Annotated in this window: 56 protein-coding genes; 24 read left to right on the plus strand and 32 right to left on the minus strand. The window is 75.2% G+C overall.

What is annotated here, in order from left to right; all coding sequences use genetic code 11:
* Positions 1-176: 176 nt before the first annotated feature.
* The 4 genes from E9549_RS11820 to E9549_RS11835 all read right to left on the minus strand — a co-directional run bounded on the left by E9549_RS11820 (position 177) and on the right by E9549_RS11835 (position 5,516).
* Complete coding sequence (locus E9549_RS11820; protein WP_236826737.1) at positions 177-1,199, minus strand: substrate-binding domain-containing protein; 1,023 nt, start codon at positions 1,197-1,199, stop codon at positions 177-179.
* A 95-nt stretch (positions 1,200-1,294) separates the two neighbouring features.
* Complete coding sequence (locus tag E9549_RS11825) at positions 1,295-2,488, minus strand: ABC transporter permease (protein WP_236826738.1); 1,194 nt, start codon at positions 2,486-2,488, stop codon at positions 1,295-1,297.
* Positions 2,485-4,083, minus strand: a complete 1,599-nt coding sequence (locus E9549_RS11830; protein ID WP_236826739.1) for a sugar ABC transporter ATP-binding protein — start codon at positions 4,081-4,083, stop codon at positions 2,485-2,487. Before E9549_RS11830 ends, E9549_RS11825 begins: the two co-directional genes overlap by 4 nt.
* Before the next feature lie 242 nt (positions 4,084-4,325).
* A complete protein-coding gene (locus E9549_RS11835) occupies positions 4,326-5,516 on the minus strand; it encodes an ROK family protein (RefSeq protein WP_236826740.1) in 1,191 nt (396 codons plus the stop codon).
* 148 nt (positions 5,517-5,664) lie between these two features.
* Between E9549_RS11835 and E9549_RS11840 the strand changes: the two genes are divergently transcribed.
* Positions 5,665-6,168, plus strand: coding sequence for a hypothetical protein (locus tag E9549_RS11840; protein WP_236826741.1), 504 nt, complete (start codon positions 5,665-5,667; stop codon positions 6,166-6,168).
* Positions 6,169-6,198: 30 nt separating this feature from the next.
* Here E9549_RS11840 and E9549_RS11845 read toward each other — a convergent pair whose 3' ends face one another.
* Positions 6,199-6,729, minus strand: a complete 531-nt coding sequence (locus E9549_RS11845) for a helix-turn-helix domain-containing protein (RefSeq protein ID WP_236826742.1) — start codon at positions 6,727-6,729, stop codon at positions 6,199-6,201.
* Between the two features lie 54 nt (positions 6,730-6,783).
* On the opposite strand from E9549_RS11845, the gene E9549_RS11850 reads away from it, so the two are divergent.
* The 4 genes from E9549_RS11850 (at position 6,784) to E9549_RS11865 (ending at position 9,068) form a co-directional block, all read left to right on the plus strand.
* Positions 6,784-7,131, plus strand: a complete 348-nt coding sequence (locus tag E9549_RS11850) for a hypothetical protein (protein ID WP_236826743.1) — start codon at positions 6,784-6,786, stop codon at positions 7,129-7,131.
* A 1-nt stretch (position 7,132) separates the two neighbouring features.
* Entirely contained in the window at positions 7,133-8,071 is a 939-nt protein-coding gene (locus tag E9549_RS11855; protein WP_236826744.1) for a S9 family peptidase, read from the plus strand.
* A 95-nt stretch (positions 8,072-8,166) separates the two neighbouring features.
* Complete coding sequence (locus E9549_RS11860) at positions 8,167-8,655, plus strand: cupredoxin domain-containing protein (RefSeq protein WP_236826745.1); 489 nt, start codon at positions 8,167-8,169, stop codon at positions 8,653-8,655.
* On the plus strand, positions 8,655-9,068 hold the full coding sequence (locus tag E9549_RS11865) for a hypothetical protein (protein ID WP_236826746.1): 414 nt from the start codon (positions 8,655-8,657) through the stop codon (positions 9,066-9,068). The genes E9549_RS11860 and E9549_RS11865 overlap by 1 nt, the downstream gene beginning before the upstream one ends.
* Positions 9,069-9,116: 48 nt before the next feature.
* Here the strand turns inward: E9549_RS11865 and xylA are convergent, their stop codons facing one another.
* From xylA to E9549_RS11880, 3 genes are read right to left on the minus strand one after another with little or no spacing between them, the layout of a single operon-like run.
* Positions 9,117-10,277 (minus strand): xylose isomerase, encoded by a 1,161-nt coding sequence (gene xylA / locus E9549_RS11870; RefSeq protein ID WP_236826747.1) that lies wholly within the window; start codon positions 10,275-10,277, stop codon positions 9,117-9,119.
* The gene (locus E9549_RS11875) at positions 10,274-10,462 is read right to left on the minus strand and encodes a hypothetical protein (protein WP_236826748.1); all 189 of its coding nucleotides are present in this window, start codon (positions 10,460-10,462) and stop codon (positions 10,274-10,276) included. Before E9549_RS11875 ends, xylA begins: the two co-directional genes overlap by 4 nt.
* Positions 10,459-11,742, minus strand: a complete 1,284-nt coding sequence (locus E9549_RS11880; RefSeq protein ID WP_236826749.1) for an ROK family transcriptional regulator — start codon at positions 11,740-11,742, stop codon at positions 10,459-10,461. The genes E9549_RS11875 and E9549_RS11880 overlap by 4 nt, the downstream gene beginning before the upstream one ends.
* Before the next feature lie 204 nt (positions 11,743-11,946).
* Here E9549_RS11880 and E9549_RS11885 point away from each other — a divergent pair, with 204 nt between their 5' ends.
* Positions 11,947-13,365 (plus strand): xylulokinase, encoded by a 1,419-nt coding sequence (locus tag E9549_RS11885; protein ID WP_236826750.1) that lies wholly within the window; start codon positions 11,947-11,949, stop codon positions 13,363-13,365.
* Between the two features lie 79 nt (positions 13,366-13,444).
* Here the strand turns inward: E9549_RS11885 and E9549_RS11890 are convergent, their stop codons facing one another.
* The gene (locus E9549_RS11890) at positions 13,445-14,065 is read right to left on the minus strand and encodes an alpha/beta fold hydrolase (RefSeq protein ID WP_236826751.1); all 621 of its coding nucleotides are present in this window, start codon (positions 14,063-14,065) and stop codon (positions 13,445-13,447) included.
* A gap of 133 nt (positions 14,066-14,198) precedes the next feature.
* Here E9549_RS11890 and E9549_RS11895 point away from each other — a divergent pair, with 133 nt between their 5' ends.
* Together E9549_RS11895 and E9549_RS11900 are read left to right on the plus strand one after the other, a co-directional pair.
* Entirely contained in the window at positions 14,199-15,626 is a 1,428-nt protein-coding gene (locus tag E9549_RS11895) for an NAD(P)/FAD-dependent oxidoreductase (RefSeq protein WP_236826752.1), read from the plus strand.
* 69 nt (positions 15,627-15,695) lie between these two features.
* A complete protein-coding gene (locus tag E9549_RS11900) occupies positions 15,696-17,015 on the plus strand; it encodes a DUF2254 domain-containing protein (protein ID WP_236826753.1) in 1,320 nt (439 codons plus the stop codon).
* Between the two features lie 3 nt (positions 17,016-17,018).
* Here the strand turns inward: E9549_RS11900 and E9549_RS11905 are convergent, their stop codons facing one another.
* From E9549_RS11905 to E9549_RS11915, 3 genes are read right to left on the minus strand one after another with little or no spacing between them, the layout of a single operon-like run.
* Positions 17,019-17,690: an alpha/beta hydrolase gene (locus tag E9549_RS11905; RefSeq protein WP_236826754.1), complete on the minus strand. Its 672-nt coding sequence runs from the start codon at positions 17,688-17,690 to the stop codon at positions 17,019-17,021.
* Positions 17,687-18,982 carry an erythromycin esterase family protein gene (locus tag E9549_RS11910; RefSeq protein WP_236826755.1) on the minus strand — a complete coding sequence of 432 codons (1,296 nt, stop codon included), beginning with the start codon at positions 18,980-18,982 and terminating at the stop codon, positions 17,687-17,689. Before E9549_RS11910 ends, E9549_RS11905 begins: the two co-directional genes overlap by 4 nt.
* Complete coding sequence (locus E9549_RS11915; RefSeq protein WP_236826756.1) at positions 18,975-20,102, minus strand: glutamate--cysteine ligase; 1,128 nt, start codon at positions 20,100-20,102, stop codon at positions 18,975-18,977. Before E9549_RS11915 ends, E9549_RS11910 begins: the two co-directional genes overlap by 8 nt.
* 189 nt (positions 20,103-20,291) lie before the next feature.
* Between E9549_RS11915 and E9549_RS11920 the strand changes: the two genes are divergently transcribed.
* Positions 20,292-21,218, plus strand: a complete 927-nt coding sequence (locus E9549_RS11920; protein WP_236826757.1) for a GGDEF domain-containing protein — start codon at positions 20,292-20,294, stop codon at positions 21,216-21,218.
* A gap of 13 nt (positions 21,219-21,231) precedes the next feature.
* On the opposite strand, the gene E9549_RS11925 is transcribed toward E9549_RS11920, so the two are convergent.
* Positions 21,232-22,038: an SDR family oxidoreductase gene (locus tag E9549_RS11925; RefSeq protein ID WP_236826758.1), complete on the minus strand. Its 807-nt coding sequence runs from the start codon at positions 22,036-22,038 to the stop codon at positions 21,232-21,234.
* A 75-nt stretch (positions 22,039-22,113) separates the two neighbouring features.
* On the opposite strand from E9549_RS11925, the gene E9549_RS11930 reads away from it, so the two are divergent.
* The 3 genes from E9549_RS11930 to E9549_RS11940 are packed head-to-tail and all read left to right on the plus strand — an operon-like array spanning position 22,114 to position 24,196.
* Entirely contained in the window at positions 22,114-22,749 is a 636-nt protein-coding gene (locus E9549_RS11930) for a CAP domain-containing protein (RefSeq protein WP_236826759.1), read from the plus strand.
* A 55-nt stretch (positions 22,750-22,804) separates the two neighbouring features.
* Positions 22,805-23,620, plus strand: coding sequence for a YhjD/YihY/BrkB family envelope integrity protein (locus E9549_RS11935; RefSeq protein WP_236826760.1), 816 nt, complete (start codon positions 22,805-22,807; stop codon positions 23,618-23,620).
* Positions 23,621-23,659: 39 nt separating this feature from the next.
* Positions 23,660-24,196, plus strand: a complete 537-nt coding sequence (locus E9549_RS11940; RefSeq protein WP_236826761.1) for a DinB family protein — start codon at positions 23,660-23,662, stop codon at positions 24,194-24,196.
* 5 nt (positions 24,197-24,201) lie between these two features.
* Here the strand turns inward: E9549_RS11940 and E9549_RS11945 are convergent, their stop codons facing one another.
* From E9549_RS11945 to E9549_RS11970, 7 genes are all read right to left on the minus strand, one after another.
* Complete coding sequence (locus E9549_RS11945) at positions 24,202-25,386, minus strand: VWA domain-containing protein (RefSeq protein ID WP_236826762.1); 1,185 nt, start codon at positions 25,384-25,386, stop codon at positions 24,202-24,204.
* On the minus strand, positions 25,379-26,293 hold the full coding sequence (locus tag E9549_RS11950) for a MoxR family ATPase (protein WP_236826763.1): 915 nt from the start codon (positions 26,291-26,293) through the stop codon (positions 25,379-25,381). Before E9549_RS11950 ends, E9549_RS11945 begins: the two co-directional genes overlap by 8 nt.
* 9 nt (positions 26,294-26,302) lie before the next feature.
* The gene (locus tag E9549_RS23380) at positions 26,303-26,428 is read right to left on the minus strand and encodes a hypothetical protein (protein ID WP_255723836.1); all 126 of its coding nucleotides are present in this window, start codon (positions 26,426-26,428) and stop codon (positions 26,303-26,305) included.
* The gene (locus tag E9549_RS11955; RefSeq protein WP_236826764.1) at positions 26,425-27,120 is read right to left on the minus strand and encodes an XdhC family protein; all 696 of its coding nucleotides are present in this window, start codon (positions 27,118-27,120) and stop codon (positions 26,425-26,427) included. The genes E9549_RS23380 and E9549_RS11955 overlap by 4 nt, the downstream gene beginning before the upstream one ends.
* Positions 27,121-27,182: 62 nt before the next feature.
* A complete protein-coding gene (locus E9549_RS11960; RefSeq protein WP_236826765.1) occupies positions 27,183-29,597 on the minus strand; it encodes an aerobic carbon-monoxide dehydrogenase large subunit in 2,415 nt (804 codons plus the stop codon).
* Positions 29,594-30,085: a (2Fe-2S)-binding protein gene (locus tag E9549_RS11965; RefSeq protein ID WP_236826766.1), complete on the minus strand. Its 492-nt coding sequence runs from the start codon at positions 30,083-30,085 to the stop codon at positions 29,594-29,596. Before E9549_RS11965 ends, E9549_RS11960 begins: the two co-directional genes overlap by 4 nt.
* A 3-nt stretch (positions 30,086-30,088) precedes the next feature.
* Positions 30,089-30,976, minus strand: a complete 888-nt coding sequence (locus E9549_RS11970) for a xanthine dehydrogenase family protein subunit M (RefSeq protein ID WP_236826767.1) — start codon at positions 30,974-30,976, stop codon at positions 30,089-30,091.
* 114 nt (positions 30,977-31,090) lie between these two features.
* Here E9549_RS11970 and E9549_RS11975 point away from each other — a divergent pair, with 114 nt between their 5' ends.
* Positions 31,091-32,044: a LysR family transcriptional regulator gene (locus E9549_RS11975; protein ID WP_236826768.1), complete on the plus strand. Its 954-nt coding sequence runs from the start codon at positions 31,091-31,093 to the stop codon at positions 32,042-32,044.
* On the opposite strand, the gene E9549_RS11980 is transcribed toward E9549_RS11975, so the two are convergent.
* From E9549_RS11980 to E9549_RS11990, 3 genes are all read right to left on the minus strand, one after another.
* Positions 32,041-32,295 carry a hypothetical protein gene (locus tag E9549_RS11980; protein WP_236826769.1) on the minus strand — a complete coding sequence of 85 codons (255 nt, stop codon included), beginning with the start codon at positions 32,293-32,295 and terminating at the stop codon, positions 32,041-32,043. The genes E9549_RS11975 and E9549_RS11980 overlap by 4 nt on opposite strands.
* Positions 32,296-32,365: 70 nt before the next feature.
* Positions 32,366-33,316 (minus strand): hypothetical protein, encoded by a 951-nt coding sequence (locus E9549_RS11985; RefSeq protein WP_236826770.1) that lies wholly within the window; start codon positions 33,314-33,316, stop codon positions 32,366-32,368.
* A gap of 76 nt (positions 33,317-33,392) precedes the next feature.
* Positions 33,393-33,860 carry an ArsI/CadI family heavy metal resistance metalloenzyme gene (locus tag E9549_RS11990; RefSeq protein ID WP_236826771.1) on the minus strand — a complete coding sequence of 156 codons (468 nt, stop codon included), beginning with the start codon at positions 33,858-33,860 and terminating at the stop codon, positions 33,393-33,395.
* 130 nt (positions 33,861-33,990) lie between these two features.
* On the opposite strand from E9549_RS11990, the gene E9549_RS11995 reads away from it, so the two are divergent.
* The 5 genes from E9549_RS11995 (at position 33,991) to E9549_RS12015 (ending at position 38,011) form a co-directional block, all read left to right on the plus strand.
* Positions 33,991-34,329 (plus strand): metalloregulator ArsR/SmtB family transcription factor, encoded by a 339-nt coding sequence (locus E9549_RS11995; RefSeq protein ID WP_236826772.1) that lies wholly within the window; start codon positions 33,991-33,993, stop codon positions 34,327-34,329.
* Positions 34,330-34,402: 73 nt separating this feature from the next.
* On the plus strand, positions 34,403-35,527 hold the full coding sequence (gene arsB, locus E9549_RS12000; protein WP_308113082.1) for an ACR3 family arsenite efflux transporter: 1,125 nt from the start codon (positions 34,403-34,405) through the stop codon (positions 35,525-35,527).
* Positions 35,524-36,174 carry a low molecular weight phosphatase family protein gene (locus tag E9549_RS12005; protein ID WP_236826773.1) on the plus strand — a complete coding sequence of 217 codons (651 nt, stop codon included), beginning with the start codon at positions 35,524-35,526 and terminating at the stop codon, positions 36,172-36,174. The genes arsB and E9549_RS12005 overlap by 4 nt, the downstream gene beginning before the upstream one ends.
* Positions 36,171-37,601 (plus strand): FAD-dependent oxidoreductase, encoded by a 1,431-nt coding sequence (locus E9549_RS12010; RefSeq protein ID WP_236826774.1) that lies wholly within the window; start codon positions 36,171-36,173, stop codon positions 37,599-37,601. The genes E9549_RS12005 and E9549_RS12010 overlap by 4 nt, the downstream gene beginning before the upstream one ends.
* Positions 37,598-38,011 carry an arsenate reductase ArsC gene (locus tag E9549_RS12015; protein WP_308113079.1) on the plus strand — a complete coding sequence of 138 codons (414 nt, stop codon included), beginning with the start codon at positions 37,598-37,600 and terminating at the stop codon, positions 38,009-38,011. The genes E9549_RS12010 and E9549_RS12015 overlap by 4 nt, the downstream gene beginning before the upstream one ends.
* Before the next feature lie 24 nt (positions 38,012-38,035).
* Here E9549_RS12015 and E9549_RS12020 read toward each other — a convergent pair whose 3' ends face one another.
* From E9549_RS12020 to E9549_RS12030, 3 genes are read right to left on the minus strand one after another with little or no spacing between them, the layout of a single operon-like run.
* Positions 38,036-39,169, minus strand: a complete 1,134-nt coding sequence (locus E9549_RS12020) for a Xaa-Pro peptidase family protein (RefSeq protein ID WP_236826775.1) — start codon at positions 39,167-39,169, stop codon at positions 38,036-38,038.
* Positions 39,166-40,263 carry a 3-hydroxyacyl-CoA dehydrogenase gene (locus tag E9549_RS12025; protein ID WP_236826776.1) on the minus strand — a complete coding sequence of 366 codons (1,098 nt, stop codon included), beginning with the start codon at positions 40,261-40,263 and terminating at the stop codon, positions 39,166-39,168. The genes E9549_RS12020 and E9549_RS12025 overlap by 4 nt, the downstream gene beginning before the upstream one ends.
* Positions 40,257-41,207, minus strand: coding sequence for a dihydrodipicolinate synthase family protein (locus E9549_RS12030; protein WP_236826777.1), 951 nt, complete (start codon positions 41,205-41,207; stop codon positions 40,257-40,259). Before E9549_RS12030 ends, E9549_RS12025 begins: the two co-directional genes overlap by 7 nt.
* Before the next feature lie 62 nt (positions 41,208-41,269).
* On the opposite strand from E9549_RS12030, the gene E9549_RS12035 reads away from it, so the two are divergent.
* Complete coding sequence (locus E9549_RS12035; RefSeq protein WP_236826778.1) at positions 41,270-42,448, plus strand: FAD-binding oxidoreductase; 1,179 nt, start codon at positions 41,270-41,272, stop codon at positions 42,446-42,448.
* Between the two features lie 3 nt (positions 42,449-42,451).
* Here the strand turns inward: E9549_RS12035 and E9549_RS23805 are convergent, their stop codons facing one another.
* Both E9549_RS23805 and E9549_RS12055 read right to left on the minus strand, forming a co-directional pair.
* A complete protein-coding gene (locus tag E9549_RS23805) occupies positions 42,452-44,182 on the minus strand; it encodes an FAD-dependent oxidoreductase (protein WP_308113077.1) in 1,731 nt (576 codons plus the stop codon).
* 27 nt (positions 44,183-44,209) lie between these two features.
* Positions 44,210-45,592: an aminotransferase gene (locus E9549_RS12055; RefSeq protein WP_236826779.1), complete on the minus strand. Its 1,383-nt coding sequence runs from the start codon at positions 45,590-45,592 to the stop codon at positions 44,210-44,212.
* Positions 45,593-45,722: 130 nt separating this feature from the next.
* Between E9549_RS12055 and E9549_RS12060 the strand changes: the two genes are divergently transcribed.
* A complete protein-coding gene (locus tag E9549_RS12060) occupies positions 45,723-47,198 on the plus strand; it encodes an NAD-dependent succinate-semialdehyde dehydrogenase (RefSeq protein WP_308113075.1) in 1,476 nt (491 codons plus the stop codon).
* A complete protein-coding gene (locus E9549_RS12065) occupies positions 47,195-47,980 on the plus strand; it encodes an SDR family NAD(P)-dependent oxidoreductase (protein ID WP_236826780.1) in 786 nt (261 codons plus the stop codon). The genes E9549_RS12060 and E9549_RS12065 overlap by 4 nt, the downstream gene beginning before the upstream one ends.
* Here the strand turns inward: E9549_RS12065 and E9549_RS12070 are convergent.
* Entirely contained in the window at positions 47,968-48,369 is a 402-nt protein-coding gene (locus E9549_RS12070; protein ID WP_236826781.1) for a hypothetical protein, read from the minus strand. The genes E9549_RS12065 and E9549_RS12070 overlap by 13 nt on opposite strands.
* Before the next feature lie 68 nt (positions 48,370-48,437).
* Between E9549_RS12070 and E9549_RS12075 the strand changes: the two genes are divergently transcribed.
* The 3 genes from E9549_RS12075 to E9549_RS12085 all read left to right on the plus strand — a co-directional run bounded on the left by E9549_RS12075 (position 48,438) and on the right by E9549_RS12085 (position 51,553).
* A complete protein-coding gene (locus E9549_RS12075) occupies positions 48,438-49,541 on the plus strand; it encodes an NADH:flavin oxidoreductase/NADH oxidase (protein WP_255714901.1) in 1,104 nt (367 codons plus the stop codon).
* A complete protein-coding gene (gene ald / locus E9549_RS12080; RefSeq protein ID WP_236826783.1) occupies positions 49,538-50,653 on the plus strand; it encodes an alanine dehydrogenase in 1,116 nt (371 codons plus the stop codon). Before E9549_RS12075 ends, ald begins: the two co-directional genes overlap by 4 nt.
* A gap of 84 nt (positions 50,654-50,737) precedes the next feature.
* Positions 50,738-51,553 (plus strand): IclR family transcriptional regulator C-terminal domain-containing protein, encoded by an 816-nt coding sequence (locus E9549_RS12085; protein ID WP_236826784.1) that lies wholly within the window; start codon positions 50,738-50,740, stop codon positions 51,551-51,553.
* Positions 51,554-51,659: 106 nt separating this feature from the next.
* Here E9549_RS12085 and gcvPB read toward each other — a convergent pair whose 3' ends face one another.
* Genes gcvPB through E9549_RS12100 form a run of 3 tightly spaced genes read right to left on the minus strand, consistent with a single transcriptional unit; the run spans position 51,660 to position 55,755 of the window.
* Positions 51,660-53,210 (minus strand): aminomethyl-transferring glycine dehydrogenase subunit GcvPB, encoded by a 1,551-nt coding sequence (gene gcvPB, locus E9549_RS12090; protein WP_236826785.1) that lies wholly within the window; start codon positions 53,208-53,210, stop codon positions 51,660-51,662.
* Positions 53,207-54,619 (minus strand): aminomethyl-transferring glycine dehydrogenase subunit GcvPA, encoded by a 1,413-nt coding sequence (gene gcvPA, locus E9549_RS12095; RefSeq protein ID WP_236826786.1) that lies wholly within the window; start codon positions 54,617-54,619, stop codon positions 53,207-53,209. The genes gcvPB and gcvPA overlap by 4 nt, the downstream gene beginning before the upstream one ends.
* Before the next feature lie 41 nt (positions 54,620-54,660).
* Positions 54,661-55,755, minus strand: a complete 1,095-nt coding sequence (locus E9549_RS12100; protein WP_236826787.1) for an ATP-NAD kinase family protein — start codon at positions 55,753-55,755, stop codon at positions 54,661-54,663.
* Between the last annotated feature and the right edge of the window lie 66 nt (positions 55,756-55,821).

Below are 55,821 nucleotides of genomic sequence, written 5' to 3' on the forward strand. Positions count from 1 at the left end.
CCGGACGCAGCGGCAGGTCGAAGAAATGAGGGGCGGTGCGCCAGGCCTGCGAATGGGCCGCGCCCATGAACGCGTAGCCGACCAGCCCGATGCCGAGGGTGGGGGTCATGTGCTTCTCCCAGCGGAGGTGGCGCGGCAGGGGAACGCGGGCGCTCCCCTGCCGCGCCGTCGACGGATCAGGACTCGAACGCGCGGTCGATGTAGTCCTCGACGTTCTCGGAGGTGACGACGGGGGCGTTGAGGACGATCTCGCGCGGGACCTCGGGCGAGACCAGGTCCGACAGCGACTTGCCCTGCGCGACCAGGCGGGCCAGCGCGATGCCGTCGGCGGCCTGGGTGTGCGGGTAGATGACGGTCGCCTGCAGCACGGAGTCACCGGACTGGATCTCGCGCATCGCGTTCGCCGAGCCGGCGCCACCGACCATGATGAACTCGTCCCGGCCGGCGTTGCTGATCGCGGCGAGGACGCCGACGCCCTGGTCGTCGTCGTGGTTCCACAGGGCGTCGATCTGCGGCGCGGCCTGGAGCAGGTTGGCCGCGGCCTCCTCGCCACCCTCGACGGTGAAGTCCGCCGCGACACGGTTGTCGACGTCGAGGCCGCAGTCGGCGAGCGCGTCGGCGAAGCCCTGGCTGCGGTCCTGGGTCAGCGGCAGCGAGTCGATGCCGGCGATCTCGGCGACGACGGCGTCGGGGTTGTCGCCCACCTGCTCGCAGATGTACGTGCCCGCGGAGACGCCCATGCCGTAGTTGTCACCCAGGATGGTGGCGCGGGCGGCGAACGGGCTGTTGAACTCGCGGTCGACGTTGATGACCGGGATGCCGGCCTCCATCGCCTGCAGCGCGACGGGGGTCATCGCGGCACCGTCGAAGGGCAGCAGCACGATCGCGTCAACGCCCTCGTTGATGAAGGTCTCGACCTGGCTGATCTGCGTGCTGACGTCGTTCGTGCCCTCGGCGACGATGAGGTCGACGTCCTCGTAGTTCTCGGCCTCGGCCCGGGCGGCCTCGGTGATGCCGGCCATCCAGCCGTGGTCGGCGGCCGGGGCCGAGAACCCGATCCGGACGGTCTCGCCGACCTCGTCGTTCGAGCTGGCGACCGCGTCCCCGCCACCGCCCTCCGAGGCGGAGGTCTCGGGCTCGTTGCTGGTGCAGCCCGCGACGAGCACGGTCGCGCCGGCCAGGGCGACCGCGGTGGACATCAGGCGACGGTAGGGGCGCTGCCTCGCTGCAGACATGTTCTTCTCCTCGGGGTGCCTTCTCCGGCGGGTCGCCGGCAGGGTTCGGTGGGGTGGGGTCAGTGGGTGGAGCCGGGCCGGTCGCCGCCGGGGGCGCCGGGCACGCTCGTGCCGCCGGCCACGGCACCGGCCGGGGTGCCCCCGGCGACCGGTCCGCCGGAGGACGACTCGCCGCGGCCGGAGCGGAGGCGGGAGAACCAGCCGGATCCGCCGCCGCGGCCCTCGGCCAGCCGCATCTGGAGCAGGACGGCGACGACGATGATGACGCCGCGCGCGACCGCCTGGACCGAGCTGGACAGGTTGTTGAGCGTGAAGATGTTGCCGAGCGTGACGAAGATCAGCACGCCCAGGACGGTGCCGACGATCGTGCCGCGGCCACCGGTGAGCAGCGTGCCGCCGATGACGACGGCGGCGATCACCTCGAGCTCGAGCAGCGTGCCGTGGGTCGAGCTGCCGGTGGTCGTCCGCGCCATCAGCATCACCGCGGCGATGCCGCAGGTGATCCCGGAGAGCACGTAGAGCTTGAGGGTGTGCCACTGCACGCGGATGCCGGCCAGCCGGGCGGCCTCGGCGTTGCCGCCGACGGCGAAGGTGTGCCGGCCGAAGGTGGTGCGGTTGAGCAGGATCCAGCCGGCGATCGACACCAGCGCCCAGATGATCACCAGCATCGGGATGCCGAGGACGTCGCCGCCGAAGAAGTCGAGGAAGCCCTCGTTCTGCACGATCTGGGTGCGGCGGTTGGCGATGATCTCGGCCAGGCCGCGGGCGGCGGCGAGCATGGCCAGCGTGGCGATGAAGGCCACCAGCCGCCCGTAGGCGATGACGATCCCGTTGACCAGCCCCGCCCCGGCACCGACCGCCACCGCGGTGAAGACCATGACGATCCAGTGGGTGTCCTCGGCCATGGCCTGGGTGGCCAGCGTGGTCGCCCACACCGACGAGAGCGCGACCAGCGCGCCCACCGACAGGTCGATCCCGCCGCCGATGATCACGAACGTCATGCCGATGCTCACGACGCCGACGACCGCGGCCAGCCGCAGGATGGTCAGCACGTTGTCGACGTCGACGAACCGCTCCGGCGCGGTGACCGCGCCGACGATGCAGAGCAGGACCAGCGCGACGACGAGGCCGACCAGGGGCCCCGCCGACCCGGCCATGAAGCCGGCGCGCCTGCCGCCGCCCCCTTCGGGCGCGCGGCCCTTGGACGTCGCGGGTGCGCCCGCTCCCCCGGTCGTCGCGGTGCTGCCGGTCATGCCACGTCCCCTTCGTGCTGCTGTGCGGTGGGCTGCTGCCGGTCGCCGCGCTGGCGCGGGCCGACCGATCCCTCCATGACGAGGTCGAGCACGGCGTGCTCGTCGAGCGCGTCGGCCGGTCGCTCGGCGACGACCGACCCGTCGGAGATCACCAGGACCCGGTCGGCCAGGCCGAGGACCTCGGGGATCTCGCTGGACACCACGACGACGGCGACCCCCCGGTCGGCCAGTTCGCGGATGAGCGCGTAGATCTCCGAGCGCGCACCGACGTCCACCCCGCGGGTGGGCTCGTCGAGGAGCAGGACCCGGCAGTCGCGCAGCAACCAGCGGGCGAGCACGACCTTCTGCTGGTTGCCGCCCGACAGCGTCCGCACCTCCCGGTCCACGTCGGCCGGGCGGACGTCGAGGGCCTGCACCTGCTCGCGGGCGGCGTCCTTCTCGTTGCTGCCGGAGAGGAAGCCGCCGCGGGCGAACCGGGCCAGGCTGGCGATGCTCATGTTGCGGTAGACGGCGTCGCCGAGGAGCAGTGCCTGGCTCTTGCGCTCCTCGGGGGCGAGCCCCACGCCGGCGGCCACCGCGGCGGAGACCCGGCCCGGGCGCAGCCGCCGGCCCGCCACCGAGACGGTGCCGCCGGTCGCCCGGCGCGCGCCGTAGATGGTCTCGAGGATCTCCGAGCGCCCCGACCCCACCAGCCCGGCGAGGCCGACCACCTCGCCCGGGCGGACGTCGAAGGACACCCCCCGGAAGGTGCCGCGCAGGCTCAGGTCGCGCACCGAGAGCAGCGGCTCCGCGGCGGGGACGGCCCGGCGCTCGGGGAAGACGTACTCGATGTCGCGGCCGGTCATCAGCTCGATCACCTGGCGGGTGGTGGTGTCGCGCACCGGCAGCCCGGTGGCCACGGTGCGCCCGTCCTTGAGCACGGTGATGCGGTCGCCGACCTCGCGGATCTCCTCCAGCCGGTGGGAGATGTAGACCACCGCGACGCCGTCGCGGGTCAGGTCGCGGATGACCTCGAACAGGTGCTGGACCTCTTCGTTGTCCAGGACGGCCGACGGCTCGTCCATGACGATCAGCTTCGCGTCCTGGGAGAGCGCCCGGGCGATGCTGACCATCTGCTGCGCGGCGGCGGGCAGCGAGCCGACCTCGGCGGTGGGCCGGATCTCCGGGTGGCCGAGCCGGGTCAGCAGCTTCCCGGCGGCCTCGTTCGCCGGCGCCGGCCGGGCGAGGCCGAAACGGGACCGCTCGCGGCCGAGGAAGATGTTGTCGGCCACGGTGAGCCCGGCGACCAGGTCGAGCTCCTGGTAGATGGTGGCGATGCCGTGCTTCATCGCCGCCTGCGGGTTGGTCAGGGAGACCGGCTCGCCCCGCCACTCGATCCGGCCGCCGTCGGGCTGGTGGGCCCCGGCGAGCACCTTGATCAGCGTCGACTTGCCGGCGCCGTTCTGCCCGAGCAGGCAGTGCACCTCACCGGCGCGGACGTCGAGGTCGACGCCGTCGAGCGCCCGCACACCCGGGAAGGTCTTGACGATCCCGTGCATCGCCAGCAGGGGCGCCCCCGTGTCGTCCCTGCCCCGTGCACCCGGCGCACCGGCCACGTCGCCACCTCCGGAAACTTTTGCTCAGCGCTGACCATTAGTCCGTTGAGGGAGCAACATATGGGGGGTGTCACACGGGGTCAAGGCTGCGGGGCCACGGTTACCGAACCGAGACCGGGAGATCTCCGTGGGACCGCGCCGCCGTCACGCACGGTCGCGGACGGGACGCCCGAGGGTGCCGGGGTGGGCCCGGAGGGGGTCGCGCTGGCGCGACGAACGCGCTCGGCCACCCGGAGGTGCGGCTACTGGCCGCGGTGCGATCCGGAGGATCGCGAGGTCACCGCCTCGACCGAGTCCTCGTCGAGGAACTCCTCGATGGCCATGAGGGCGGCACCGACCCGGCCGGAGAGGTCGGGCGCCTCGCTCACGGTGATCTCCAGCGCCCGGGCGGCCAGCGGCATGGAGCGCCGGTAGACGGCCTCGCGGATGCCGGCGAGCAGGGGGACGCCGGCCTGCGCGACGCCTCCGGTCATGACGATGCGGTGCGGGTTGAAGAAGTTGACCAGCGAGGCGAGCACGGTGCCGATCGTGCGCCCCGCGCCGCGCACCAGTTCCAGCGCGACGCCGTTGCCCTCCGCGGCCAGCCGCACCACCTCGCGCACCGTCTCCACGGGGAGGCCGGCCGCCGCCGCGTCCCGCAGCAGGGCCCCGCCACCGGCGATCGCCTCGAGGCAGTTCTCCTGCCCGCACCGGCAGACGACGGTGCGCCCGTCGGGCTGGGCGACGTGGATGTGCCCGATGTCGCCGGCGCTGCCCTGCGCCCCCCGGTAGACCCGGCCGTCGACAATCACGCCGCAGCCGATGCCGGTGCCGACCTTGACGACGAGCAGGTCCTGCGAGGAGCCGGCGACGCCGATCTCCCCCAGCGCCATGACGTTCACGTCGTTGTCCACGTAGACCGGGCACTCGTAGCGGCCGAAGGCGCTCGGGACCGGGTAGTCGTGCCAGCCGGGCATGATCGGCGGGTGCGACGGCCGGCCGGTCGAGAACTCCACCGGCCCCGGCACGCCGACGCCGACGGCGCACACGTCGGCGGGGGTCAGGCCCGCTTCCGCCAGCACCTTCTGCGCCAGCCGGTCGACCTCGGCGAGCACCGGGCCCGGGCCGTCGGCGATGTCGATCGGGTGCCCGACGGTGGCCAGGATCGAGGCCGACAGGTCGGTGACGGCGACGTCGACGCTGCTCGCCCCGAGGTCGACGGCGAGGACGCAGCCCGCCCGGCTGTTGAACTGCAGCAGCGTCGGCGGCCGGCCCCCGGTGCTCCAGCCACGACCGCCCTCCTCCAGGAGGTTCGCCGCGATCAGCTGGTCGACGCGCGCGCTGACCGTGTTCCGCGACGCCCCGGTGAGCGCGACGAGGTCCGCACGGCTGCGCGCGCGGCCGGTGCGCACGTGGCGCAGCAGCACGCCGGCCGAGGCAGAGGTGTACGCCACGCCGCCATAGTGGCACGTGAGGCGGCCCACCCCGGCGGACGTCGACCGACGGGGCGACGACGACGGGGGCATCCAGGGTTGACGGCCCGCGCACGGGGCACGCTGGTTGAGCACTGGACCAGCCCCCGACCCCGAGAGGTGCGCACCCATGGGCCTGCCCATCACCCTGTCCGAGATCGCCCCGCGGATCTCCGCCGGCGCCTTCATCCTCAACAGCGGCCTCGGCAAGCGCGGCGCCGACGAGGAGGCCGCGGCCGGCATGCACGGCTTCGCGGCCGGCACCTACCCGTTCCTCGGCAACGTCCCGCCGCAGCAGTTCGCGAAGGCCCTGTCGACGGCGGAGATCGCCATCGGCGCCGCCCTCCTCACCCCGTTCGTGCCGACCGCCGTCGCGGGCGCCGCGCTCACCGCCTTCTCCGGCGGCCTGCTGGGCCTGTACCTCAAGACGCCGGGCATGCGGAAGGAGGGCAGCCTGGCGCCCACCGAGCAGGGCCTGTCCATCGCCAAGGACAGCTGGCTGCTGGGCATCGGCATCGGGCTGCTCGTGCGCGGCACCGTCGACCGCCAGGAGCGGCGGGTGCGCCGGGCCGGCAAGGTGCTCGACAGGGCCAGCAAGCGCGCGGTGAAGGCGCGCAAGCGGCTCGACCGCTGACCCCCCGGGGGACGACGTCACCGGGCAGGGTCAGGCGTCGTCCCCCGGCAGGTTCACCAGGCCGACCAGCCGGCGCCGGCGCCCGTCGCCGGGCCGGTTGGACAGCCGCCGCTGGAACAGCGCGCGCAGGTCGGCCAGGAACCCGGCGAACTCCTCGTCGGTCAGCCACAGCCCCACCTGGCGGTAGCCGACGCCGTCGCGCGCCAGGTCGGGCGCGCCGCGGTCGAGGTAGCGGTCGAAGTCGGCCAGGAGGGCGGCGACGAACGCGGTGAACGCGCGCCGGTGGTCCTCGGCCGACAGCGCGGCCAGGTCGTCGGCCGGCACGTCCGCCGCCTCCAGCACCAGGCGGTAGCTGCGCTCCGAGGCGCCGCGGACCTTCCGCTCCCCCACCACCTCGAGCACGCCCGCGTCGGCCAGCACCCCGACGTGCCGGTAGAGCGACGCGACCGGCACATCGGGCAGCGCGGACCGCAGCTCGCCCGTGGTGAGCGTGCGGTCCCCGAGGAACGCCTGCACCACGCGGAGCCGAACGGGGTGCAGCAGCAGGTCGACCGAGTTCACGCGCCCACCGTTCTCATGATTGACATCACTCTCAGTTTTGAGAATAGTGACGGCATGGCCACGCTGCAACTGACGCCCTCGACCCTGTCGGTCCACCTCACCCCCGGCGAGAAGATCGCCGGCCTCCTGCGCGACGTCGCCGTGCCGCGCAGCGCGATCACCGAGGTGGAAGTCGTGGGCGACGCGGTCGGGGCGACCCGCGGGCTGCGCGCCCCCGGACTCGCGCTGCCCGGCGTCCGGAAGATCGGGACCTGGCGCCGCCCCGGCGAGCGCATGCTGGTCTGCGTCCGGCGCGGCCAGCCCGCCGTGCGCGTCCGTCTGGACGGCCAGCGGTACGACACGCTGCTCGTCGGCACCGACGACGCCGCAGCCGTCGCCGACTCGCTCCGCCGGGCCGGCTGACGTGCGCGACGTCCCCGTCCAGGTCCCCGGCGCCGCCGGCCCGCTCGCCGGCACGCTCACCCTCCCCGACGCGCCCGAGCCGGCACCCGCCGTGCTGCTGGCCTCGGGCTCCGGCCCGATCGACCGCGACTCCAACCACCGCCGCGCCCGGTTCGACGTCGCCCGCCAGCTCGCCGTCGCGCTGGCCGGCGCCGGGATCGCCTCGCTGCGCTACGACAAGCGCGGCGTCGGTGAGAGCCCCGGCGACTGGCGCACCGCCGGCCTCCACGACAACGTCGACGACCTCGGCGCCGCCCTCGACGCGCTGCGCGCGCGGCCGGAGGTGGACGCCGGCCGTGTGCTGCTGGCCGGGCACAGCGAGGGTGCGATCCTCGCCGCCGCGCTCGCCGCCCGGGGCGCCCCCGTGTCCGGGCTGGTGCTGCTCGCGATGAGCGCCACCCCCGGCGAGGAGCTGCTGCGGTGGCAGGCCCGGCAGATCACCCCGACGCTCCCCGCCCCGGTCCGGTTCGTCCTCCGCCTGCTCCGCACCGACCTGGAGTCGAAGGTGGCGGCCAACCACCAGCGGATCAAGGCGACGACCACCGACGTGGCCCGGATCGGTGGCGCGCGGATCAACGCCCGGTGGCACCGCGAGTTCCTGGCCCACGACCCGCGGGAGGACCTGCGCCGCATCGACGTCCCGGTGCTGGCGGTCACCGGCGCGAAGGACCTGCAGGCGCGGCCCGCGGACCTGGCGGTCCTCGCCGCCACGGTGCGCGGTCCGGTGGAGACCCGCCTCGTCCCCGACCTCACCCACACGTTGCGGCGGCAGCCGGGGCCGCCGTCGATGGGCGCCTACCGGCGGGAGCTGCGCGGCCCCCTCGACCCGGAGGTGCTGGGCACGGTCGTCACATGGTGTGAGCGCGCGGTCACAGGAGCCGACGGCGCGACGGCGGGCTGAGCGGCGCGCCGGAAGCACTTCCGCGACGGGGCGCCCGGCCCGAGGATCTCGATCCCACGATGGCTGCCGTCCGGTGGCCGCTCCGAGGAGGTCCCGTGCGTTCCTGGAACAGGCGTCCAGCGGCCCATCGCCTGGCCGTCGCGATCACGGGCCTCGCCCTGGTCGTGGCCGGCTGCGGCTCCGACGACCCCGACACCGAGGCGGTGGCCGACGTCCCGGCCGGGACCACGACGGAGTCGTCGCCGCCCAGCGCGACGGAGACCGCCACGTCGGCCCCGGCGTCGTCACCGGCCGGTCAGCAGGAGACCGAGACCGTCGAGGCGCAGCTCGTCGACTTCGCCATCGAGCTCGACGAGGACAGCTTCGCGGCCGGCACCTACGAGTTCGCCGTCTCCAACGAGGGCGACGCGAGCCACGACTTCGTGGTCGAGCGCGACGGCGAGGACGTCGCCGCGACGGCCGTCCTGCAGCCGGGGCAGTCGGAGACCCTCACCGTGGACCTCGAGCCGGGCAGCTACGTCATCTACTGCTCGGTGGGCAACCACCGGGCGATGGGCATGGAGGTCAGCGTGGAGGTCGCGTGATGACTGCGACGACCACCCCCGGGCGGCGCGCGGGGATGCTCACCTGGGCGTTGCGGCTGGCCGGCGCGGTGCTGCTGGCCGTGATGGGCTGGCTGCACCTGGACCTGTGGCTCGACGGCTACCGGAACATCGACGTCATCGGTCCGGCGTTCATGCTCAACGCGATCGCGGGTCTCGGGCTCGCCGTCCTGCTGCTGGTCGTCCCCCACCGGTGGCTGTGGGCCGTCGCCGCGCTCGGGGCGCTGACCGCGCTCGGGACCCTGGCCGGCCTGCTGCTGTCGACCACCGTCGGCCTGTTCGGGTTCGTCGAGACCACCGCGGCGCCGCTGTGGTGGGAGTCGTTCTGGGTCGAGCTGGCGGCCGTCGTCGTCCTGGCGGTGCTCGCCGTCGCAACCCGGCCGCGGCACCGCTGAGCCGCGCGGGCGGGCGGGGACGTCCCCGCCCGCCCGCGCGGGCTGCGCTCAGCGGACGCCGAGCAGGTGCTCCATCGCCAGCTGGTCCAGGCGCTCGAACTGCAGGCCGCGGGCGCCGAGCGCCTCGGGGTCGTGCGCCTCGTTCCGCAGCGCGTCCAGCGACTCGCCCTCGGCCAGGGTGGGGACGGCGAGCTCGGCCACGCGCGCGGCCTCCAGCGCCTCGGCGACCTCGGGGTCGGCCCGGAACGCCTGCACCTTGTCCCGCAGGATCAGGTAGTTGCGCATGCAGGCGCGGGCGGTCTCCCAGACGCCGTCGATGTCCTCGGTCCGCGGCGGCTTGTAGTCGAAGTGCAGGTAGCCGTCGTAGGCCTTGCCGGTGCCGGCGCCCAGGAGGGCGTCGACGGTCCAGAAGGCGCCGCGCAGGTTGCCCGCGCCGAAGCGCAGGTCCTGGTCGAAGCGCGGGCCGTGCTGGCCGTTGAGGTCGACGTGGAAGAGCTTGTCGTGCCACAGCGCCTGCGAGATGCCCTGGGCGAAGTTCAGCCCGGCCATCTCCTCGTGCCCGACCTCGGGGTTCAGCCCGACGCGGGAGGGCTCCTCCAGCTCGTTGATGAAGGCGATGGCGTGGCCGATCGTCGGCAGCAGGATGTCACCGCGCGGCTCGTTGGGCTTGGGCTCCAGGGCGAAGCGGATGTCGTAGCCCTTCTCGCGCACGTAGGCGCAGAGGACGTCCAGCCCCTCCTTGTACCGGTCGAGCGCGGCGGCGACGTCCTTGGTGGCGCCGGACTCGGCACCTTCCCGGCCGCCCCAGAGCACGTACGTCTTCGCGCCCAGCTCGGCGGCCAGGTCGACGTTGCGCAGCACCTTGGCCAGCGCGTACCGGCGCACGGCGCGGTCGTTGGCGGTGAAGCCGCCGTCCTTGAACACCGGGGCGCCGAACAGGTTGGTCGTGGCCATCTCCACGCCGACACCGGTCTCGGCGAGCGCCTTCTTGAACCGCTCGAGGGTGGTCTCGCGGGTGGCGTCGTCGGGCACCAGGTCGTCGTCGTGGAAGGTGACGGCGGCCGCGCCCAGCTCGGCGAGCCGGTGGACCGCCTCCACCGGGTCCAGCGGCGGGCGGACCGCGCCGCCGAAGACGTCGACGCCCTGCCAGCCGACGGTCCACAGACCGAAGCTGAACCTGTCGTCCTTGCGGGGGGTGTAGTCGGTCATGCGGGGATCTCCGTCCGGGTCGATCGGTGGGCTGCGCTGCCCTCGGGAGCCTCCGGCCCGCGCCGGCTCGCGCGGTCGTCGGCGGACGAGGAGGTGTGCTGCTCGCCGGTGGCGAGGGTGGTTCCCAGGTCGGCGACCTGGAGGTCGGGGGCGCGGCCGTCGGCCGCGCCGGGCTGCGGGGTCACCGGGCGCCTGCCCCGGCCGGCTCGAGCGAGGGCACCGGCACCAGGGTCGGGTCCTCGAACACCGACTCGAGGGCGACGTGGGCGCCGCCGCGGACGGCGGCGGTGAACCCGAGGGTGGAGAGGACGACGCGCGCGCCGGCCACGCCGGGCCCGAGCACCCGCGCCTCCAGCTCTGCCATGAGGGGCGCCATGAGGTACTTCCCGAGCACGGCGAAGTAGCCGCCGAGGATGACCACCCGCGGGTTGAACAGGTTGATCAGCACGGCGGCGCCGGTGCCGAGCGAGGCGCCCACCTGGTGGAGGGCGGCGAGGGTGCGGGCGTCACCGGCCTCGGCGCGGGCGGCCACCTCCGACAGGCGGGCCTCCAGGTCGCGGGCCGGGTCGCCCACCGGGTCGCCCGGGTCGGCGGCGGCGCGCAGCAGCGCCGCCATGCCGACGACGGTCTCCCAGCAGCCGCGCCGGCCGCAGCCGCAGACGAGGTCCGGGTCGCCCAGCGAGGTGTGCCCGACCTCGCCGGAGAGCCCGCCCGCACCGCGCAGCAGCCGGCCGGCGACGATCACGCCGCCGCCGACGCCGACCTCACCGGTCAGGTAGACCAGGTCGGGGGTGCGCGCCTCCGAGCCCATCGCCCACTCGGCGATGGCCGAGAGGTTCGCGTCGTTCTCGACGCGGATCGGGAACCCGGTGCCGAGGCGGGCGTGCAGGCCGTCCAGGACCGCGACGTCGTGCCAGCCGATGTTCGGCGCCAGCGTGACCACGCCGTCGACGCTGCGGACCAGGCCGGCGACCGCCACGGTCAGCCCGGCGGGACGGGCGCCGGCGGTGGCGGCCGCGGCCACCGCGTCGGACACCAGCCCGGCGACCGCGTCGAGGGTCCGCTCGGCGCCGAGGGTGGGCAGATCGAGGGCGAGCCGCTGCTCGAACAGCACCTCGCCGCGCAGGTCGAGCACGAGCACCGCGGCGTAGTCGACGTTGAGCTCGACACCGATGCCGCAGACGCAGCCGCCGTCCAGGTGCACGGTCAGGCCGGGGCGGCCGACCGCCCCCGCACGGTCGACCTCGCCGGTGGTGACCAGCCGGCGCTCGGCGAGCTCGGCGACGAGGCTGGACACCGTCGCCTTGTTCAGCCCGGTCTCCTGGGCGATGCGGGCGCGGGACCGCGGGCCGTGGTCGCGGAGATGGCGCAGGACCAACCCCAGGTTGGTGCGGCGCACCGTGGCCTGGTCGGCCGGGGCGCGCCGCTCGGACGACCCGTCGTACAGCGACGGCACCTCGCCCATGCCCACCTCCCCACCCGATTAGTCGGTTGCGCAAACAAATTAGGGGCTCCCGGGTCGGGCGGTCAAGGCGGACCGCCCCTGCTCCCCCGCGACCCTCCGCCGGGCGCCCGCGGGTGGGGCCGCCTAAGGTCCCCTTCCCATGACGCCCCTGTCCGCACCGCCGTCCACCGCCCGTCCCGCCGGCCAGGGCCCGGAGCGGGTCCGATGACCCTCGTGGCGGGCGTCGACACCTCGACGCAGGCGTGCAAGGTCGTCGTCCGCGATGCCGCGACCGGCGAGCTGGTCCGCTCGGGGCGGGCGCCGCACCCCGAGGGCACCGCCGTCGACCCCCGGGCGTGGGAGGAGGCCTTCCGGGCCGCCGCCGCGGAGGCCGGCGGGCTCGAGGACGTCGACGCCCTCGCCGTCGGCGGCCAGCAGCACGGGATGGTCTGCCTCGACGAGCGGGGCGAGGTGGTCCGCGACGCGCTGCTGTGGAACGACGTCCGCTCGGCGCCCGCCGCCGCCGACCTGATCCGCGAGCTCGGCGACGGCGACGAGGACGCCGGCCGCCGCGCCTGGGCCGACGCCGTCGGCCTGGTGCCGGTCGCCTCGTTCACGGCGACGAAGCTGCGCTGGCTGGCCGACGCCGAGCCCGCCAACGCCGACCGCACCGCCGCGGTCTGCCTGCCGCACGACTGGCTGACCTGGCGGCTGCGGGCCGACCGCGACCTCGGCACGCTGGTCACCGACCGCGGTGACGCCAGCGGCACCGCCTACTGGTCGGCGCGCACCGGCGAGTACCGCCTCGACCTGCTCGAGCGCGCGATGCGCGGTCGCCGTCCCTCGGTCCCCCGGGTGGCCGGCCCCGCCGAGGGCGTGGGCAGCCTCGCCGGCGGCCGCGCCGTCCTCGGCCCCGGCACCGGCGACAACGCCGCGGCGGCGCTGGGCCTGGCGGCGCGACCGGGCGACGTCGTCGTCTCGATCGGCACGTCCGGCGTCGTCTCCGCCGTGACCCCCACCGCCGTCGCCGACGTCACCGGCACCGTGGCCGGGTTCGCCGACGCCACCGGCAACCACCTCCCGCTCGTGGCCACGCTCAACGCCGCCCGCGTGCTCGACGCCGCCGCCGCGCTGCTCGGGGTGGACCACGCGACCCTCTCGGAGCTGGCGCTGTCGGCCCCCTCCGGCGCCGACGGCCTGGTGCTGGTGCCCTACCTGGAGGGCGAGCGGACGCCGAACCTGCCCCACGCCACCGGCTCGGTGCACGGCCTCACCCTGCGCACCTCGACGCCGGCGCACTGGGCCCGCGCCGCGGTCGAGGGGCTGCTCTGCGGGCTGGCCGACGGCATCGAGGCCGTCGTCGCCCAGGGCGTGGACGTCCAGCGGGTGATGCTCATCGGCGGGGCCGCGCGCTCGGCGGCCGTGCAGCAGCTGGCGCCCGGCATCTTCGGCCGGCCGGTCCTCGTCCCGCCGCCCGGCGAGTACGTCGCCGACGGCGCCGCGCGGCAGGCCGCCTGGGTGCTCTCCGGCGCGGACGCGCCGCCCGAGTGGCCGCAGCCGGGGCTGCAGGAGTTCGACGCCCCGGCGGCGACCCACGTGCGCGAGCGCTACGCCGAGGTCCGCGGCCGCACGGACGGCCAGTAAGAGGACCACGCTTCCCCCGCGGTGCGGCGGGAGGACGCGCGGTGTGCGGCGTGGTGCCGTGCGGCGCGGCCGGCGGCGGTCAGAAGGAGCGGAGGATGGCCGCCAGCCGCGCGGGGTGGGTCTGCACCGTCATGTGCGCCGCGCCCGGGAGCTCGACCAGCCGGCCGCGCGGCGCCGCACCGGCCACCCGCGCCGCCCAGTCGGCCGGGCACAGCGCGTCGCGGTCCCCGCGCACCACGACGACCGGCGCGGTGACCGCGGCCAGCCGCTCCTCGATGGCGTCCGGCGAGGCGGTCCGCCACAGCGCGCTCATCGCCCGCGGCCCGGTGCGCAGCCACTGCCGCACGATCAGCGGCACCTGCCACCAGGGCTCGGCGAGCGCGGTGCGCACCCAGCGCGCGGCGAGCACGCGCAGCCGGCGCATCCGCGGGTCGGTGGTCGGCCCGCACAGCAGGACCCCCACCACCCGCGGGTCGGTGGCGGCCGCGGCCACCACCTGGCAGCTCTGCGAGTGCCCGACCAGGACCACCGGCCCCCGGGGCAGCGCGGCGACCAGCCGCCGCGCGAGGTCGTCGACCGCCGGCACCGGTGACCGCCGCCCCATGCCGGGGAGGAGGACGACGTCGGCGGCAACTTCTCGGCGCAACCTGCGCGCGGAACGTTCATCCAGCCCGAGACCGGGAACGAGAACGACGGACACCGATCGCGGCACCCCGGAGGGTCTACCGGTCCCGCCGCCGGACCGCGAACCGACCGGGGTCGACGCGCTGTGAGGTGCATCTCCCCCGGGGTGCTCCCGACCGGCACGGGGCCGAGTGGAAGGATGAAACATCATGACGACATCACCAGCGCAGGCACCCGCCCCCACCGACACCCCCGGCGGCCGGCCGCGCGTCGTCATCGTCGGCTCCGGCTTCGGCGGCCTGTTCGCCGCGCAGGCGCTGAAGAAGGCGCCGGTCGAGGTCACGCTGATCGGCAAGACCGCCCAGCACCTGTTCCAGCCGCTGCTCTACCAGGTGGCCACCGGCATCCTCTCCGAGGGCGAGATCGCGCCGGCGACCCGGGAGATCCTGCGCCGGCAGAAGAACGCGCGCGTGGTGCTGGGCGAGGTCACCGACATCGACGTCGCCGGCCGCACGGTGACCTCGGAGATCCTGGGCCGGCAGACCGTGCACCCCTACGACGAGCTGATCGTCGCGGCCGGCGCCGGGCAGTCGTACTTCGGCAACGACCACTTCGCCGAGTTCGCGCCCGGCATGAAGAGCATCGACGACGCCCTGGAGCTCCGCGGCCGCATCTTCGGCGCCTTCGAGCTCGCCGAGATCGCCAAGGACCCGGCCGAGGTGGACCGGCTGCTCACCTTCGTCGTCGTCGGCGCCGGCCCCACCGGGGTGGAGATGGCCGGCCAGATCGCCGAGCTGGCGCGCCGGACCCTGCGCCGGGACTTCCGCAACATCAACCCCACCGGGGCCCGGATCATCCTGCTCGACGCCGCCCCGGCGGTGCTGCCGTCCTTCGGCGAGAAGCTCGGCGACGCCGCCCGGCGGCAGCTCAACGAGATCGGCGTCGACGTGCAGCTCGGCGCGATGGTCACCGGCGTCGACGCCGACGGCCTGGAGGTCAAGGACTCCGACGGCACGGTCCGGCGCATCCAGGCCGCGACCAAGATCTGGGCCGCGGGCGTGCAGGCCAGCGGGCTGGGTCGAATCCTCGGCGAGCAGACCGGCGCGGACGTCGACCGGGCCGGCCGCATCTCGGTGCAGCCCGACCTCACCCTGCCCGGCCACCCGGAGATCCACGTCGTCGGGGACATGATGGCGCTGGGCAAGCTGCCCGGCGTCGCCCAGGTCGCCATCCAGGGCGGCCGCTACGCCGCCGAGGCGATCGAGCGCCGCGCCACCGGCAAGAAGCCGCAGGAGCCGTTCGAGTACTTCGACAAGGGGTCGATGGCCACGATCTCGCGGTTCTCGGCGGTCGCGGACATCTGGAAGTTCAAGTTCAGCGGCTTCATCGCCTGGGTGCTGTGGCTGGTCGTGCACCTGATGTACATCGTGGGCTTCAAGAGCCGCGTCACCACGGTGCTGCACTGGATGGTCAGCTTCCTGGGCCGCGGCCGGTCCGAGCGGGTGGCCACCCAGCAGCAGGTCTACGGCCGGCTGGCGCTCGAGCAGCTCGGCCCGCGGTGGGAGGTCTCCAAGACCGGCGGGCCCAAGGACGTCGACCCCGCCGGCGAGGACGTCACGGAGCGCGACTCCGCGTAGCCAGGACCGGCGCGGGGACCTGGACCCCGCGCCGGTGCGTACCGGCCGCGGAACGGGTAGGCGCGCCCCGTGACGCAACGGGGACAGACCAGCGCAGCACGGTCGCAGGCACCACTGTGGCTCTGGCCGGCGGCCAGTGCGGCCCTGGCCGCCACCGCCGGGTGGGCCCTGGGCGCGGTGGAACCACGCGGCGGGTTCCTCGCCGGCCTGTGGCCCGCCGACACCAGCGCCGCCGGCACGCTCCTGCAACTGGTGGCCACCGCCGCGGTCACCATCACCACCCTGACCTTCAGCATCACGATCGTGGCGCTGCAGCTCGCCTCGCAGCAGTTCTCGCCCCGGCTGCTGCGCGACTTCGTCCGCGACGCGGTCACCAAGCGGGTCCTGTCGGTGCTGACCGCCACCTTCGTGTTCGCGGTCTCCGGCCTGCGCGGCATCAACAGCGCCGAGCCGGTGCCGACGCTGGTCTGCCTGGTCGCCGCACTGCTCGGCGTCGGCTGCGTCGGCGCGCTGCTCGCCTTCATCAGCCACATGGTCCGCATGCTGCGCGTGGACACGATGATGACGCGGGTCCACGACGACGCCCGGCGCGCGATCGAGACCTTCTACGGCCCGTACAGCGGCCACGGGCAGCGCTCCCCCGACGAGCTGGACCTGGAGGCGCGTGCGGGGCGGCTGGTGCACGCGCCCCGCAGCGGGTTCGTCGAGGTGGTCGACACGGGCACCCTCGTGGACGCCGCCCGCCGCCACGACGCCGTCGTCCGCGTGGAGGTCCGCCCCGGCGACATGATCACCCTCGGCAGCCCGATCGCCACGACGTGGGGCGGGAGCGAGGACCTCGACGACGCCGTCCGGGCGGCCGTCGTCCTGAACAACGAACGGACCATCGACCAGGACGCCGCCTTCGGCTTCCGGCAGCTCGAGGACATCGCCGTGAAGGCGATGTCCCCCAGCATCAACGACCCGGTGACGGCCGCGACGGCGATCGGCCACATGGGCGACCTGCTGGTCCGGCTGACCGGCCGGCACCTCGGCCCGACGCTGCACGCCGACGAGACGGGCGCCGGCCGCGCCGTGGTGCCCGACCGGGACCTGCGGTACTACCTCGACCTGGCCTGCGGTCAGGTGGCGCGCTTCGGCGGGAGCGAACCGACACTGGTCACCGCCCTGCTCCGGATGCTCCGCGACGTGGCGGTGGCCTGCCGGGACGACGGGCAGCGCGCCGAGGTCCAGCGCGCCGCCGACCTGGTCGCCGGGGAGCTCTCGCCGGGCTGGGGCCCGACGGACACCGCGACGGTCGAACTGCACCGGGACCAGGTCACCGCGGCGCTCGAGGGCCGGCTCGTCGACGCCTTCGCCGACCGCGCCGGCGAGACCCGCTCGATGTGAGCGTCAGCCGAGCCACCGGTCCAGCGCGGCGTTCACCCCCTCCGGGCGGACCACGTGCCCGCCGTCGAACTCGTCGTAGGTGACGTCGTAGCCCGACCGGTCGAACGCCGCCGCGAGCCGGCGGCCGCACCGGTCCACCGGCAGCACCCGGTCGCCGGTCCCGTGGGTGATCCAGATGCGCGGCCGGCCCACCGCGGCCGGCGGGGCGGCGAACCCTGGCGAGAAGGCCAGCACCGCCTCGAACAGGTCGCCGTTGGCCGCGCCGATCGAGAGGGCGTAGGAGGCGCCGTCGGAGAAGCCGCCGACGGCGCACCGGGCCACCGCCGTGTGCCCGGCGACCTGCTGCAACGCCGCGTCGAGCACGGCGACGTCGCGGCCCACGCGGCCGGTGAGGAGGTCCCAGGTGGCGGCCCCCGACCGCGGCGCCAGCACCAGCACCCCGCGCCCGGCGGCCGCCTGCTGCACCGCACCCAGGCTCTGCGCCGGGGTGCCGCCGGCGCCGTGGAAGAACACCAGCAGGGGGCGCGGGACCGGCTCTCCCGGCGGGACGGCGAGCAGGACCTCCGCTCCCCCGCCCAGGTCGAGCGCGTGCACCCCCGTCGCCCACGCCTCCCCGGGCGCGGCCCCGACCGGCCGGCTGCCGAGGCGGCCCGACGCGTGCCCCGGCCCGGTCACGCGTCGAAGGCGGCGACGGGCACGTGCTCGTCGGCCCGCTCCAGGTGCAGCGGCTGCAGGGGCGTGGTGTCGTCCAGGTAGAGGAAGGCGTCGTAGCGCTCGCCGAGCACCGTGGGCACGTAGTTCCCCCACCGCTCCCGCTCGGGCCGGTACACCACGCCGATCGCCCGGTGGTCCAGCCGCCGGTGCAGCCAGCCGGGCCGTTCCCCGCGCGGGTGGACGAAGAGGGCGTCCTCGCCCACGGCGTCGTGCAGCAGCGCCTCCAGGCTCCCCGACCGCGCGGGCGGCACGGTCATCCGCTCCGTCTGCGCACCCCACTCCCGCCCGGCGACCACCCCGCCGCGGTAGCCGCCGAACCCGACGAGGACGACGTCCTCGGCACCGTGCCGCTCCCGCAGCAGCTGCCCGACGTTGGTCATCCCGGCGTCGGCCATGTCGGTGGCCCGGGCGTCGCCGATGTGCGTGTTGTGCTCCCAGACGACGGCCCTGGGTCCGGCGTGCTCCAGCAGCCGGTCGAGGGTGTCGGCCATGTGCACGTCGCGGACGTTCCACGACTCCGCGGACCCGTGCACCATGGCCCGGTAGTAGCGCTCGGCACCGACCACCACGGCGGCGTTCTGCTCGACGGCGAACCGGGCGTCGGCCCCCGCGGCGGCCTCGGCCTCCCCGCGCCGCTCGCAGAGCGACCGCAGGAGGTCGACGGCCGCCTGCTCGCAGGAGGTGGGCGCGAACCGGCTCGCGAACGCGTACTCGGCGCCGTCCTCGCCGAAGGGCTCGAAGCAGGCGAGCGCCCGCTTGGCCTGCTCGACGTGGCCGGGCTCGTGCTCGGCGAGCCAGTCGACCAGCTCGTGCATCGAGTCCCAGAGGCTGTACACGTCGATGCCGTAGAAGCCGACGCGCTGCGCCTCGGGCAGCCCGGCGTTGCGGTCGCGCAGCCAGCGGCAGAAGTCGACGACGTCGTCGTTGGCCCACATCCACGTCGGCCAGCGGGCGAAGGCGTCGAGCGCGTCGCGCGGGTCCTCGTGGGCGCCCGGCCGCAGCCGCACGCTGCGGTCGACGCGGTAGCAGTCGGGCCAGTCGCCCTCGACGGCCACCAGGTCGAACCCCCGCTCCTCGACCAGCCGCCGGGTCAGCGCCGCCCGCCAGGCGTAGTACTCGTGCGTGCCGTGGCTGGCCTCGCCGACGGCCACGACCCGGGCGTCCCCGATCCGCTCCAGGAGCGGGTCGAGGTCCGCCGGCGTGCGCAGCGGCCGGGCCAGGGCGCGGATCTGCTCGAGCACCGGATCAGCCACGTCCACGTCCCTCCCGCACGATCGAGGCGGCGACCTCGCGCAGGTCGCCGGTGCGCCGCCACACCGCCCGCTGGCGCACCGCGGAGGTACCCCGGGCGAGCAGCCGCTGCACCAGCTCCCGCACCTCGTCGAGCTCCCCGCGGTCGGCCAGGTCGTCGGCGAGCTCGGCCAGCAGGGCACCCACCGCCGTCCGGGCGTCGACGAGCACGCCGGCGACCGGGTCGAACAGCGACCCGGAGACGCCGTCGCGCGCCGCCCGCCAGCGTGCCGCCCGCAGCAGCTCGGTCCGGGGCTGCTCGAAGGGCTCGTCGCGCTCCGCGCGCGCGGCGAGGACGCGGACCAGGGACGCCGCGAGGGCGGCGTGCAGGACGGCGTCGTCGAGGTCGGTGCAGACGTCGGCCAGCCGGAACTCGACGGTCGGCAGGTGCGAGGAGGGCCGCAGGTCCCAGTACAGGTGCGAGGCGTCCGCGATGACCCCGGCGGCGACCAGGCCGTCGACGACCGCGCGGTACCGGTCCGCGGATCCCAGCGGCTCGGGGATGCCGGTGTGCGGCCAGCGCCCCCACCACAGCGTCCGGTAGCTCTCGTAGCCGGTGTCCGCGCCGTCGTGGAACGGCGAGCTGCCGGTGAGCGCCAGCAGCACCGGCAGGTGGACGCGGGCCCGGTCGATCACCGCGACCGCCGTGTCCAGGTCGGGCACGCCGACGTGCACGTGGCAGCCGCAGATGTCCTGGCGCCGGGCGAGGCCGGCCCAGCGCCGCACCATGGCCTCGTACCGCGGCTCGGGGGTGATGACCTGCTCGCGCCAGCCGGCCGAGGGGTGGGTCGAGGCCATCAGGAGCGCCACCCCGGCGCTCTCCGCCGCGGCGCGCGCCTCCGCCCGGGTGCCCGCCAGCGCCGTCCGGACCTCGCCGAGGGTCCGGCAGATGCCGGTGGCCGTCTCCAGCTGCGTCGTGGTGATCTCGGCGTGCACCCGCTCGCCCAGCTCGTGCCGCGCCGCGGCGGCGACCAGGTCGGGGCTGGGGGCGAGCGCGAAGGTCCCGGGGTCGACGAGGTGGAACTCCTCCTCCACCCCGACGGTGGCGCCCGTGGCACCCGGACGACCGGCGGTGGACTGCACGCGCCCTCCTGTCCCGGGCAGCTCCCTGCGCGCACCGTACGGGTCCCGGCGCGGGCACGCACCCCCGCCGGCCAGGGCGGCGGACACCACCCGGACGGGGGGCGTCCCGCCTCCCTGGGCGGCGCGTCGTCACCCCCGACCCGCAGGATGGAGGGCATCGACCTCGGGGGGAGGACGAGGAGGAACTGGGTGCAGACCGGACCACGCACGGCCGCGACCATGCTGGCGGTGGTCTACGGCGTCAGCGGGCTCCTCTGCTGGTTCAGCGCCGCGGCGCCGATGGACGACGCCACACCCGTCGGCCTGCTGTGGGCGCTCGGGGGGATCGGCCTGGCGGCCGGCGCGGCGCTGCGGTCGGCCGCCGGGCGGCTGCCCTCCTGGGTGCTGCACGCCGGCGTCGCCCTGCTCTCCGTGCTGGTCGGCGTGGTCGCCTGGCGCGCGGCGACCGCCGTGGGCGTCGTGGGCCTGGGGCCCGCGCTGATCGCGGTGAGCCTGTACGCCGCGCACTTCTTCCCGCTTCGGGTCGCCCGGGCGCACGCCGCCCTCGCCCTGGTCTCCGGCAGCGCCGGTGCGTGGGCCGCCGCGCCGTCGGACTTCGTGTCGCCGTGGATCGCCGTCGTCGTGTCGGTGGTCGTGCTGACCGAGGTGCAGGGGCGGCTGGCCCGGCAGCTGTGCCGAGCGGCGGCGACCGACCCGCTCACCGGGGTGGCCAACCGCCGCGCCTGGGAGGAGCAGGCGGCCGGGCACCTGTCACGAGCGGCGCGCACCGGCGAGCCCCTGACCTTCGCGATCCTCGACCTCGACGACTTCAAGGAGGTCAACGACCGGGACGGGCACGGCGCGGGCGACGACCTCCTCCGCGAGCTGACCGCGAGCTGGCGGCGCCGGCTGCGGCGGGCCGACGTGCTGGGCCGGTACGGCGGCGACGAGTTCGTGCTGTGCCTGCCGGCGACCGACGAGGACGCCGCCTGGCAGCTCATGGCGGCGCTGGCGGAGACCCACCCCTTCACCTGGACCGCCGGGGTCGCCGCGGCCGCGCCCGGGGACGAGCTCGCCACCGTGCTCGCCCGCGCCGACGCGCAGCTCTACCGGCGCAAGCGCAACCGGCTGGCCTGAGCCGCGGCCGGCTTCAGCCGCGGCGCCAGTCGTCGGCCGCCAGGTGCGAGCCGGCCATCGGGCCCATCTGCAGCATCCCGCCGTCCACCGCCCACGAGGCACCGGTGACGTACCCGGCGCCGGGCGAGGCGAGGAAGGCGACGACGGCGGCGACCTCGCGGGCGTCGCCCGGCCGGCGCAGCGGGACGCCGGGGCGCTCGTGGCCGGGCGCGGTCGGGTCCTCGTCCTCCTGGCCGGTCATCGGGGTGGCGATCTCCCCCGGGGCGACGGAGTTGACGGTGATCCCGTGCTCGGCCAGCTCCAGGGCGGCGACCTTGGTGAGCAGGCCCAGCCCGCCCTTGGCGGCGCAGTAGCCGGCCGCGCCGACGCGCGGCGCGTGCTCGTGGACGCTGGTGATGTTCACGATCCGCCCGCCGTTCCCGGCGGCGACCATCCGCCGCGCGGCCCGCTGCAGGCACAGGAAGGCGCCATCGAGGTCGGTGGCCAGCACCTCGCGCCAGGTGGCGAAGTCCAGGTCCAGCAGCGGCGTGGAGTGGCCGGTGCCCGCGTCGTTCACCAGGACGTCGACGCCGCCGAGGGCGTCGGCCAGCTCGTCGACGACGTCGGCCGCGGCGGGCAGCCGGGTCAGGTCGAGGTGGCGGACCTCCGCCCGCCGGCCCAGCGCCCGCACCTGCTCGGCGGTCGCCTCGCCGGCATCCCGGTCGCGGTACCAGGTGATCCCCACGTCGCAGCCCTGCTCGGCCAGGGCCAGCGCGACCGCCCGCCCGATGCCCGACTCCGACCCCGTGACCAGGGCGACCCGCCCGCTGCCTCCCGCCATGCCTGCGACGCTAACGATCCCGTGACAGCCGCGCACCGCGACGGCTGCCGTGGCGCCGCCGGGTAGAGGAGTGGCATGACCGCCACCCGGCCGCTGCTCGCCCGGCTCCTGCTCGTGCCCGCCGTCCTCCTGCTGCCCGCCACCGGGTGCGTCGTCGTCGAGACCTCGTCCCCCGGGACCGGCGCCGGGTCGGTCTCCACGCCCGCGCCCGGCGAGCCGCCGTCGGCCGAGGACGGTGACGCCGCCGAGCGGATGGCCCGCGCCGTCTTCGAGCGGGTGAACGACGAGCGGGCGGCGCGCGACCTGGCCCCGCTGGAGTGGGACGAGTCGCTGGCGGGCGTGGCCCGCGACTGGAGCGAGCAGATGGCCGGCGAGGGCCGGCTGCAGCACCAGGACGTCCGCGCCCTCCTCGACCGGGAGGAGCTGAGCGGCTTCGCCGGCATCGGGGAGAACATCTTCACCTCGTCCGGGTCGGTACCGGCCGGAGCGGCGCACGCGGGCTGGATGCGCTCGGACGACCACCGGGTCAACGTGCTCAACCCGGGCTGGAACCGCATCGGCATCGGTTTCTTCTGCGCCCCGGACGGCTCGGTGTGGGCGACCCAGGAGTTCGGCCGCACGGCGGGCGCCGACCGCCCCGAGGTCAGCCAGGAGACGCCGCCCCAGGAGCCGATCGCCCGGCCGGAGGAGGACGGGCCCGCCTGTGGTTGAGGCTCGGGAGCGCCTCCGGCGGCTCCGGCGCCGGCTGGGCGAGGGCTACCGGAGGGTGCCCGAGCCCGTCCGGCGGTTCCTCGCGTGGCTGCGCAGCCCGGAGTTCCTGACCACGAGCGCCAGCCTCGCGTTCTACGCGATGGTCTCCCTGCCGCCCATGGTGCTGCTGGGCTTCTGGGTCGCGGGCCTGGTCGTCGACGACTCCGCGCTGCAGGACCTCGGCACGCAGGTGGACGACCAGGCGCCCGACCAGCTCCCCGTCGCCGACGTGCTGCGCGCGCTGATCGACGTGGCCGCGCAGACGGGGCCGGTCGCGGCGGTCGCGGCGGTCTGGCCGGCGACCACCTACGGCGCGGCCCTGGCCCGGGCGTTCAGCGCCGTGGCGCCGGAGACCGAGCGGCGGATCCGCGGCTGGACGGGGCGGCTGCTCGCACTGGCGATCATCGCCGTCCTTCCCCTGGCGGTGTTCTCGGCACTCGCGGCGCTCTACCTCGTGCCCCGGCTGCTCGGGTCGGGGCTCGCGCTGCGGCTGGCGATGGGGCTGGGCGCGCTGCTCCTGCTCTGTCTGGGCATCGGCCTGGTCTACACGCTGTTCCGGCTCTGGGAGACGCGGGTCGGCGACGTCGTCATCGGCGCGGCGACCGCGACCGGGCTGGTGGCCGTCACCACCGGCGGGTACCTCGTCTACCTCGAGCACGCCGACTTCACCGCCCGCTACGGGCCGACGGCGCTGGCCACCGCGGTGCTGCTGGGCCTGTGGCTGCTGCTGGGGAACGCCGCGTTGATCGCCGGCTACCGCGTGCTGGCCCGCCGGGTGCACGCCCGGCGCCGGGCGACCGGGGCCGCGGGAACCGTCGTACCCCGCGCCTAGCGTCCCGGGTGACACCCGGCCCGGCGGAAGGCGGCAGCCATGACCACCGACACCCCCGTCCCCAGCGGCACCCCGGACGGCGAGCGCGCCGATCTGCTCGAGACGCTCGCCGCGCACCGCGAGTTCCTGCGCTGCACGGTGCGCGGCCTCACCGACGAGCAGGCCCGGCAGCGGACCACCGCGAGCGCGCTGACCCTCGGCGGGCTGGTCAAGCACGTGGCGGCCACCGAGGCGCGCTGGGCCCGCTTCGTCGTCGAGGGCACCGCGGCGATGGCGCCGCCGAGCGACGCCGCCGGCGCGGGTGCGTGGACCGACGGCTTCCGGTTGCTCCCGGGCGAGACGCTGGCCGGCGTGCTCGCGGAGTACGCGGAGGTCGCCCGGCGCACCGACGACCTCGTGCGCACCCTGCCCGACCTCGACGTCGCGCACCCGCTGCCGGAGGCGCCGTGGTTCCCGCCCGGCGCCACGCGCTCGGCCCGGCGGGTGTTCCTGCACATCGTCGCCGAGACCGCCCAGCACGCGGGCCACGCCGACATCCTGCGGGAGTCGCTGGACGGGCAGAAGACGATGGGGTGAGCCGCTCAGCCCCCCGGCCCGCCGACGGCGGCGACCACCTCCTCCAGCGCCGCCAGGCTGTGCCCGCTGACGAAGGCGTCGCAGAACGGCAGCGCGGCCGCCATGCCGCCGGCCAGCGGCGCGTACCCCGGGGCGGCCCGGCGCGGGTTGACCCACACGATGCGGTGGGCCAGCCGGCGCAGGCGTCGCATCGCGTCCGCCACCTCCTCGGGGTCGTCCTGCGCCCACCCGTCGGACAGCAGCAGCACGACGGCGCCCCGGGCCGGCCCGCGGCGGCCGTGGTCGGCGACGAACCGGCGGACCGCCTCGGCCAGCCGGGTGCCGCCGGCCCAGTCCGGTGCCGCCGCCGCGGCCCGGGCCAGCGCCTGGTCCGGATCGCGGACCGCGAGCTGGCGGGTGAGCCGGGTCAGCCGCGTGGAGAAGACGAACGCCTCGGCCCGCGCGCCGGCGACCGCGCCCTGCAGCAGGGTCAGGTAGACGCGGGTGTAGGGCTCCATCGAGCCCGAGACGTCGCAGAGCAGGACCAGCGGGCGGGGGACGCTCCGCCGGACGACGTGCACCAGTCGGGCCGGGTCACCCCCGGTGCGCTGCGCGGCGCGGACGGTGCGGCGGAGGTCCAGGGTGTCCCCCGCCCGCCGCGAGGGCCGCCGGCGCCGGCTGCGGCGCGGCGGTGTGCCCAGCACCAGGCGGCGCACCAGCCGGCGCACCTCGTCGACCTCCCTGGCGTCGAGGTCGGCGAACGAGGTGTGCCGCAGCCGCTCCTCGGCGGAGGCGGCGGCGAGGAGCACCTCCCGCTCGGCCTCCGCGCCGTCGTCCCCGCCGGTGCCCGTGGCCGCGCTCCCGGTGCCGCCGGGCTCGGCCGGGCGGTCGTCCGGCGGGCTGGGCCGGGTGCGCGGCTCGCTGCCGACCGCCGGCGGGGCGGTGGGGTCGCCCCGGCTGTCGGCGGGGTCGAGCCGGCCGTCGAAGAGGGCGGAGAACACCGCGTCGAACACCGGCAGCTGCGCGCGGTCGGTGACGAGCGCGACCCGGCAGGTCCAGTACAGCGCGGCGCGGTCCACCGGCGGCACCAGCTGCAGGGCCCGGGCCAGCCCCGCCGCGCGGTCGGGCGGCGCCGGCAGCCCGGCGCGGTGCAGGGCCGTGGTCAGGCCCACCGCCAGCGGGCCCGCGCCGACCGGCGGCAGGTCACCCACCGGCCAGCCAGGCCGCCCCGCGGGCGTGCACGAGTTCCCGGTCGTCCCGGTTCTTGAGCACCGCTCCCCACGTCCGCTCGACGGCGGCGGCGTCGAGCCGGGAGAGGCCCAGCAGGCCGAGCGCAGCCACCCAGTCGATCACCTCGGCGATCCCCGGCGGCTTGACCATGTCCAGCGAGCGCAGCCGGGCCACCGCCGCGGCCGCGGACTCGGCCAGCGGCAGGTCGCTGCCCGGTACCCGCCGGCGCACGATCTCGGCGACCCGCTCCGGCGGCGGGTAGTCGATCCAGTGGTACAGGCACCGGCGGGTCAGGGCGTCGTGCAGGTCGCGGGTCCGGTTGGAGGTGAGGACGGCGACCGGCGGGTGCGCGGCGCGGATGGTACCGAGCTCCGGCACGGTCACCGCCGCCTCGGCGAGCACCTCGAAGGTGAACGCCTCGAACTCCGCGTCGGCACGGTCGATCTCGTCGAGCAGCAGCACCGCCGGCCGGGGGCCCGGGTGCTCGACGGCCTGCAGCAGCGGGCGGCGCAGCAGGTAACCGGCGCCGAAGAGGTCGTCCTCGGCCAGCGGGGCTCCGGCGGCCTCGGCCAGGCGGATGCCGAGCAGCTGGCGGGGGTGGTTCCACTCGTACAGCGCCTCCGCCGCGTCGATCCCCTCGAAGCACTGCAGCCGGTGCAGCGGGGTGTCGAGCACCCGGGCCAGCGCCTTGGCCGCCTCGGTCTTGCCCACCCCCGGTTCGCCCTCCAGCAGCAGCGGCTGGGGCAGCCGCACGGCCAGGAACATCGCCGTCGCCAGGCCCTGGTCGGCCAGGTACCCCACGTCGTCGAGCGCCCGGGTGAGCGCGGCGACGTCGGGCACCCGGGCCGCCACGTCCGACCCGGCGCCGGCCCGGGCCGGGCCGCTCACCGGCGGGTCCTAGGAGGCGGCCGCATACCGGGCCGGGTCCTCGAGGAAGCGGGTGCGGCACCCCGGGCAGCAGAACCACGTCGTCACCCCGTCCACCTCGGCGCGCGGCGTCGCGTCGACGGCGGCCACGGTCATCCCGCACACCGGGTCGACGGCCCGGGCCGGGCCGGTGCCGGCGGGCGGCGCCGGGCGGGCCCGGCAGGGCTGTGCACCCGTGCGCGGAGCTCGTCGGGGACGTCGAGCGCGGCCAGCACCGCCGCGCCGCGGATGCGGCTGGCGATCAGCCCCACGTAGGGCACCCCCAGCCGCAGCGCAGCGGTGAGCGCCGGCTCCTCCCCGCGCCCGTGCGAGGCCACCACCAGCGCCGCGTCCCCGGCGGCCGGCTCCGCACGCTCGCCGGGCACGGCGACGGCGTCGAAGCCGAGCGGGCCACCGAGGGCGGCGAGCGCCTGCGCGATCGGGCTGTCGCCGACGACCAGCAGCCGCGGTGCCGGCACGCGGGGCTCCAGGAAGATCTCCACCGACCCGCCGGAGAGGCAGGGGTTGGCGACGGTCACCGCCCCCTCCTCCGTCGACCGCGGCAGCTGCTCGCCGGGCACGATCCGCAGCAGCACCGGCTCGTTGGTGGCCAGCGTCATCAGCCCGTACTCGCGCACCGAGCTCTCCGCGCACGTGCCGCCGACGAAGCCGTCGATCCGCCCGTCGGCGCGCACGAGAGCGGTGTCGCCGGCGTGCGCGCTCGCCGGCTTCTGCGCGCGGACGACGGTCGCCTGGACGAACGGCTCCCGCGAGCGGGACAGCTCGGCGGCGAGGTCAGCCACGATCATCGGTCACCTCTCGGGCAGGGACGCGCCGCCGGCGTGCGAGCGGCGGGGCCTCGGGTCCTTCCTCAGATGGGCGGGGTGGGCCGGCCCTGCATGGCCTCCCACACCCGGGCGGGCGTGCAGGGCATGTCCATGTGCCGGATGCCGAACGGGGCCAGCGCGTCGACCACCGCGTTGACCACCGCGGGCGGGGAGCCGACGGTCGCGGACTCGCCGATCCCCTTGGCCCCGATCGGGTGGTGCGGCGACGGGGTGACCGTGTAGCCGGTCTCCCAGTCCGGCACCTCCATCGCCGTGGGGATCAGGTAGTCCATGAAGGAGCCGCCCAGGCAGTTGCCCTGCTCGTCGAAGCCGATGAACTCCATGAGCGCCATGCCGACGCCGTCGGCCAGCCCGCCGTGGATCTGCCCCTCCACGATCATCGGGTTGATCCGCGTGCCGCAGTCGTCGACCGCCACGAACCGGCGCACGTGCACCTTGCCGGTGCCCGGGTCGACGTCCACGACGCAGATGTAGGCGCCGAACGGGAAGGTGAGGTTGGGCGGGTCGTAGGTGACCTCGGCGTCGAGGTTGCCGTCGACGCCCTCGGGCAGCTCCACGGTGCCGTGCGCGCCCAGGGCGATCTCGGCCATCGTCTTCCCGGCGGACGGGTCACCCTTCACCGACCAGCGGCCCTTCTCCCACTCGAGGTCCTCCGGCCGGGTCTCGAGCATCGCCGCCGCGATCAGCCGGGCCTTGTCCTTCACCTTGCGCGCGGCCAGGGCCACGGCTCCCCCGCTCACCGGCGTCGAGCGGCTGCCGTAGGTGCCCAGGCCGAACGGCGTCTGGTCGGTGTCACCGTGCACGACGTCGACGTCCTCGGGCGGGATGCCGAGCTCCTCGGCGAGGATCTGCGCGAACGTCGTCTCGTGGCCCTGCCCCTGGGTCTGCACCGAGAGCCGGACGACGGCCTTCCCGGTGGGGTGCACGCGCACCTCGGCGCCGTCGGCCATGCCCAGGCCCACGATGTCCATGTGCTTGCGCGGCCCGGCGCCCACGGTCTCGGTGAAGAAGGAGACGCCGATGCCCATGAGCTCGCCGCGCCCCCGCTTCTCGGCCTGCTCGCGGCGCAGCTCGTCGTAGCCGATCTGCTCCATCGCCATCCGCAGCGCGGGCTCGTAGTCGCCCGAGTCGTACTCCCAGCCCGTCTTGTTCTTGTACGGGAACTGCTCGGGCTTGATGAAGTTCCGCAGCCGCAGCTCGGCCGGGTCCATGCCGAGCTCGGCGGCCAGGACGTCGACCATCCGCTCGACCAGGTACACCGCCTCGGTCACCCGGAACGAGCAGGCGTAGGCGACGCCGCCGGGGGCCTTGTTCGTGTAGACGCCGGTGACCGAGCAGTGCGCGGCCTGGAGGTCGTAGCTGCCGGTGAAGATGGAGAAGAAGCCGGCCGGGTACTTGGTCGGCTGCGCGGTCGCGTTGAACGCCCCGTGGTCGGCGAGCACCTTCGTGCGGACGGCGAGGATCTTGCCCTCGCGGGTCGCCGCCACCTCGCCGCGCATGATGTAGTCCCGCGCGAACGAGGTGCTCATCAGGTTCTCCGAGCGGTCCTCGACCCACTTCACCGGCTTGCCGGTCACGATCGAGCCGACCACGGCCAGGATGTAGCCGGGGTAGATGCCGACCTTGTTGCCGAAGCCCCCACCGATGTCCGGCGAGACCACCCGGATCTTGTGCTCCGGGATGCCGGCCACCATCGCGAACAGCGTGCGGTGCGCGTGCGGGGCCTGCGAGGTCTCGTACAGGGTGAGCCGGCCCTCGACCGGCTCGTAGTCGGCGATCGCGCCGCAGGTCTCCATGGGCGCCGGGTGCACCCGCGGGTAGACCACCTCCTCGCTGACGACGACGTCGGCGCGGGCGAACACCACCTCGGTCTCCGCGGCGTCGCCGGCCTCCCAGTCGAAGATGTGGTTGTCGGTGCGGCCCTCGAGGTCGTCGCGGATGACCGGGGCGTCGGCGTCCAGCGCCCGGCGGACGTCGACCACCGGCGGCAGGTCCTCGTACTCGACGTCGATGAGCTCGAGCGCGTCGCGGGCCGAGTACCGGTCCTCGGCGACCACGAAGGCGACCTCCTGGCCCTGGAAGCGCACCTTGTCGGTGGCCAGCACGGCCTGGACGTCGGCCGACAGGGTGGGCGCCCAGGCGAGGTTCAGCCCCTCGAGGTCCTTGCCGGTGACCACCGCGTGCACCTTGGGGTGGGCCAGCGCCTCGGTGGTGTCGATCGAGACGATCCGCGCGTGGGCCATCGGCGAGCGCAGGATCGCGCCGTGCAGCATGCCGGGCAGGACGATGTCGTCGAGGTAGCGGCCCTTGCCGCGGACGAACCGCGGGTCCTCCTTGCGCTGCACCCGCCCGTAGCCGATCGGCCGGTCGGGGGCGTCCATCGCGGGGTTGGCCTCGCGCTCCTGCGGCATCGGGGAGCGCTCCTGGACGGCGGTCATGCCGTCACCTCCTGGTCGGTGGCGGCGGCCGCGGGGTGCTCGGCGGCCCACCGGACCGAGCGGACGATGGTGGCGTAGCCGGTGCAGCGGCAGATCTGCCCGGAGATCGCCTCGCGGATGGTGGCCTCGTCGGGGTCGGGATCCCGGTCGAGCAGCGCCCGGGCGGTGAGCATCATCCCGGGGGTGCAGAACCCGCACTGCAACCCGTGCTCGGCCATGAAGCCCTGCTGCACCGGGTCGAGCCCGGCGCCGCCGGCCAGCCCCTCGACGGTCCGCACCTCGTGCCCCGAGGTCATCGCCGCCAGCTGGGTGCAGGACTTCACCGGCAGGCCGTCGACGAGGACGACGCAGGTGCCGCAGTTGCTCGTGTCGCACCCCCAGTGGGTGCCGGTCAGCCCCAGCGTCTCGCGCAGGAAGTGGACGAGCAGCTGGCGCGGTTCGACGTCGCGGGTGACCTCGGCCCCGTTGACGGTCATCGTGACCTGCATCGGTCAGCCTCCCTGGACGGCGGTGAGGGCACCGGCGCGCGCGGCGGCGGTGCGGAGGACCCGGCGGGTGAGTTCGTCGGCGAGGTGCCGCTTGTAGTCGACCGGCCCGCGGCCGTCCTCGACGGGCGCGCTGGCCGCGGCGGCCAGTCGTGCCGCCTCGGCGAAGAGCGCCTCGTCCGGACGCTGCCCCACCAGGACGGCGGCGGCCTCGACGGCCAGCCCCTCGAGCCCGAGGGCGGTCAGGCCGACGGCGGCCTCGGTGATCGCCCCGCCGTCGTCGAGCACCAGCGCGGCGCCGGCGGCGGCGACCGCCCAGTCCCCCACCCGGCGCTCCACCTTCTCGTAGGCGCTGCCCTGGCCGGCGCGGACCGGGAACCGCACCTCGGTGACGATCTCGTCCTGCGCGCAGGCCGTCTCGTAGGGCCCGCGGTGGAACTCCGGCATCGCGACGACCCGCTCGCCGTCCCGCCCGGCGATGACCACCTCGGCGCGCAGCACGTCGCAGACGGTGGTGAGGTCCTCGGCCGGGTCGGCCTGGGCCAGCGAGCCCCCGATCGTGCCGCGGTTGCGCACCACCGGGTCGGCGATCACCCGCTCGGCGTCGTGCACGATCGGGAACAGCCGTCCCACGACCTCGGAGCCCAGCAGCTCGGCGTGGCGGGTGAGCGCGCCGACGCGGAGGCGTCCGGGCTCCTCGGTGATGTGCCGCAGCTCGGCGACGTCGTTGATGTCGACCACCCAGTCGGGGCGGGCCAGCCGCAGCTTCATCATCGGGAGCAGGCTGTGGCCGCCGGCGACGAGCCGGGCCTCCTCCCCGTGACGCTCGAGCAGCTCGAGCGCCTCGGCGACGCTGGTCGCCCGCGCGTAGTCGAACGGAGCCGGGACCTGCACGGGGCCACCCCCTTCCCGAGGGCCCCGATGCCGGGGCCTGGTGCCGAGGGACCTTGTCGGTGATCCAGGTCACTGTCAACATCGAGATAACCGATCGCTTACGAGGGTCGCCCGATGACGTTCACGCAGTTGCGGGCCTTCGCCCTGGTGGCCGAGCTGGGGTCGCTGCGGGCCGCCGCCGCGGCGCTCGGCGTGAGCGAACCGGCGGTCTCGGCGGCGGTGTCCGCGCTGCGGAGCGACCTCGGCGACCCGCTGTTCCGCAGGACCGGCACCGGGATCGCCCTGACCCCGGGCGGGCGCGCGCTGGCGGTCCGCGCCCGCGAGCTGGTGCGGCTGGCCGAGCGGACCCGGCGGGAGGTGGCGACGGCGACCTCGACCGACCGCCTCCGCGTGCTGGCGACGCCCTCGTGCGCCGAGCACGTCGCCGGCGCCGTGCTGGACGCCTTCACCCGCCGGGTCGCGGGCGCGGGGATCGAGCTCACCACCGGGTCGACCGACTGCGCCGCGACCGCCCTGGCCGACGGTGACGCCGACGTCGTCCTGGGCGTGCGGCCCGCCCCCGCACCGGGGCAGGTGCTCGAGCCGGTGCCGTTCCTGCGGTACCGGCGGGTCGTCGTCGCCGCGCCGGGGCACCCGCTCGCCCCCCGCACCCGGCTCCGGGTCGAGGAGCTGGCCGCGGCCCGGTGGCTGACCGGGCCGGCCGGGCTGGAGCCGGGCAGCGAGGAGGAGCGGTGGGCCGCCGCCGGGGGGTCCCCGCCCGACGTCGAGCGGTGCGAGAGCGAGGCCGCCGCGCTGGCGGCGGTGCTGCGCGGGCGGGGCGTGCTGCTGGCCCTGGCCCACGCCGTCCGCGAGCGGGTCGCCCGGGGGGCCCTGGTCCGGCTGCCGGTCGAGGGCACCCCGGTGAGCGGGCTGTGGTGGGCGACCGTGCCGGGCGAGGGCCGCGCCGTCGCCGCCGCCCGGGCGCTGCAACGCTTCCTCACGACGCCGGACGCGACCAGCGCGCTGCTGGCCCGGCCCGAGCGCCGCGACCGACCCCGGCCGACCGTGCGTGTGGAGCTGTGGAGCTAGGCCGACGGGCCGGTCGACCGGTGCCGGCCCGGTCCGCCGTCGCCCAGCACGACCTGCCCCTCGGTCATCTCCGGGTCGCCGCGGCGCTGCTCGACGGGGGCCTGGCCGGTGGTGTTCCCCGCCCCGCGGTCGTGCCCCTCCTGGACGGCGCTGCCGTGTTCGGCGACCCGGATCGCCTCGGCGACGTCGTCCCCGCTGCGGGCGTGGTCGGGCGCGGTGCCGCCCGTGGCCGGCTCTGCTGGATCGGTCATGGCAACCTCCGCGCGACGTCGGGCGTGTGCGGGCAGTGTCGCGGCGGAGCCCGGGACCGGCAAGGTGCCGTCAGCCCCCGCCGAGCTCCCGGAGCCGGGCGAGGGCGCGGTCACGGGACTCGGCCGCCTCGGTGGCGTCCCGCTCCGCCGCGGCCCGGCGGCGCTCCTCCCGCCGCAGCGCCGCCGCCGCGTCGCCCGCCTGCCGCTCGGCCTCGGCCAGCTCGTCGGCCAGCTCCTCCACGCGGGCCCGCAGCTCCTGCTCGCGGCTGGCCAGCTCCCGGGTGGCGCGGCGGTGCTCCTCCAGCACCTCGTCGGCGGCCCGGGCGGCCGCCTCCGCCCGGTCGGCCGCCTCCCGGGCCGCGGCCAGCTCCCGCTGCCGCTTCTCCTCGGCGGCCCGGCGGCGCTCCTCCTGCTCGCGCACCCGCCGGTCGGCTGCCGGCTCCCCCGCCCGCTTCCCGGTCGTGGCGGCCTCGGCCGGGCGGGCGGCGGGGCGCTCGGTGCGCTGCGGGCGGGGCGGGTGCACCAGCCGGAGGTCGGGCCTGGCGCCCGTCGTCCCCAGCCCGCTGTACGACATCGGCGAGGTGAGCCGGCCGGTGAGCAGCGCCCGGCCGGCGTCCGGGTCGGACATCGCCGCCCGCAGCGTCTCCTCGACCTGCGTCGCCACCGAGGTGCTGACCGGGTGGCCGGCGGCGTGCGCCAGCGCCCGTGCCTGACGGGTCAGGGCCGTCAGCAGCCGGCGCCGCTGCACGTCGAGCGCCCGGAGCTGGTCGCCCGCCAGGCCCTCCTGCGCTTCCCGGAGCAGGTCGCCCAGCTCGACGAGGCCCTCGATCTCGGCGCGCTGCTCGCGGACGAGCAGGTTGCAGGCCCAGGCGGCGGCCGAGGCCTTGGGCAGCGCGCCGATCTCCTTGGCAAGGGCCTTGTCGCCTGCGGCCTTCGCCTCGTCCTGGCGCTGCGTGCGCAGGGCGACGAACTCCTCGGGCGGGACGGCGTACAGCTCGTCGGCCACCTCGTCGAGATCCACGGCCCTCCCCGTGCTGCGAACTCGTGGTGGTCAGGCGCTGACCACCACGAGTTCGTAGCACTCGCGGCGGGCGGCGTCAGCAGCAGGCGGCGGCCGGCTGGGCCTCCGTCCGGCAGCAGCTGCCGTCGCCGGCGACGTCGGCGAGCTCGGGCTCGGTGCGGCCCTCCAGGTCCGGGCGCGCGTCGGCCGTGACGGTGTAGACCTCCCACGGTTCCCCGCCCGGGCCGGTCACCCACACCTTGTCCTGGACGGCGTAGCAGCAGGTGGTGCCGTCCTCGACCCGCGTCGCCAGCCCGGCGTCGGCCAGCCGGCCGGTCGCGGCGCCGACCTCCTCCGGGGAGGCGACCTCGACGCCGAGGTGGTCCATGCGGGTGGGTTCCCCCGCCCGGCCCTCGAGCAGCACCAGCTTCAGCGGCGGCTCGACGACGGCGAAGTTGGCGTAGCCGGGCCGCCGCTTGGCCGGGACGGTGTCGAACAGCCGCGAGTAGAAGTCGACGGCGGCGTCGAGGTCGGCGACGCGGAGGGCGAGCTGGACACGGGACACGGGAACCTCCTGGGACGTAGGACATAGACGGACGTCGATGTCTGAACGCAGAATGAACACCTTGTATCGATGCTTGTCAATACGATGTCCATCGTTACGATGGCCGTCGACACCTCACGAAGGAGCACCGATGAGCGATCCGGCCCTGGCCTGCTGCACCCCGTTGTCCGGCACGGCGATGTCCGCCGAGCAGGCCGAGCAGGTCGCCCCCCTCCTCAAGGCGCTGGCCGACCCGGTCCGCCTGCGGCTGATGAGCCTCATCGCCTCCAGCGCCAGCGGTGACGCCTGCGTCTGCGACCTGAACGACGCCTTCGACCTCACCCAGGCCACGATCAGCCACCACCTGAAGGTGCTGCACTCGGCCGGGCTGCTCGACCGGGAGAAGCGCGGGGTGTGGGTGTACTACGCCGTCCGCCCCACCGCGCTGCGCGCCGTCGCCGGCCTCTTCGAGACGGCGGTGCCCGCGTGAGCCGGCTCGCGAGCCCACCCACGAGCAGAGCAGCGCTGCGAACGCGGCCGACGGGCGCCGGCGAGGAGGACTCGTGAGCGACGCCGTCCGGGAGACCGCCCGCCCCGATGCCCCGGCCGACGCGCCCGTCCTGCAGAAGCTGTCCACCCTCGACCGGTTCCTGCCGGTGTGGATCATCGCCGCGATGGCGCTCGGGCTCGCGCTGGGCCGCTGGGTGCCGGGCCTGGACGACGCGCTGAGCGCGGTCGAGGTGGGCGACGTCAGCCTGCCGATCGCGATCGGCCTGCTCCTGATGATGTACCCGGTGCTGGCCAAGGTCCGGTACTCCGAGCTGGACCGGGTCACCGGCGACCGGAAGCTCCTCGCCGCCTCCCTGGTGCTCAACTGGCTGCTCGGCCCGGCGCTGATGTTCGCCCTGGCGTGGCTGCTGCTCCCGGACCTGCCCGAGTACCGGACCGGGCTGATCATCGTGGGCCTGGCCCGCTGCATCGCGATGGTGCTGATCTGGAACGACCTGTCCTGCGGCGACCGGGAGGCAGGCGCCGTCCTGGTGGCGATCAACTCGGTGTTCCAGATCCTCGCCTTCGCCCTCCTGGGCTGGTTCTACCTGCAGGTGCTGCCCGGCTGGCTGGGGCTGGCCACCACATCCGCGGAGTTCAGCTTCTGGGCGATCGTGCTCTCGGTGCTGGTGTTCCTCGGCATCCCGCTGCTGGCCGGCTTCCTCACCCGCACGATCGGCGAGCGCCGCAGGGGCCGCGCCTGGTACGAGGGCAGGTTCCTGCCGCGCATCGGCCCGGTCGCCCTCTACGGCCTGCTGTTCACGATCGTGATGCTGTTCGCGCTGCAGGGCGATGCGATCACCTCCCGGCCCTGGGACGTCGCCCGCATCGCCCTGCCGCTGCTCGCCTACTTCGTCCTCATGTTCGGCGGTTCGTTCCTGCTGGGCATGCGGCTGCGCCTCGGCTACGCGAAGACGGCGACGCTCGCGTTCACCGCGGCCGGCAACAACTTCGAGCTCGCCATCGCCGTCGCCATCGGCACGTTCGGCGTCACCAGCGGGCAGGCGCTCGCCGGCGTCGTCGGACCGCTCATCGAGGTACCGGTCCTGGTCGCGCTCGTCTACGTCTCGCTGTGGGCCGCTCGCCGCTGGTTCCCCGGCGACCCGACCGTCCCCACGACCGCCAGGAGCACCCGATGACGCCGACCGGCTCCCCCGCCGGGGTCCCCGGGCTGCTGGACCCGGACGTGCTGCTGCGACGCCACGTCGAGGACCTCGCCGCCCGCTTCGCCGGGATGGTGAGCCCGGAGACCGTCGAGCGGATGGTCTTCGAGTCCTACGCCGCCCTCGGGCGCACCGCCCGGGTCACGGCCCACCTGCCGGTGCTCACCTGCCGGTTCGCCACCGAGCGGCTGACCGCGCTCGCCCAGGCCAAGGGGGTGCTGGCCAAGGACGGACCCGAGGTGCTCTTCGTCTGCGTCCACAATGCCGGCCGGTCCCAGATGGCCGCCGCGATGGTCGACCACCTCTCGGAGGGGCGGGTGCACGTCCGCTCCGCCGGCTCCATGCCCGCCGACACGGTCGACCCCGTCGTCCTCGAGGTGCTCACCGCGCGCGGCATGACGGTGACCGACGCCTTCCCCAAGCCGTTGACCGACGACGTCGTCCGGGCCGCCGACGTGGTGGTCACCATGGGCTGCGGCGACGCCTGCCCCGTCTACCCGGGCAAGCGCTACCTGGACTGGGACGTCGCCGACCCGGCAGGCCGGGACCGGGCCGCGGTGGAGTCCATCGCCGCAGACATCGAGACACGTGTGCGGCGGCTGCTCGCCGAGCTCGGGGCATGACCCGTCGCCTGCTGGTCATCGGTGGCAGCGACGCCGGCATCTCCGCCGCCCTCCGCGCCCGGGAGCTCGACCCGTCGGCGCAGGTCACCGTCGTGGTGGCCGACGCCTACGCCAACTTCTCCATCTGCGGGATCCCCTACCACGTCTCCGGGGACGTGCCGCGCTGGCAGTCCCTCGCGCACCGCACGGCCGCCGACCTCGAGGCGGCGGGACTGACCGTCCGGCCGAGCACACGGGCCACCGCCATCGACGTGCCCGGGCGGTGCGTCGCCGTGACCGGGCCCGACGGCGGAACGGAGCTGCTGCCCTACGACGAGCTGGTCGTGGGGACCGGCGCCCGCCCGGCCCTCCCGGCGATCACGGGCCTCGCCGACCTGGGACCGGCCGACGGCGTGCACCTGCTGCACACGATCGACGACACCCATGCCCTCGTGGCCGGCCTCCAGGAACGCCGGGTCCGCTCGGCGCTGGTCGTGGGCGCCGGCTACATCGGCGTGGAGATGGCCGAGGCGTTGGTCGCCCGCGGCATCGCCACCACCGTGGCGCAGCGTCCCGCCGAGGTGCTCACCACCGTGGACCCCGGGCTGGGTGCCCTCGTCCGCGCCGAGATGGCGGCGCACGGCGTGGAGGTGCTCACCGGCACCGGCGTCACCGGCCTCACCCGCACCGCCGACGGACGCATCGCCGCGACGGCCGGCGGCGGCGGGCTCGACCGCTCCTTCGACCTCGTGCTCGTCGCTTCCGGCGTGCGTCCCGACGTGGACCTCCTCGTGGACGCCGGCGCCCGGACCGGAGCCGGGGGCGCGGTGGTCGTCGACGAGACGATGGCCACCGGCCTGCCGCACGTCCGGGCGGCCGGGGACTGCGTGGTCACCCACCACCGCCTGCTCGGCACCACCTACCTGCCGCTGGGCACCACCGCCCACAAGCAGGGCCGTGTCGCCGGCGCCAACGCCGTCGGCGGGGACGCGCGCTTCGCCGGCAGCGTCGGCACCCAGGTCGTGAAGGTCTTCGGCCTGGTGGCCGCCCGCACCGGGCTGCTCGCGCACGAGGCGGTCGCCGCCGGCTTCCGCCCGGTCACCACCGAGACGCTCGTGGACGACCACAAGGCGTACTACCCGGGCGCTCGGCCGATCACGATCCGCATCACCGCGGACGCCGGCACGGGGCGGCTGCTCGGCGCCCAGCTCGTCGGCCGGCTGGGCAGCGAGGTGGCCAAGCGCGCCGACGTCTACGCCACCGCGCTGTTCCACGGCATGACCGTCGAGGGCATGGCCGACCTCGACCTGACCTACACCCCGCCGCTGGGCTCGCCCTGGGACGCCGTGCAGATGGCAGCCCAGGCGTGGACCCGCGAGCACCGCCCTGCACCCACCACCCGATCCACCCCGGCCGACCCGGCCGCACGTCCGAGGAGAACCCCGTGAGCCACCGCCCCAGCGTCCTGTTCGTCTGCGTGCACAACGCCGGCCGTTCGCAGATGGCCGCCGGCTGGCTGCGCCACCTCGGCGGCGACGCCGTCGAGGTCCGCTCGGCCGGCTCGCTGCCCGGCGAGCAGGTCAACCCCGCCGCGGTCCAGGCGATGGCCGAGGTCGGCATCGACATCTCCGACCAGCGCCCCAAGGTGCTCACCACCGACGCCGTCGAGGCCTCCGACGTGGTGATCACCATGGGCTGCGGCGACGCGTGCCCGGTCTTCCCCGGCAAGCGCTACCTGGACTGGCCGCTGGATGACCCGGCCGGCCAGGGCGTCGAGGCGGTGCGGCCGATCCGCGACGAGATCGAGCGGCGCATCCGCGGGCTGCTCGCCGAGCTCGGGGCCGGCTCCGCCGCCTGAGCACCGGCCGGCCGGGTCCGGCCGTCAGGCGTTGGCGACCATCGTCGTCGGGTGCTCGTTGAGCTTCCGGGCGCCGTCCTGCTCGACCACGATGACGTCCTCGACCCGGACGCCCACCCGACCGGGCCAGAAGACCGACGGCTCGATCGTGAAGGTCATCCCGGCCTCCAGAGGGGTGTCGTCCTCCTCGGAGATGTAGGGCTTCTCGTGGACGTCCAGGCCGATGCAGTGGCCGGTGCGGTGGCGGAACCACTCCCCGTACCCGCCGTCGACGATGACCTGCCGGGTGGCCTCGTGCACCTCGGCGGCGGTCGCACCGGGGCGGGACGCGTCGATCCCGGCCTGCTGCGAGGCCATCACCAGCTCGTGGACGCGGAGGTACTCCTCCCCCGGCTCCCCGACGTGGACGGTGCGCCCGAAGTCGGAGCAGTAGCCCTGCACGACCGAGCCGAAGTCGAACGAGACACCCATGCCCTCCCGCAGCGGCTGGGTGGAGATGCGCACCGTCGCGTCGCGGTCGTCCAGCGGCCCCATCGACCACACCGCCGTGTCGAAGGACTCGGCCCGGGAGCCGGCGACCTTCATCTGGTAGGCCACCTCGGTCGCGATCTCGAGCTCGGTCACGCCCGGCCGGACCTTCGGCTCGACGCCGGCCATGACCTGGTCCACGATGGCGCACGCGCGGGTCATGAGCTCGAGCTCCTCGGCCGACTTGATGCGGCGCAGGCCGTTGCTCAGCGGCTCGACGTCGACCACCTCGGAGTCCGGGAACACCGCGCCGAGGTTGAGCACCGTCTCCGCCCAGGTCCGCTTGCCGACGGCGACGCGCCCGACGCGGCCGAACTGGCCCGCCGCCTTGCGGAACAGCGTGTCGGCGTCATCGGACTCGGCCACCGTGACGACCTCACCGGGGACGCCGTTCGGCAGGTCGAACTCCCGGATCATCCGCGGCAGGACGAAGACCGGCTCCCGGCCCGGGGCGAAGAAGGCGCCGGCGACCCAGTGGTGCGTGTAGGCGACCTCCCCGAAGGTCGGCACGCGACGCTCCATGCCGGTGAAGTACTCCAGGTCCGCCGACGGCGGCAGGAACACCAGGTCGACGCCTGCTTCCTCCATCCGGGCGGACAGCCGGCGGCGGCGCTCGTCGTGCTGGATCACGGATCTCCTCCTGCATCAGGGACCGGGGACCGGCGGGTCGCGCCGGCGGTGGCGCCAGCCAAGCGCACCGCCGATGTGTTCGTCAAGCGATCGTGTTGGTCGCAGAGCGAACACTCGCCGGTGGTGCCGGCCGGCCCGGTCCGGTCAGCGCCGGGCAGGTCGACGGCGCGGCGGGCGCGCTCCAGCGCCATGAGGGCGGCGTCGCGCCGGGCGACGTTCTCCTCCCACCGCTCGGGTGGCAGGAACCCGTGGAGCTCGTCCGCGACGCGGTGCACCAGCTCGGGTTCCCAGCGGTCACGCTGCCCCCGCTCGGCGCCCATGCGGGCGTACGCCTCGCCCATGCGTTCCGCGTGCGCCTCGATCCCCCCGCGGGTGTTGAGCTCCGCGGTCGCGAAGGGGCCGATGACCGACCAGCGGCGTCCCAGACCGTCGCGGACCACGCGGTCGACGTCGGCCACCGAGACCACGCCGTCGCGCACCAGGGCGTAGGCCTCCCGCAGCAGCGCCCCCTGCAGGCGGTTGAAGACGAAGCCCTCCACCTCGACGGCAACGTGGACCGGGGTCATCCCGAGCTCCTCGAGCAGCCGCCTCGTGCGGGCGACGGTGCCGGCGGAGGTGAAGGGCGCGGGCACGACCTCGGCCACGGGGAGGAGGTAGGGCGGGTTCCCCGGGTGGACGACCAGGCAGCGCCCCCGCCCCGGCAGCCCGCCGGCGATGGTCGAGCAGGTCAACGCGGAGGACGAGCTCGCCAGCACGACCTCCTCCTCCGCCAGCTCGTCCAGCTGCGCGAACAGCTGCTGCTTGAGCCCGAGCTGCTCCGGCGCGCACTCCTGCACGTGCACGGCGCCGCCGAGCGCGTCCGCGAGGGTGGGTGCGGTCCGCACCCGCCCGGCGACGGTCGCCACCGGCTCCCCCAGCAGCCCGTGCGCGGTCAGGGCCTCCAGCCGGGTCCGCACCTCGCCGGGGACCGCCGCCAGCCGCGCCGGATCGGGGTCGTGCAGCACCACCGGCCGGCCGGCGCGGGCGACCACGACCGCCCACGCGACGCCGATGCTGCCCGCACCGACGACCGCCACGGGCCCGTCGGTCAGCACGCGGCCGGCTCTGCCTGCTCCGCGCGGTCGATGACGGCCTCGGCCTGGCCGATGAGCTCGCAGACCTGCGCGAGCCGTTCCCGCCCCTCCTCGCCCAGCTGCGGGAAGGTGGTCAGCGGCGGGCGCACGTCGCCGACCGGGTGCCCGACGGCGGCGGCCAGCGCCTTGGAGTAGCACTGGTGACCGTAGGTGGGGTGACCGGCGGCGATGACGTGGTCGATGCGGTCCAGCAGCCGCTGCACCTGGCGCGCCTCGGCGATGCGGCCGGCCTCCAGCAGGTCGAAGAGGCGGGCCGAGGCGCGCGGCACGTAGTTGCCGTAGGGGTTGACGTAGCCGATCGCGCCCAGCAGGTAGGAGTCGACGAGGCGCTCGCCGGCGAAGACGTGGACCGTCCCCTCGGTCTCGTCGATCACGTCGCGGACCCGGCCCAGCTGCTGGCTGGACTCCTTGATGTAGCGGACGTTCTCGAACGCCCGCGCCAGCCGGGCCACGAGGGCGGCCGACATGTCCACGTTGGAGGTGACCGGGTTGTTGTAGAGCATGATCGGCACGCCGACGGCCTCGCTGATGGCGCCGTAGTACCGGAAGATCTCGTCGTCGGTGGGCGTGTAGTAGTACGGCGGCAGGATCATCAGCCCGTCCGCGCCCAGCTTCTCGGCCCGCCGGCTGTGGCGGACCGCCCACGGGGTGTGCGCGTTCATGGTCCCGGCGATGACCGGGACGCGGCCCGCGACGTGCTGGACCGTCGTGTCCACGACCAGGTCGCGCTCGTCGTCGGTGAGCGTCAGGAACTCACCGGTGGTGCCCAGGACTATGACGCCGGGTACGCCGACGTCGAGCTGCCAGTCGAGGAACGACCGCAGCGCCTCCACGTCGACCGCCTGGTCGCCGTCGGTGAACGGGGTGACGGCGACCGTGTAGCAGCCGCGGAACTCGAGTGACACAAGCCTTCCTCCATGCGAACTTCTGTACGCTGTGTGAACAGTCGTACCATACGCTGTGCCTCGTGCAGACCTCCTCGCTCGTGTCCCGTGATCTCGCGAGCCGCCGCTGCGAGATCGTCGTCGTCGGCGGCGGGATCACCGGCTGCGTCACCGCGTACCACCTCGCCCGGGCGGGCGCCGACGTCCTGCTGCTCGAACGCCACGACCTCAACACCCAGGCCTCCGGGCGCAACGCGGGCAGCCTGCACGGCCAGATCCAGCACGAGCCCTTCCTCCACCAGGGGGAGGCCTGGGCGCGCGGCTTCGTCCCGGCGCTGGAGCTGATGCGCGACGCGCTCCCCCTGTGGGACGGCCTCGGTGCGGAGCTCGGCGTCGACCTCGAGGTGTCCCGCCGCGGCGGGGTCCTGGTCGCGGAGACCGGCGACCAGCTGCGCGACATCGAGCGCAAGGTGGCCGTGGAGCGTGCCGCGGGGCTGCCCGTCCGGCTGCTGGACCGGGCGGAGCTGCAGGAGGTCGCCCCCTACGTCTCCGGCCGGATGGCCGGCGGCGAGCTCTGCCCCGACGAGGGGAAGGTCAACTCGCTGGTCGCCGCGCCCGCGTTCGCCGCGGCGGCCCGGCGGCACGGCGCCGTCGTCGAGACCGGCGTCGACGTGCTCGACGTGCAGCGCCGGCCGGGGGGCTTCCGGCTGGTCACCTCCCGCGGGACGGTCGACTGCACCCAGCTGGCGCTCACCGCCGGCACCGATCTCGCGGCGTTCGGGGAGCTGCTCGGCGTCCGGCTGCCGGTGACGGCGGAACCGGTCCAGGTGAGCGTCACCGAGCGGGTCGAGCCGCTGGTGCCCCACCTGGTCTACTTCGCCGGCGAGAAGCTGACGCTCAAGCAGGCCGGCTCCGGCGCGCTCCTCATCGGCGGGGGCTGGCCGGCCCGGCGGGACCGGGCCGGCAACCCGGTGCTCGACCCCGCATCGCTGCGGGCCAACCTGCGGGTGGCCGTCACGGTCGTGCCCGCGGTGGCCCGCGCCCAGCTGCTGCGCACCTGGGTGGGGGTGGGCAACGGCACCCCCGACCAGAGCCCGCTGATCGGCCGGGTGCCGTCGGCACCCGGTCTGGTCGTCGGCATGTTCCCCTACATGGGCCTCACCGCGGGTCCGGTCGTCGGGCGCGCGGTCGCCGACCTGCTGCTCGAGCGGGACCCCGGCCGGGACCTGACGCCGTTCCGCCCGGACCGCTTCGCCACCTGAGCGCTACCGGGCGCCCGGCTCGGCCACCACCCCGATCTCCACCGGCTTGAACGGCGCCTGCGGCGCGAAGCCGGCGTACTCGTCGACCGTTGTGCCGGTGCTCCTCGCCACCAGGTGGGTGACCAGCGGGGTGCAGTAGCGTCCCTGGCACCGGCCCATCCCGGCCCGGGTCGCGCGCTTCAGGGCGCCGGCGGATCCCGCGCCGCCCGCCACGCCTGCCGCGATCTCGCCCAGGGTGACGCTCTCGCACCGGCACGCCGTGGTGTCCGCCTCGGCGAGCTGGTCGACCAGCAGCGGCGCCCGGAAGACCGTCGCCAGGCCCGACTGGAAGGCCTCGTTGCGCCGCCGGAGCCGTTCGGCCTGGCCGACCGCCTCCGCGAGCCCGCCACCCACGGCCGCGCCCAGGTCCGCGGCGGCCGCCGCCCCGGCCAGCGCGCCCCGGGCCTCGGCGACCCGGGCGCCGGCGATGCCGCCCGCGTCCCCGACCACCCAGACGCCGTCGACGCTCGACCGGCCGTCCGGGCCGCACTCGACGGCCAGCGCCCCGGTGCCGGCGTCGTACCGGTGGCGGCAGCCCAGGCTCCGGGCGATCTCGTTGGACGGCAGGAAGCCGAACCCGAGGCACACCGCATCGACCTCGAAGGTGCGCTCGGTCCCGGGGACGGCCCTGCCCTCCCCGTCCAGCCGGGCCACCACTGCCCGCCGCACCTCGTCGCCGCCCTCGGCCCGGACGATCGCCGTGGAGGTGAGCACGGGCACCCGGGCCCGGGCCAGCGTGGCGGCGTAGCCGATGCCGTCGCGCACCAGGTCCGGTGCCGAGCGCAGCATCCGCAGCCCGGCGCGCACCGCGCGCGGCCCCGGCAGGGCGGCCACCTCGGCGAGCGCCACCACGGTGACGCCCGCGCGCACGAGGTCCGCCGCCACCTGGAGGTTCAGCGGCCCGTTGCCGCTCACCAGGACCCGGGTGCCCGGAGCCACCTGCTGCGCCCGCACCAGCGTCTGCGCGGCGCCGGTGGTCATGATCCCCGGGAGGGTCCACCCCGGGAACGGGACCGCGCGCTCGAACGCGCCCGTGGCGATGACCAGGCGCCGCGGCCGCAGGACCCAGCGCCGGTCCTCGCCCGCGGCCAGGAGGTGGTCGGGGGCGAAGGCGCCCCACACCCGCACGCCGGTGAGCACCTCGACGCCGGCCCGCTGCACCCGGCGGATGAGCGCTCGCCCCTGGCGGTACTGGCCGTCCAGCGACCCTTCGTCGACGGTGAAGGCGGTGGCCGGCTGCTTGTAGTACTGCCCGCCGAGCTTGGCCCGCTCCTCCACGAGGAGGACGCGGAGCCCGGCCTCGGCCGCCGTCGCGGCCGCGGCCAGGCCGGCCGGGCCCGCGCCCAGGACCAGGACGTCGGGACGGAGCTCGACCTCCTCCAGCTCCTCGACCGCCTCCTCCGCGAGCGGTCGCGCCGCCGGCTGGGGCGCCACACGCATGCCCTCGCGCACCGGCGTGAGGCAGGCCAGGCGACCCGGCCGGTCGTCGACGACCACCGCGCACTCGCCGCAGACGCCCATGCCGCAGAAGAGCCCGCGCGCGCTGCCGTCGACCGCCGTGCGGCACGCGCGGATGCCGGCGTCGGTCAGCGCCGACGCGACGGTGTCAGCGCCGGAGGCCGCGACCGGGCGCCCCTCGTGGTGCAGCTCCACCTGCGGCGCGCCGTCCTCGATGCCGTCGCTGCGGACCCGCACGTCACTCCTCCCCGGCGCGGGCGCGGCTCACGCGAGCACCCGTGCGGCGATATCGTCGACCGCCCGGCGGGCGGTCTCCACCATCTCGTCGAGCTCATTCTCGGTGACGACGAACGGCGGGGAGAAGGCGATGGTGTCGGCCATGGGCAGCGCCCGGGTGATGACGCCGAGCTCCAGGCAGCGCCGGGCCACCTGGGCACCCACGCCCGCCGCCGGGTCGAAGGCCCGCGCCGGCGCCGTGCCGGCGACGAACTCCACGGCCCCGACCAGGCCGCGGCCGCGCACCTCGCCGACCATGGGGTGCCCCTCGAAGGCCGCGCGGAGCCGCTGGTGGAGGTACGCCCCGCGCTCGGCCGCCCGAACCACCAGCCCCTCCTCCTCGATGATGTCCAGGTTGGCCAGCGCCGCCGCCGCGGCGATCGGGTGCGCCGAGTAGGTGTAGCCGTGCCCGACCACGCCGGAGGCGGCCGTCCCGTCGGCGAGCACCCGCCACACCCGCTCGGACACCATGCACCCCGAGAGCGGCACGTAGGCCGAGGTGATGCCCTTGGCCACCGTGATGAGGTCGGGCTCCATCCCGAGCGCGGTGGTGCCGAAGGGGACGCCGAGCCGGCCGAAGCCGGTGACCACCTCGTCGGCGATCAGCAGCACGTCGTACCGGCGGAGCACCTCCTGCACCGCGGCGAAGTAGCCCTCCGGCGGGACGATGACGCCGCCGGCCGCCTGGATCGGCTCGGCGATGAAGGCGGCCACGGTGTCCGGGCCCTCGGCCAGGATCAGCTCCTCCAGCTCTCGGGCCAGCGCCGCGGCGAAGTCGGCGTCGGACATGCCGGGCTCGGCCTCCCACAACCGGTGCGGTGCCCGCACGTGGCGGACCATGGGCAGCGGCAGGTCGAAGGCGGTGTGCATGGACTGCAGCCCGGTCAGGCTGGCCGACATCACCGTGACGCCGTGGTACCCGCGCCGGCGCGAGATGATCTTCTTCTTCTCGGGTCGCCCGAGCACGTTGTTGTACAGCCAGACGAGCTTCACCTGCGTGTCGTTCGCATCCGACCCGCTGTTGCCGAAGAACACCTTCGACATGGGGACCGGCGCCATCCCGACGAGCCGCTCCGCCAGCACGGCCGGCGCATCGGTCCCCATCGAGGCGAACGCGTGGTAGTAGGGCAACCGCCGCGCCTGGTCGGCGAGGGCGTCGGCCATCGCGGGGTGCGAGTAGCCGATGTTCACGCACCAGAGCCCCGCCATGGCGTCGAGGTAGCTGCGGCCCTCGCTGTCCACCAGCCGGCTCCCCTGCCCGGAGACCATGACCCGTCCGCCGTCGTGCTCGTGGGCCTTCAGCGCCGTGAAGGGGTGGAAGACGAACCGGCGGTCGACGTCGGTGATGGTCTCCGTGGGCGTGCTCGTCATGCCATGTCCTCTCGGCCTGTCGGCTGAACGCGGCGGTCCTCGATGACCGCTGGGCGAACATATAGAACGCAGACCGAACATAGGCGTAAGGTCGCGCCGCGTCCACGACCCGTCGAACAGGGGAGACCCGGTGACTCTTGCCCGAGAACACGTCCTCGAAGGCTGCGACCTGCTGCGCCAGGACCTGCTGATCGACGGCGAGTGGGTGGCCGCGTCGGACGGCGGGGTGCTGCCGGTGACCGACCCGGCGACGGGAGAGGTGCTGGCGCGCGTCGCCTGCGCCACGGCGGCCGACGTGGAGCGCGCCCTCGCGAGCGCCCAGGCGGCGCTCGGCCCCTGGGCCGCCACCCCGGCCCCGCAGCGGGCCGCGGTGCTCAGGCGCTGGCACCAGCTGGTCCTCGACAACGCCGGGCAGCTGGCGCGCATCCTCACCGCGGAGCAGGGCAAGCCGCTGGCCGAGGCGGAGGGCGAGATCCGCTACGGGGCGACCTTCATCGAGTGGTACGCCGAGGAGGCCAAGCGGCTCTACGGGGAGACCATCCCGACCAACGCGCACGGCCGCCGGCTGCTGACCATCCGCCAGCCGGTCGGCGTGACGGCAGCCATCACGCCCTGGAACTTCCCGATGGCGATGATCGCCCGGAAGGTGGGCCCCGCCCTCGCGGCGGGCTGCCCGATGATCGTCAAGCCGGCCTCCGAGACGCCCCTCTCGGCGCTCGCGCTCGCCGAGCTGGGCCGGCAGGCCGGCCTGCCCCGGGGCGTGCTGCAGGTCGTGCACGGCGACGCCGTCGTCGTCGGCGGGGTGCTGACCTCGAGCCCGGTGGTGCGCGCCCTGAGCTTCACCGGGTCGACCGAGGTCGGCAAGCTGCTGATGCGCCAGTGCGCCGACACGGTCAAGCGGGTCGCCCTCGAGCTCGGTGGCAACGCCCCGGTGCTGGTGTTCGACGACGCCGACCTCGACCGGGCGGTCGAGGGGGCCATCGCCTCCAAGTTCCGCAACGCCGGGCAGACCTGCGTCTGCGCCAACCGGATCCTCGTGCAGGCCGGCATCCACGACCGCTTCGTCGAGCGGTTCACCGCCGCGGTCGCCGGGCTGCGGGTGGGCAACGGCTTCGACCCGGCCTCGCAGCAGGGCCCGCTGATCGACGACGCCGCCGTCGGCAAGGTGGACCGGCACGTGCAGGACGCGGTCGCGCGCGGCGCCCGCGTGGAGCTCGGCGGCCGGCCGCACGCCCTGGGCGGCACCTTCTACGAGCCGACCGTACTCGTCGGCGCGCGCCCCGACATGCTGGTCGCCCGCGAGGAGACCTTCGGACCGGTCGCGCCCGTCTTCCGGTTCGAGACGGAGGAGGAGGCCGTGGCCCTGGCCAACGACACGCCCAGCGGCCTGGCCGCCTACCTCTTCACCCGCGACCTGGGCCGCACCTGGCGGGTCGGCGAGGCGCTGGAGTTCGGGGTGGTGGGCGTCAACACCGGTCTGATCTCCTACGAGGGTGCGCCGTTCGGTGGCGTCAAGGAGTCCGGGACCGGTCGCGAGGGGTCGCGGCACGGCATCGACGAGTTCCTGGAGTGGAAGTACCTGTGCCTGGACGGGATCGAGGGGTGACCGGGCCGGGGGGCGGCTTGCTGGACCTGACCGGCCGGACGGTGCTGGTGACGGGTGCCTCGCGGGGCATCGGCCAGGTGACGGCGGCCCGGCTCGGCGAGCTGGGTGCCCACGTCGTCGCGCACTACGGGAGCTCCCGGGACGGCGCCGAACGGGCGACCGAGGCGATCCCGGCCGAGCGCCGCCTCCTCGTCGGCGCCGACCTCCGGCAGCCCGGCTCGGCCGCCGGGCTGTGGGCGGAGGCCCTGGCGTGGCGCGGCGCGGTCGACGTCGTCGTCTGCAACGCGGCGGTGATGCCGGAATCGCCCATCGACGGGCCCGACGCGGACTGGGACGCGGCGTGGCAGCTGGCGCTGCAGGTCAACCTGGTCGAGCCGGCCGCACTGCTGCGGGCGGCGGTGCGGCACTTCGTCCCCCGCGGCGGCGGCAGCCTCGTCGTCCTCTCCAGCTGGGCGGCGCAGCGCGGCTCGGGGGTACCGGCCCTCGGCGCCTACGCGGCGTCGAAGGCCGGGCTGGCCGCGCTGACCAAGACGATCGCGCGGGCGCACGCCAAGGACGGCGTGCTCGCGCACCTGGTGGCACCCGGCGTGGTGGCCACGGACATGTCGGTGCGCGCGGCCGCCGAGCAGGGCGGCGTGGCGGCGGTCACGGCCGGGCTGGCGATGGACGAGTGGGTGCCACCGGCGGAGGTCGCCGAGGTGGTCGCGTTCCTCGCCACCGGGCGGTGCCGGCACCTCACCGGCGCCACCCTGGACGTCAACGGCGCCTCCTACGTGCGCTGAGCCGGCGGCCCGTCCACGTACTCGTCGTCCCCGGGCCGGAAGCCGGGTGAGTTGAGCACCAGGTAGGTGCCGCGGCCACGCAGGTCGTAGACGACCCCGGGCGGGAGGACCAGCGCGTCGCCGGCCGGGATGCGCACCGGCGGGGCGTCGCCGACGGCGAAGACGAACGAGCCGGTGACGACGTAGTAGGTGCGGTGCGTGCGGACGTTCCGCAGCCGCCGGTGCTGCCCCTCCAGGCGCACCCACGTCGCGCTGAGCGTCCCACCGGTGCGGTCGCCGGGGACCAGCGTGCGCAGGACGAGGTCGTTCTCCGGCTCGGCCTGCAGCCCGATCTCCTCCGCGCGCGCGTGCCACGCACCGTCGCCCGACCCAGCTCCTTGATGCGGCATGCGAACTATCGTACGGTTACCGAACAAGTGGTCGTCCATGCCCAGAACGGGAGCGCGTCATCTCCGAGCTGTTCAGGCCCCTCACGATGCGCGGGGTCACCGTCCGCAACCGAGCCTGGGTGGCACCCATGTGCCAGTACTCGGCCGGCCCGGACGGACGCCCGCACGACTGGCACCTGGTGCACCTCGGCGGCTTCGCCGTCGGCGGCGCCGGTCTGGTGATGACCGAGGCCACGGCCGTGGACCCGGCAGGCCGGCTCTCCCCCGCGGACACCGGTCTCTGGGACGACGCGCAGGCCGAGGCGTGGGCCCCGATCGTGCGGTTCGTCCAGGAGCAGGGGGCCACGGCCGGGGTCCAGCTGGTGCACGCCGGCCGCAAGGCGTGCACCTCACCGCCGTGGGACGGGCAGCGCCCTGTCCCACCGGACGAGGGCGGCTGGCCGACCGTCGGCGCCACCTCGCTCCCCTTCGGTCGGCTGCCCGCACCGACGGCCCTCGACGACGCGGGCATCGCCGCGGTGGTGGCCTCCTTCCGCCGGGCCGCGGCGCGGGCGCGGGACGTCGGCTTCGACGTGGTGGAGCTGCACGCCGCCCACGGCTACCTCCTGCACCAGTTCCTCTCGCCGCTGGTGAACACCCGCTCCGACCGCTACGGCGGCGGGCTCGTGGGCCGGTCCCGCCTCCTGCTCGAGGTGGTCGACGCCGTGCGCGAGGTGTGGCCCGACGACCGGCCGCTGCTCGTCCGGGTGTCGGCCACCGACTGGCTCGAGGGCGGGTGGGACGGCGACGACACCGTGGCCCTCGCCCGGGTGCTGGGCGGTCACGGCGTCGACCTCGTCGACTGCTCGTCGGGTGGCGCGGTCCCCGACGTCGCGGTGCCGGTCGGCCCCCGGTACCAGGTGGGCTTCGCCGAGCGGGTCCGGGCCGAGGCCGGGATGCCGAGCGCCGCCGTCGGCCTCATCACCGCTCCGTGCGAGGCCGAGGAGATCGTGGCGCGGGGGCAGGCGGACGCCGTGATGCTCGGGCGGGAGCTGCTCCGCCAGCCGCACTGGCCGCTGCTCGCGGCCGCCGAGCTCGGCGCCGCGGACGTGTCGTGGCCGCCGCAGTACGCGGGGGCCCGACCGGCCCCCCGGAGCCGCCCGACCGACAACCACCTGCAGGAGGAGCAATGAGGATCGCGGTACCCCGCGAGGTCAAGAACAACGAGTTCCGCGTGGCGCTGACCCCGTCGGGGGTGCACGAGCTCGTGCGGCACGGCCACGAGGTCGTGGTGGAGACCTGCGCCGGCGTCGGCTCGTCGATCTCCGACGAGGAGTACCGCGCCGCAGGCGCCACCGTGCTCGACGACGCCGACGACGTCTGGGCCGCCGGCGAGCTCGTCCTCAAGGTGAAGGAGCCCGTCGCCGAGGAGTACCCGCGGATGCGCGCGGGGCAGGTCCTCTTCACCTTCCTGCACCTGGCCGCCGACGAGCAGCTCACCAAGGAGCTCGTCACCCGCGAGGTGACCGCGATCGCCTACGAGACCGTCCAGCCGGCCGACCGCAGCCTCCCCCTCCTCGCGCCGATGAGCGAGGTGGCCGGCCGGCTCGCCGCCCAGGTCGGCGCCGCCACGCTGCTGCGCGCTGCCGGCGGGCGCGGCGTGCTCATGGGCGGGGTCCCCGGTGTGCCGCCGGCGCAGGTGGTCGTCGTGGGTGCCGGCGTCGCGGGGCAGAGCGCGGCGACCATCGCCCTGGGCATGCGCGCCGACGTCACCGTCATGGACCGCGACGTCGCCCGGCTGCGGCAGGTCGACGCGCTCTTCGGGGGCCGCTGCCGGACCGTGGCCTCGAACGCCTACGCGGTCGAGCAGGCGGCGCTCGGGGCCGACCTGGTCATCGGGGCGGTCCTCGTCCCGGGCGCCAAGGCCCCGACCCTGCTGAGCAACGACGTCGTGTCGCGCATGCGCCCCGGCAGCGTGCTGGTCGACATCTCCATCGACCAGGGCGGGTGCTTCGAGGACTCGCGGCCGACCACGCACGCCGAACCCACCTACGCCGTGCACGACACCGTCTTCTACTGCGTGGCCAACATGCCCGGCGCCGTCCCGCACACCTCGACCCGGGCGCTCACCAACGTGACCCTGCCCTACGCCCTGGAGCTGGCCGGGCGCGGCTGGCGGGAGGCGCTGCGGGCCGACGACGCGCTCGCCCGGGGGCTGAACGTCCACGGTGGGGACGTGACGTACGCGCCGGTCGCCGAGGCGCACGGGTTCGACCACGTCGAGGTGTCGTCGGTGCTCTCGTGACCCCGGCTCAGCGGCCCGCCGTCGCCCCCCTCGGGAGGGGGCGCGACGGTGGGCCGGAACTCCTCCGTCGTGTTACTGTGCGCTGTGCGCACAAATGACCCCGCAGCGGACGACCGCGAGAGCCCCGTCGACGACGGCCGACCCCGCGAGTTCGTCCAGTCGCTGGACCGGGGGCTCGCCGTCATCCGCTCGTTCTCCGCGGAGAACCGCGAGCTGACCCTGTCCGAGGTGGCCCAGCACTCGGGGCTGACCCGCGCCGCGGCCCGGCGGTTCCTCCTGACGCTGGAGGAGCTCGACTACGTCGGCAGCAACGGGCGGCACTTCTTCCTGAAGCCCAAGGTGCTCGACCTGGCCTACGCCTACCTGTCCTCCTTCAGCGCCACGCAGATCGCGCAGTCCCACCTCGAGGACCTCAGCGCGCGGCTGCAGGAGTCGTGCTCGATGAGCGTCCTGGACGGCGGGGACATCGTGCACACCGCGCAGGCGGCGACCAACCGCATCATGACGATCGGCATGAGCGTGGGCCGGCGGCTGCCCGCGTTCGCGACCTCGATGGGCCGGGTGCTGCTGGCCGCGCTGCCCCCCGAGGAGCTGGACGCCAGGCTCGCGAACTACGAGCGCCCCAAGCTCACCCCCCGCACCGTGACCGACGAGGAGGAGCTGCGCCAGGTCCTGGCCACCGTGCGCAAGCGCGGCTGGGCGCTGCTCGACCAGGAGCTCGAGGAAGGGGTGCGGTCGGTGGCCGCGCCGGTGCGCGACGCGTCGGGACGGGTGGTCGCGGCCATCAACGTGAGCGCGCACGCCTCGCGCGTGAGCGCCGCGAAGCTTCGCAAGGAGTTCCTGCCCGAGCTCCTCGCCACCGCCGACTCCATCAGCCGGGTCCTGGCCGCGCACCGCTGACCGGCGGGCGCGAGCGGGGCCGCCGGGACGGTGGGAGGCGCCGCGCCCTCGCGGGTGCGGCGCCTCCTCGTCCGGACGGCCCGGCCGGGTGTGCGCCGGGCGGCGTTCAGCCCGCGGCCGGCCGCTTGCGCCGGTGCGCCCGCCAGGTGGTGGCCCACCGCTCCGGGTCGTCGAGGGCGCTGCCGTCGAGCTGGCCGATGACCTGCCGGTGCGGCGCGGTGCGCACCAGGTCGGGGTCGCGGTGGGCCTCGTCGCAGACGTGGGCGAGCACGTCCATCCAGTAGTCGAGGTCCTCCTTCGACCACATCTCCCCGGCCTCCGGGGTGAACGGCTCGGGGACGATCCACGGCTCGTGGCTGAGCCAGAAGGCGTCGATGCCGAAGTCGACCATGCGGTTCTGCACGTCGTGGGCGGTGACGCCGGTGCGCTCGGTGAGCTCCCCCAGGCTGTACCGGGTCATCTCCAGCCGCCGCTCGGTCAGGTGCGGCTGGGACTTGGTGACCCCCGGGATCCGCAGCAGCCGCTGCTCCATGTAGTTGTTCGCCAGCACGGAGATGTCGGCGGCCTCCCGCATGCCGGCAGCACCCATCGCGCGGGCCCAGGCGTAGGCCCGGACCACCTGGGGGACGTTGCCCAGGAACTCGCGCACCCGGCCGACGCCCTCCGGACCCTGCTCGACCAGGTGGTAGCCCTCCTCGTCCCGGGTCACCAGCGGCCCGGGGAGGAACCGCTCCAGCTCCGCGGTGCAGCCGTAGGCCCCGACGGCCGGCCCGCCGCCGCCCTTGGCCACGCCGAAGGTCTTGTGCAGCATGAACATGCAGGCGTCGAAACCCAGGTCGGCCGCCCGGATCCGGGTCATGACGCCGTTGAAGTTGGCGTGGTCGTAGAAGCAGAGCCCGCCGGCCTCGTGCACGAGCTCCACCCACCGCTTGATGTGAGGGTTGTAGATGCCCATGTCGTCGGGGTTGTTGACCATGAGGGCGGCGGTGCGGTCCGACAGCGCCGCCTCGAGCGCGGCCACCGACGGGTACCCGTCCCCCTCCAGCGGCAGGGTGATCACGTCGAAGCCGGCCGCCGCCGCCGTCGCGGGGTTGCACGGGTGCGCCTGCGCGGTGGTGATGATCTCCGTCCGCTGCCCGAGCTCGCCGCGGGAGGCGTGGTAGGCCCGGGTCAGGCAGGCGTGCAGGTAGGCGGCGTCGGCCCCGCCGCCGGCCTGGAACACGAAGCGGTCCATCCCCGACAGCTCGCGGAGCACCAGGTCGAAGTCGTGCACCACCTGCAGCAGCCCCTGCATCGTGGACTCGTGCTGGTGGGGGTGGACCTCCGCGACCTCGGGGCGGGCCACCACCTGCTCGCCCAGCTGCGGGTTGTACTTCATGGTGCAGGTGCCGAACAGGCTGATGCCCATCATGCCCATCGTCTGCTGCGACAGGTGCAGGTAGTGCCGCTGCACCTCGGGCTCGGTGAGCTCCGGCAGCGCCGGGGGCGCCGCCCGGCGCATCCCCCGGGGCACCAGGTCCTCCGCCGGCCCGACGGTCTGGGCGATCCCCGGCTCGGTGTCGGGGATCCGGGTGCCGCGCCGGCCGGGCGCACCCATCTCCATCACCAGCGGCTCGTCCCACACCGCCGCGTGGTAGCGCCTCAGCTGCTCGCTCATGCCGTCACCTCTCGGAGGGCCTCGACCAGTCGGTCGACGTCGGTCTGCGTGTGGACCTCGGTGACGCAGTACAGCGCCGCCTCACCGAGCTCGGGGAAGTCCTGGCTGAGATCCTTGCCGCCGAAGATGCCGCGGTCGCGCAGGGCGGCGTCGATCTCCGCCACCCGGCGGCCGGTGCCGCTGAAGTCGACGACGAACTCCCGGAAGAAGCCCTGCGGCCAGCGCACCTCCACCCCGGGGAGCTCGGTGATGCGCCGGGCGGCGTAGTGGCTGCGCTGCAGCACCGTCTCGCCCAGCTCGACGAAGCCCTGCGGCCCCATGAGCGACATGTAGACCGCGTTCACCACGGCCCAGAGGTAGACCGAGTTGCCCGTCCAGTCCTTTCCGCCCTCCCGGGCGCCGTAGGAGGACTGCTCGAACAGCGTCATGCCGAAGCCCCGCTGACCGGGCACGACGGTGTCGCAGATGCTGACGTTGAGCGTGGGGAACTCGCGCGCGTACCGCTCCTCGTCGCGGCTGGCGATGAAGCCGCCCACCCCGCCGCCGGCGTTCATGTGCACGCCCAGCGTCTGCGTCGTGCCGACGGCGATGTCGGCGCCGAGCTCACCGGGCGGGGCGAGGACGCCCAGCGAGATCGGGTCCACGCCCATGATCGTCTCGGCGCCGGCGGCGCGGGCCAGCGCCGCGATCTCGGCCATGTCGGACTCGACGACGCCGAGGTACGTGGGCGTCTCCACGTACACCGCGGCCGTGCGCCCACCGAGCTTCCCGCGGAGGTCGGCGAGGTCCAGCCGGCCGGTGGCGGGGTCGTGCTCGACCGGCACCAGCCGCAGGTGGCGCTCCAGCTCCGGGCTGCCGCAGTAGCTGCGGACCACCGCCAGCCGCTCGGGGTCCATCCCCCGCGGCACGAGCACCTCCTCGCGGCCGGTGAGCCGGGCGGCCATGCGGAGCGCGTGGCCCGCGGCGCAACCCCAGCTGTAGACGGGCAGGCCGACGAAGTCGAGCGCGAGCAGCTCGCCGAGCTGGCTGGTGAACTCGAACCACGCCTGCATCCGGCCCTGGTCCGACGAGGGCGTGCCCCACACCGGCGTCAGGAACTCGGCGCGCCGGCCGATCTCGTCGCAGACGGCGGGCACGTGGTGCTGCCAGCACCCGGCGCCGAGGAAGCTGAGGTTCTCCTCGCAGGAGCGGGTGCGCCCCAGCACCTCCGTCAGGTGGCGGCGCAGGTCGGCCTCGGCCACCAGCTGCGGCGGCAGCGAGATCCCCCGGGAGACCCGGTGGTCACCGGGGATCTGCTCGAAGAGCTCCTCGACCTCCCGGGCGCCGACGGCGGCCAGCATCTGGGCGCGGGCGTCGTCGGTCGAGCTGGCCATGTACGGGTGCGCTCGGGACTTCTGCGGGGACTGCATGGGACCTCCGGATCGGTGCGGGGACGGGGCGGACGGGCGGCTCAGCCGGCCACCCGCAGGACGGTGCTCGTGCCGGGTGCGGTCAGGACGCGGCGGTAGCCGGCGAGCGGGGTGCCGGGGCCGGCGTCGTCGTCGAGGTCGACGTGGAGCACCGGCGGGTCCAGGGCGGCCAGCTTCGACGCGCCGGCCAGGATCACGACGTCGTCGCCCACGAGCCGCAGCACCTCGGCGCTCAGCTGCTGGTTCCCGCGGCCCAGGAGGAAGCCCTGGCCGCCGACCACGCCGAGGAACAGCGAGGCCGGGCCCCGGGCCGCCAGGAGCCCGAGCAGCTCGCGCTCGGTGAGGTCCCGGCCCACCAGGCGCCCGCCCCGCACGGCGTCCACGCCGCGCAGCGAGCCGTCCAGCCCCAGGGCCCGGAGCAGCCGGCCCGTGGTCGTCCCCGGCCCGACCAGGTAGAGCCGGTCGGGCTCCAGCGAACCGGCCAGCTGCCGGCACAGCGCGTCCAGTGCGGCGTCGTCGTCCTGCGCCGACCCGGCCTTGCTCCGCTGCAGCCGGTCCGCCGCGTGGGGCACCAGGGCGCTGCCGTGGAGCACCGGGGAGCCGCTGAGCGGGTCGACGTCCACGACCTCCCGCTCCGCGACCGGCAGGCCGGGTGCGGCGAGGAAGCGGGCGGCGAGCGCACCGGCGGCGCGGGGGGTGGTCGCGAACACCGCGGAGTGCATCTTGACCCCGCAGGGCACGCCGAGGACGGGGACGTCGGTGCCGACCGCCGCCAGGACGTCCCGGGCGGTCCCGTCCCCACCGGCGAACAGGAGCAGCTCGACCCCCTGGTCGCGCATGCACCGGGCGGCCTCTTGCGTGTCGCGCGCCGTCGTGGGCCCGGTGCCTGCGCGCGGCACCTCCTCCACGGTCAACCCGGCGGCACGGGCCGGGTCCGCGCCCATCTCGCCCGCGGCCGCCAGCACGGTGGTGCCGGGCGCCGAGCGGGCGATCTGCGCGAGGACCTGACCGGCGCGCCGGGCGGCGCGGGGGACGGCGCCGCGCTCCCGCGCGCGGTCGGCCCACACCCCGTCCGTGCCGTGCAGGGCGACCCGGCCGCCCATGCCGGCGACCGGGTTCACGAGCACTCCGAGCACGCGCCCTCCCCGTCCGACAGCCCTTCCGCGTCTGTTCGTCATACGCACATGAACACCGCTGTCCGA

The sequence above is a fragment of the Blastococcus sp. MG754426 genome (genome assembly GCF_021699055.1).
GTDB lineage: Bacteria > Actinomycetota > Actinomycetes > Mycobacteriales > Geodermatophilaceae > Blastococcus.

Coding starts and splice junctions, on each gene's coding strand:
- E9549_RS11820 (WP_236826737.1), bottom strand. CDS start 1,199: ATGTCCACCGCGGTCGCCCTGGCCGGCGCGACCGTGCTCGTCGCGGGC.
- E9549_RS11825 (WP_236826738.1), bottom strand. CDS start 2,488: ATGACCGGCAGCACCGCGACGACCGGGGGAGCGGGCGCACCCGCGACG.
- E9549_RS11840 (WP_236826741.1), top strand. CDS start 5,665: ATGGGCCTGCCCATCACCCTGTCCGAGATCGCCCCGCGGATCTCCGCC.
- E9549_RS11850 (WP_236826743.1), top strand. CDS start 6,784: ATGGCCACGCTGCAACTGACGCCCTCGACCCTGTCGGTCCACCTCACC.
- E9549_RS11865 (WP_236826746.1), top strand. CDS start 8,655: ATGACTGCGACGACCACCCCCGGGCGGCGCGCGGGGATGCTCACCTGG.
- xylA (WP_236826747.1), bottom strand. CDS start 10,277: ATGACCGACTACACCCCCCGCAAGGACGACAGGTTCAGCTTCGGTCTG.
- E9549_RS11880 (WP_236826749.1), bottom strand. CDS start 11,742: ATGGGCGAGGTGCCGTCGCTGTACGACGGGTCGTCCGAGCGGCGCGCC.
- E9549_RS11885 (WP_236826750.1), top strand. CDS start 11,947: ATGACCCTCGTGGCGGGCGTCGACACCTCGACGCAGGCGTGCAAGGTC.
- E9549_RS11895 (WP_236826752.1), top strand. CDS start 14,199: ATGACGACATCACCAGCGCAGGCACCCGCCCCCACCGACACCCCCGGC.
- E9549_RS11925 (WP_236826758.1), bottom strand. CDS start 22,038: ATGGCGGGAGGCAGCGGGCGGGTCGCCCTGGTCACGGGGTCGGAGTCG.
- E9549_RS11930 (WP_236826759.1), top strand. CDS start 22,114: ATGACCGCCACCCGGCCGCTGCTCGCCCGGCTCCTGCTCGTGCCCGCC.
- E9549_RS11940 (WP_236826761.1), top strand. CDS start 23,660: ATGACCACCGACACCCCCGTCCCCAGCGGCACCCCGGACGGCGAGCGC.
- E9549_RS23380 (WP_255723836.1), bottom strand. CDS start 26,428: ATGACCGTGGCCGCCGTCGACGCGACGCCGCGCGCCGAGGTGGACGGG.
- E9549_RS11955 (WP_236826764.1), bottom strand. CDS start 27,120: ATGATCGTGGCTGACCTCGCCGCCGAGCTGTCCCGCTCGCGGGAGCCG.
- E9549_RS11960 (WP_236826765.1), bottom strand. CDS start 29,597: ATGACCGCCGTCCAGGAGCGCTCCCCGATGCCGCAGGAGCGCGAGGCC.
- E9549_RS11965 (WP_236826766.1), bottom strand. CDS start 30,085: ATGCAGGTCACGATGACCGTCAACGGGGCCGAGGTCACCCGCGACGTC.
- E9549_RS11975 (WP_236826768.1), top strand. CDS start 31,091: ATGACGTTCACGCAGTTGCGGGCCTTCGCCCTGGTGGCCGAGCTGGGG.
- E9549_RS11980 (WP_236826769.1), bottom strand. CDS start 32,295: ATGACCGATCCAGCAGAGCCGGCCACGGGCGGCACCGCGCCCGACCAC.
- E9549_RS11995 (WP_236826772.1), top strand. CDS start 33,991: ATGAGCGATCCGGCCCTGGCCTGCTGCACCCCGTTGTCCGGCACGGCG.
- E9549_RS12005 (WP_236826773.1), top strand. CDS start 35,524: ATGACGCCGACCGGCTCCCCCGCCGGGGTCCCCGGGCTGCTGGACCCG.
- E9549_RS12010 (WP_236826774.1), top strand. CDS start 36,171: ATGACCCGTCGCCTGCTGGTCATCGGTGGCAGCGACGCCGGCATCTCC.
- E9549_RS12055 (WP_236826779.1), bottom strand. CDS start 45,592: ATGACGAGCACGCCCACGGAGACCATCACCGACGTCGACCGCCGGTTC.
- E9549_RS12070 (WP_236826781.1), bottom strand. CDS start 48,369: ATGCCGCATCAAGGAGCTGGGTCGGGCGACGGTGCGTGGCACGCGCGC.
- ald (WP_236826783.1), top strand. CDS start 49,538: ATGAGGATCGCGGTACCCCGCGAGGTCAAGAACAACGAGTTCCGCGTG.
- gcvPB (WP_236826785.1), bottom strand. CDS start 53,210: ATGAGCGAGCAGCTGAGGCGCTACCACGCGGCGGTGTGGGACGAGCCG.
- gcvPA (WP_236826786.1), bottom strand. CDS start 54,619: ATGCAGTCCCCGCAGAAGTCCCGAGCGCACCCGTACATGGCCAGCTCG.